General features: G+C 73.6%; 50 protein-coding genes (1 of these 50 running past the window's edge). 36 read left to right on the top strand and 14 right to left on the bottom strand.

Translation table 11 applies throughout. From position 1 onward, the window contains the following. Window positions 1-227: hypothetical protein (locus ABD284_RS23645; protein WP_344147880.1), on the bottom strand; the 227-nt coding region annotated here is incomplete at its 3' end. A 538-nt stretch (window positions 228-765) separates the two neighbouring features. On the opposite strand from ABD284_RS23645, the gene ABD284_RS23650 reads away from it, so the two are divergent. The 19 genes from ABD284_RS23650 to ABD284_RS23740 all read left to right on the top strand — a co-directional run bounded on the left by ABD284_RS23650 (window position 766) and on the right by ABD284_RS23740 (window position 20,455). Continuing rightward, window positions 766-1,521, top strand: coding sequence for a DeoR/GlpR family DNA-binding transcription regulator (locus ABD284_RS23650; protein ID WP_344147883.1), 756 nt, complete (start codon window positions 766-768; stop codon window positions 1,519-1,521). A 246-nt stretch (window positions 1,522-1,767) separates the two neighbouring features. Then, entirely contained in the window at window positions 1,768-2,886 is a 1,119-nt protein-coding gene (gene mtlA / locus ABD284_RS23655) for a mannitol-specific PTS transporter subunit IIC (protein WP_344147886.1), read from the top strand. Next, window positions 2,883-3,191: a PTS sugar transporter subunit IIBC family protein gene (locus tag ABD284_RS23660; protein ID WP_344147889.1), complete on the top strand. Its 309-nt coding sequence runs from the start codon at window positions 2,883-2,885 to the stop codon at window positions 3,189-3,191. Before mtlA ends, ABD284_RS23660 begins: the two co-directional genes overlap by 4 nt. Beyond that, window positions 3,181-3,636: a PTS mannitol transporter subunit IIA gene (locus ABD284_RS23665; protein ID WP_344147891.1), complete on the top strand. Its 456-nt coding sequence runs from the start codon at window positions 3,181-3,183 to the stop codon at window positions 3,634-3,636. Before ABD284_RS23660 ends, ABD284_RS23665 begins: the two co-directional genes overlap by 11 nt. A gap of 72 nt (window positions 3,637-3,708) precedes the next feature. Continuing rightward, complete coding sequence (locus ABD284_RS23670; RefSeq protein ID WP_344147894.1) at window positions 3,709-4,749, top strand: zinc-dependent dehydrogenase; 1,041 nt, start codon at window positions 3,709-3,711, stop codon at window positions 4,747-4,749. A 519-nt stretch (window positions 4,750-5,268) separates the two neighbouring features. Continuing rightward, window positions 5,269-5,838: a hypothetical protein gene (locus tag ABD284_RS23675; RefSeq protein ID WP_344147897.1), complete on the top strand. Its 570-nt coding sequence runs from the start codon at window positions 5,269-5,271 to the stop codon at window positions 5,836-5,838. Further along, a complete protein-coding gene (locus tag ABD284_RS23680) occupies window positions 5,832-6,689 on the top strand; it encodes a hypothetical protein (RefSeq protein ID WP_344147900.1) in 858 nt (285 codons plus the stop codon). The genes ABD284_RS23675 and ABD284_RS23680 overlap by 7 nt, the downstream gene beginning before the upstream one ends. Window positions 6,690-6,765: 76 nt before the next feature. Beyond that, entirely contained in the window at window positions 6,766-7,515 is a 750-nt protein-coding gene (locus ABD284_RS23685) for an SAF domain-containing protein (protein ID WP_344147903.1), read from the top strand. Beyond that, window positions 7,515-8,333 carry a CpaE/TadZ family protein gene (locus tag ABD284_RS23690; protein ID WP_344147906.1) on the top strand — a complete coding sequence of 273 codons (819 nt, stop codon included), beginning with the start codon at window positions 7,515-7,517 and terminating at the stop codon, window positions 8,331-8,333. The genes ABD284_RS23685 and ABD284_RS23690 overlap by 1 nt, the downstream gene beginning before the upstream one ends. 16 nt (window positions 8,334-8,349) lie before the next feature. Next, window positions 8,350-9,714, top strand: coding sequence for a TadA family conjugal transfer-associated ATPase (locus tag ABD284_RS23695; protein ID WP_386699751.1), 1,365 nt, complete (start codon window positions 8,350-8,352; stop codon window positions 9,712-9,714). Continuing rightward, window positions 9,711-10,607, top strand: coding sequence for a type II secretion system F family protein (locus ABD284_RS23700; protein WP_344147909.1), 897 nt, complete (start codon window positions 9,711-9,713; stop codon window positions 10,605-10,607). Before ABD284_RS23695 ends, ABD284_RS23700 begins: the two co-directional genes overlap by 4 nt. After that, window positions 10,604-11,509: a type II secretion system F family protein gene (locus tag ABD284_RS23705; RefSeq protein ID WP_344147912.1), complete on the top strand. Its 906-nt coding sequence runs from the start codon at window positions 10,604-10,606 to the stop codon at window positions 11,507-11,509. The genes ABD284_RS23700 and ABD284_RS23705 overlap by 4 nt, the downstream gene beginning before the upstream one ends. 39 nt (window positions 11,510-11,548) lie before the next feature. Continuing rightward, window positions 11,549-11,722 carry a hypothetical protein gene (locus ABD284_RS23710; RefSeq protein WP_344147914.1) on the top strand — a complete coding sequence of 58 codons (174 nt, stop codon included), beginning with the start codon at window positions 11,549-11,551 and terminating at the stop codon, window positions 11,720-11,722. 2 nt (window positions 11,723-11,724) lie between these two features. Then, window positions 11,725-12,168, top strand: a complete 444-nt coding sequence (locus tag ABD284_RS23715; protein ID WP_344147916.1) for a TadE/TadG family type IV pilus assembly protein — start codon at window positions 11,725-11,727, stop codon at window positions 12,166-12,168. After that, entirely contained in the window at window positions 12,165-12,581 is a 417-nt protein-coding gene (locus ABD284_RS23720) for a TadE/TadG family type IV pilus assembly protein (RefSeq protein WP_344147918.1), read from the top strand. The genes ABD284_RS23715 and ABD284_RS23720 overlap by 4 nt, the downstream gene beginning before the upstream one ends. Continuing rightward, complete coding sequence (locus tag ABD284_RS23725) at window positions 12,578-13,045, top strand: pilus assembly protein TadG-related protein (protein ID WP_344147921.1); 468 nt, start codon at window positions 12,578-12,580, stop codon at window positions 13,043-13,045. The genes ABD284_RS23720 and ABD284_RS23725 overlap by 4 nt, the downstream gene beginning before the upstream one ends. An 18-nt stretch (window positions 13,046-13,063) precedes the next feature. Continuing rightward, a complete protein-coding gene (locus ABD284_RS23730; protein ID WP_344147923.1) occupies window positions 13,064-16,381 on the top strand; it encodes an OmpA family protein in 3,318 nt (1,105 codons plus the stop codon). A 623-nt stretch (window positions 16,382-17,004) separates the two neighbouring features. Beyond that, on the top strand, window positions 17,005-17,508 hold the full coding sequence (nrdR, locus tag ABD284_RS23735) for a transcriptional regulator NrdR (protein WP_344147925.1): 504 nt from the start codon (window positions 17,005-17,007) through the stop codon (window positions 17,506-17,508). A gap of 106 nt (window positions 17,509-17,614) precedes the next feature. Beyond that, a complete protein-coding gene (locus ABD284_RS23740) occupies window positions 17,615-20,455 on the top strand; it encodes a vitamin B12-dependent ribonucleotide reductase (RefSeq protein WP_344147928.1) in 2,841 nt (946 codons plus the stop codon). 136 nt (window positions 20,456-20,591) lie between these two features. Here the strand turns inward: ABD284_RS23740 and ABD284_RS23745 are convergent, their stop codons facing one another. Beyond that, window positions 20,592-21,431, bottom strand: a complete 840-nt coding sequence (locus tag ABD284_RS23745) for an alpha/beta fold hydrolase (protein ID WP_344147931.1) — start codon at window positions 21,429-21,431, stop codon at window positions 20,592-20,594. A gap of 71 nt (window positions 21,432-21,502) precedes the next feature. On the opposite strand from ABD284_RS23745, the gene ABD284_RS23750 reads away from it, so the two are divergent. The 3 genes from ABD284_RS23750 to ABD284_RS23760 all read left to right on the top strand — a co-directional run bounded on the left by ABD284_RS23750 (window position 21,503) and on the right by ABD284_RS23760 (window position 25,028). Next, window positions 21,503-22,462 carry a GlxA family transcriptional regulator gene (locus tag ABD284_RS23750; protein WP_344147934.1) on the top strand — a complete coding sequence of 320 codons (960 nt, stop codon included), beginning with the start codon at window positions 21,503-21,505 and terminating at the stop codon, window positions 22,460-22,462. 801 nt (window positions 22,463-23,263) lie between these two features. After that, complete coding sequence (locus ABD284_RS23755) at window positions 23,264-24,451, top strand: beta-1,3-glucanase family protein (RefSeq protein ID WP_344147937.1); 1,188 nt, start codon at window positions 23,264-23,266, stop codon at window positions 24,449-24,451. A gap of 142 nt (window positions 24,452-24,593) precedes the next feature. After that, a complete protein-coding gene (locus ABD284_RS23760; protein WP_344147940.1) occupies window positions 24,594-25,028 on the top strand; it encodes a CBS domain-containing protein in 435 nt (144 codons plus the stop codon). 61 nt (window positions 25,029-25,089) lie between these two features. Here the strand turns inward: ABD284_RS23760 and ABD284_RS23765 are convergent, their stop codons facing one another. Next, window positions 25,090-25,401, bottom strand: a complete 312-nt coding sequence (locus ABD284_RS23765; RefSeq protein ID WP_344147943.1) for a hypothetical protein — start codon at window positions 25,399-25,401, stop codon at window positions 25,090-25,092. 334 nt (window positions 25,402-25,735) lie between these two features. Between ABD284_RS23765 and ABD284_RS23770 the strand changes: the two genes are divergently transcribed. Both ABD284_RS23770 and ABD284_RS23775 read left to right on the top strand, forming a co-directional pair. After that, window positions 25,736-27,535, top strand: a complete 1,800-nt coding sequence (locus ABD284_RS23770) for an SPFH domain-containing protein (RefSeq protein WP_344147946.1) — start codon at window positions 25,736-25,738, stop codon at window positions 27,533-27,535. Then, window positions 27,532-28,980, top strand: coding sequence for an SPFH domain-containing protein (locus ABD284_RS23775; RefSeq protein WP_344147949.1), 1,449 nt, complete (start codon window positions 27,532-27,534; stop codon window positions 28,978-28,980). The genes ABD284_RS23770 and ABD284_RS23775 overlap by 4 nt, the downstream gene beginning before the upstream one ends. A gap of 148 nt (window positions 28,981-29,128) precedes the next feature. Here the strand turns inward: ABD284_RS23775 and ABD284_RS23780 are convergent, their stop codons facing one another. The 3 genes from ABD284_RS23780 to ABD284_RS23790 all read right to left on the bottom strand — a co-directional run bounded on the left by ABD284_RS23780 (window position 29,129) and on the right by ABD284_RS23790 (window position 30,874). Continuing rightward, window positions 29,129-29,320 (bottom strand): hypothetical protein, encoded by a 192-nt coding sequence (locus ABD284_RS23780; protein WP_344147952.1) that lies wholly within the window; start codon window positions 29,318-29,320, stop codon window positions 29,129-29,131. Window positions 29,321-29,457: 137 nt separating this feature from the next. After that, a complete protein-coding gene (locus ABD284_RS23785) occupies window positions 29,458-30,099 on the bottom strand; it encodes a hypothetical protein (RefSeq protein ID WP_344147955.1) in 642 nt (213 codons plus the stop codon). 76 nt (window positions 30,100-30,175) lie between these two features. Beyond that, window positions 30,176-30,874 carry a hypothetical protein gene (locus tag ABD284_RS23790; RefSeq protein WP_344147958.1) on the bottom strand — a complete coding sequence of 233 codons (699 nt, stop codon included), beginning with the start codon at window positions 30,872-30,874 and terminating at the stop codon, window positions 30,176-30,178. 149 nt (window positions 30,875-31,023) lie between these two features. On the opposite strand from ABD284_RS23790, the gene ABD284_RS23795 reads away from it, so the two are divergent. The 6 genes from ABD284_RS23795 to ABD284_RS23820 all read left to right on the top strand — a co-directional run bounded on the left by ABD284_RS23795 (window position 31,024) and on the right by ABD284_RS23820 (window position 36,693). Further along, window positions 31,024-31,764, top strand: coding sequence for a ribonuclease HII (locus ABD284_RS23795; RefSeq protein WP_386699753.1), 741 nt, complete (start codon window positions 31,024-31,026; stop codon window positions 31,762-31,764). Window positions 31,765-31,872: 108 nt separating this feature from the next. Then, window positions 31,873-34,311 (top strand): AAA family ATPase, encoded by a 2,439-nt coding sequence (locus tag ABD284_RS23800; RefSeq protein ID WP_344147961.1) that lies wholly within the window; start codon window positions 31,873-31,875, stop codon window positions 34,309-34,311. A 101-nt stretch (window positions 34,312-34,412) separates the two neighbouring features. Then, window positions 34,413-35,132: a nucleotidyltransferase family protein gene (locus tag ABD284_RS23805; RefSeq protein WP_344147963.1), complete on the top strand. Its 720-nt coding sequence runs from the start codon at window positions 34,413-34,415 to the stop codon at window positions 35,130-35,132. A gap of 151 nt (window positions 35,133-35,283) precedes the next feature. Next, a complete protein-coding gene (locus ABD284_RS23810) occupies window positions 35,284-36,069 on the top strand; it encodes a tyrosine-protein phosphatase (RefSeq protein WP_344147965.1) in 786 nt (261 codons plus the stop codon). Window positions 36,070-36,102: 33 nt separating this feature from the next. Continuing rightward, window positions 36,103-36,501: a hypothetical protein gene (locus tag ABD284_RS23815; RefSeq protein WP_344147967.1), complete on the top strand. Its 399-nt coding sequence runs from the start codon at window positions 36,103-36,105 to the stop codon at window positions 36,499-36,501. Window positions 36,502-36,510: 9 nt separating this feature from the next. Next, on the top strand, window positions 36,511-36,693 hold the full coding sequence (locus ABD284_RS23820) for a hypothetical protein (protein WP_344147969.1): 183 nt from the start codon (window positions 36,511-36,513) through the stop codon (window positions 36,691-36,693). Window positions 36,694-36,736: 43 nt separating this feature from the next. Here the strand turns inward: ABD284_RS23820 and ABD284_RS23825 are convergent, their stop codons facing one another. Together ABD284_RS23825 and ABD284_RS23830 are read right to left on the bottom strand one after the other, a co-directional pair. After that, window positions 36,737-38,284, bottom strand: a complete 1,548-nt coding sequence (locus ABD284_RS23825; RefSeq protein WP_344148036.1) for a hypothetical protein — start codon at window positions 38,282-38,284, stop codon at window positions 36,737-36,739. Window positions 38,285-38,614: 330 nt separating this feature from the next. Then, the gene (locus ABD284_RS23830; RefSeq protein WP_344147972.1) at window positions 38,615-38,878 is read right to left on the bottom strand and encodes a hypothetical protein; all 264 of its coding nucleotides are present in this window, start codon (window positions 38,876-38,878) and stop codon (window positions 38,615-38,617) included. Window positions 38,879-39,503: 625 nt separating this feature from the next. Here ABD284_RS23830 and ABD284_RS23835 point away from each other — a divergent pair. Further along, window positions 39,504-41,597, top strand: coding sequence for a SpoIIE family protein phosphatase (locus ABD284_RS23835; protein ID WP_386699754.1), 2,094 nt, complete (start codon window positions 39,504-39,506; stop codon window positions 41,595-41,597). A gap of 413 nt (window positions 41,598-42,010) precedes the next feature. Then, on the top strand, window positions 42,011-43,705 hold the full coding sequence (locus ABD284_RS23840) for an RNA polymerase sigma factor (protein ID WP_344148041.1): 1,695 nt from the start codon (window positions 42,011-42,013) through the stop codon (window positions 43,703-43,705). A gap of 616 nt (window positions 43,706-44,321) precedes the next feature. Here ABD284_RS23840 and yaaA read toward each other — a convergent pair. Next, a complete protein-coding gene (yaaA, locus tag ABD284_RS23845) occupies window positions 44,322-45,119 on the bottom strand; it encodes a peroxide stress protein YaaA (protein ID WP_344147975.1) in 798 nt (265 codons plus the stop codon). A 236-nt stretch (window positions 45,120-45,355) separates the two neighbouring features. Here yaaA and ABD284_RS23850 point away from each other — a divergent pair, with 236 nt between their 5' ends. Beyond that, window positions 45,356-46,114, top strand: a complete 759-nt coding sequence (locus ABD284_RS23850; protein WP_344147978.1) for a GNAT family N-acetyltransferase — start codon at window positions 45,356-45,358, stop codon at window positions 46,112-46,114. 104 nt (window positions 46,115-46,218) lie between these two features. Here the strand turns inward: ABD284_RS23850 and ABD284_RS23855 are convergent, their stop codons facing one another. Beyond that, complete coding sequence (locus ABD284_RS23855; protein WP_344147981.1) at window positions 46,219-46,449, bottom strand: DUF7455 domain-containing protein; 231 nt, start codon at window positions 46,447-46,449, stop codon at window positions 46,219-46,221. A 714-nt stretch (window positions 46,450-47,163) separates the two neighbouring features. On the opposite strand from ABD284_RS23855, the gene ABD284_RS23860 reads away from it, so the two are divergent. Next, window positions 47,164-49,269 (top strand): DNA gyrase/topoisomerase IV subunit B, encoded by a 2,106-nt coding sequence (locus tag ABD284_RS23860; RefSeq protein WP_344147984.1) that lies wholly within the window; start codon window positions 47,164-47,166, stop codon window positions 49,267-49,269. An 80-nt stretch (window positions 49,270-49,349) separates the two neighbouring features. Here the strand turns inward: ABD284_RS23860 and cds1 are convergent, their stop codons facing one another. From cds1 to ABD284_RS23880, 4 genes are all read right to left on the bottom strand, one after another. Next, window positions 49,350-50,474: an L-cysteine desulfhydrase Cds1 gene (cds1, locus tag ABD284_RS23865; protein WP_344147987.1), complete on the bottom strand. Its 1,125-nt coding sequence runs from the start codon at window positions 50,472-50,474 to the stop codon at window positions 49,350-49,352. Window positions 50,475-50,586: 112 nt separating this feature from the next. Further along, window positions 50,587-50,913 carry a tetratricopeptide repeat protein gene (locus ABD284_RS23870; RefSeq protein WP_344147990.1) on the bottom strand — a complete coding sequence of 109 codons (327 nt, stop codon included), beginning with the start codon at window positions 50,911-50,913 and terminating at the stop codon, window positions 50,587-50,589. A gap of 125 nt (window positions 50,914-51,038) precedes the next feature. Further along, the gene (locus ABD284_RS23875; RefSeq protein ID WP_344147993.1) at window positions 51,039-51,542 is read right to left on the bottom strand and encodes a beta-class carbonic anhydrase; all 504 of its coding nucleotides are present in this window, start codon (window positions 51,540-51,542) and stop codon (window positions 51,039-51,041) included. Between the two features lie 177 nt (window positions 51,543-51,719). Beyond that, window positions 51,720-54,209, bottom strand: a complete 2,490-nt coding sequence (locus ABD284_RS23880; RefSeq protein WP_344147996.1) for a DNA gyrase/topoisomerase IV subunit A — start codon at window positions 54,207-54,209, stop codon at window positions 51,720-51,722. Window positions 54,210-54,748: 539 nt separating this feature from the next. On the opposite strand from ABD284_RS23880, the gene mbhE reads away from it, so the two are divergent. Beyond that, window positions 54,749-57,343: a hydrogen gas-evolving membrane-bound hydrogenase subunit E gene (gene mbhE / locus ABD284_RS23885; RefSeq protein WP_344147998.1), complete on the top strand. Its 2,595-nt coding sequence runs from the start codon at window positions 54,749-54,751 to the stop codon at window positions 57,341-57,343. Beyond that, a protein-coding gene (locus ABD284_RS23890; RefSeq protein ID WP_344148000.1) for an MnhB domain-containing protein crosses the window boundary here: on the top strand, window positions 57,330-57,671 show its 5' portion. The gene runs 285 nt beyond the window's last position; the window shows 342 of its 627 coding nt (coding positions 1-342); the start codon lies at window positions 57,330-57,332; the stop codon falls past the right edge of the window. Before mbhE ends, ABD284_RS23890 begins: the two co-directional genes overlap by 14 nt.

The raw sequence follows: 57,671 nt of genomic DNA on the forward strand, positions 1-57,671 counted from the left end.
ATGGCTTCGCTGTAGTATTCGGCGGCGGTTCCGGAGAAGTTGGCGCGGGCTTTGCGGCGGGTGTTGTCGATGGTGTCGCGGAGTTCGTTGAGGGCGGTGATGAGGCCGTCGTGGGTTGCGGCGAGGGCGCGGAGTTTGGCGGGGTCGGTCTCGGGGATTTCGATGCCGAGGACCCATTTGGCGGTGTCGCGGACCCATTGCGCGCTGTCATGGGCGAAAGGGGGCATTGGGGTTCGCCTCAGCTCCTCGCCGATACCGCAGACGTCGATTCGTGTGGGAATCGCACCCAAACAAACATTCGGCAGGAAACAGGAGTGGCGGCGGGCGGCGAAGCGCGGGTTAACGCTGTGGAAATCGTCGTGCCGGCCGTGCGACCCGGCCGCCCCCTCCCCGCAGCATTCGGGGTGCAGAGAGTCAGGTCACGGCGACGTCGCGGGGGCGTCGCCGCTCAGGCCGGTACCGTCGGCCCCGCTCGCGTTGTCGCTCGCGTTGCCGCCTTCTCGGCGCCGCCGCAGCGGTTGGGCGGCGCTCCTCGGGCCGGTACCGGGCGGTGCCGCGCCGCGGTCGGCGGGTGGGCCGGACAGGGGATGACCGGACCCATTCGCGGACTCCGGTGGCCGCCGGCTCGCCCCGGCCGTCGGCGGAAACGGCACCGGTAACGCCGCATTTCGGGAAATTCGCGCGCAATCCGCGGTCGCTCTTGAAACGCCTCGCGGGATCTCACTAACATCACGTAAAGCCACACCGAAACGCAGGTGATGTCACATGTACGCCGAAGAGCGCCAGCGCAGCATCATGGAACGCGCCCGTAAGGACGGTCGCGTCGACGTCGCGCGGCTCGCCTCCGACTTCGACGTCACCTACGAGACGGTGCGGCGCGACCTGACCGCCCTCGAACGCCACGGCGTGCTGCGGAGAGTGCACGGCGGCGCGATCCCCGTCGAGCGGCTGGGATTCGAGCCGACACTGGCGCAGCGCGACTCCGTCATGACCCCGGAGAAGGAGCGCATCGCCAAGCGGGCTCTGGAAGAGGTGCCGGCCGAAGGGGCGATCCTCCTCGACGCGGGCACCACGACCGGCCGGCTCGCCGAGCAGCTCCCCGCCGAGCTCACCGTGGTCACCAACTCGGTCTCCATCGCGCTGATGCTGACCCCGCGCTCCCACACCAACCTGATGCTGCTGGGCGGCCGGCTCCGCCCCCGCACCCAGGCCACCGTCGAGAGCTGGGCGCTCCAGGCGCTGGAGGAGACCTTCGTCGACGTCGCCTTCATGGCCACCAACGGTGTTTCGGCCGAACACGGGCTCACCACACCCGATACCGCCGAAGCACAGGTCAAGCGGGCGATGATCCGCTCTGCACGCCGCGTCGTCCTGCTCGCCGACCACACGAAGGTGGGCAACGACCACTTCGCCCGCTTTTCCACCCTCGACCAGGTGGACTGCATCATCACCGACTCCGGGCTGGCCGACGGGCTGGCCGACGAGCTCGCCGCGTTCGGTCCCCGAGTCGTCGTGGTGTGATCCACCCACCGCGGCAGGCGCCGCCCTCCCCTGGCGCCTGCCGCCCGTCCATCCGGCTCCGCGTTCACCCCAGAGCCGGCCCGGGCCGAAGGGCCCGCCGCGCGCCGTCGCCGGCGGCCGCGGCCCCGGGTCGGCCGGCCCGCCGACGGCGCCCCCGCCGCGGCGGTGACTGCCCCCGACTCCCCCCGCGGGCCCCGGGCCGTTGGCTCCCGGGCCGCCCCGACACGCAGCCAGGTGATCTCCCCCATGACCCAACCCCAACCGACCGCGAGCAACGCCCCGAAGCAGTCCCCCAGCCGGTTCGAGTCGACCCGCGCCGCCGTCCAGCGCTTCGGCGGCTACCTGTCGGGCATGGTGATGCCCAACATCGGCGCCTTCATCGCCTGGGGCCTCATCACCGCCCTGTTCATCCCCGACGGCTGGTTCCCGAACGAGACCCTCGCCCAGCTCGTCGACCCGATGATCGGCACACTGCTGCCCCTGCTGATCGGCTACACCGGCGGCCGCCTGGTCTACGAGCAGCGCGGCGCCGTCGTCGGCGCGGTCGCCACCATCGGCGTGGTGGTCGGCTCCGAGGTGCCGATGTTCCTGGGCGCCATGATCATCGGCCCGCTCGCCGCCTATCTGATGAAGCTGGTCGACAAGGTCGCCCTCCCGCGCATCCACGCCGGCTTCACGATGCTCTACAACAACTTCAGCGCGGGCATCCTCGGCGGCGCGACGGCGATCCTCGGCCTCTACGCCATCGGCCCGGTCGTCCAGGGGATCACCAACGCCCTGGGCGCGGGCGTGCAGGCGCTGATCGACATCCAGCTCCTCCCGCTGGTCTCGATCATCGTCGAACCCGCCAAGGTGCTGTTCCTGAACAACGCCATCAACCACGGCGTCTTCGCGCCACTGGGCGCCGCCCGGGTGTCCGAGACGGGCCAGGCCATCGAGTTCCTGATCGAGACCAACCCCGGTCCGGGCCTGGGCGTCCTGCTCGCCTGCATGTTCTTCGGCCCCAAGGTCAGCCGCTCCACCGCCCCCGGCGCGATCGTGATCCAGTTCCTGGGCGGCATCCACGAGATCTACTTCCCCTACATCCTGGCCCAGCCCAAGCTGATCCTGGCCGCGATCGCGGGCGGAATCACCGGCGTGACGACCTTCATGCTGCTGGGTGCGGGCACCGTCTCGACGCCGTCGCCGGGCAGCATCATCGCCCTGATGGCGGTCACACCCCGCGGCGGCCACCTGTCCGTGCTCGCGGGCGTGGCCGCGGCGACCGTCGTTTCGTTCGTCGTCGCCTCCCTGCTGCTCGGCTTCGGCCGTCCGGAGCGCAACAAGGAGAAGGCCCAGCACACCAACGCGGAGGCACAGTCATGAGCAGCATCAACGGAGCCGACATCAAGAAGGTCGTCGTCGCCTGCGACGCCGGCATGGGCAGCAGCGTCCTCCTCACCTCGCAGATGTCGAGTTCCCTGTCGCCGCACGGGGTGACCGTGGAGCACGCCTCCGTGGACCGGATCCCAGCGGACGCCGACCTGGTGCTGTGCCACTCCAGCCTGGTGTCGCGGGCCCGCTCCACCCGGCCCGGAACCGTCGTCGTGGGCTTCCAGATGTTCATGGGCGACCCGGCGTTCGCCCGCGTGGAGCAGGCCGTCAGGGCCGGCGAGATCATTGACGACTGAGCTGCGGATCGGCCCCGAGGCGGTGTGGCTGGGCCGCACCGCCCGGGACAGGGCCGAGGCGGTGGACCTGTGCGGTCGGCTGCTGCTGCGCCTCGGTGCGGTGCATCCCGCCTACCTCCCGGCCATGCACGAGCGCGAGCGGTCGGTCTCGACCTACATCGGCGAGGGCGTGGCCATCCCGCACGGCACCGACGCGGCGCGGACGCTGGTCGAGCGAACCGCGCTGGCGTTCGTCCAGTTCCCGCAGGGCGTGGACTGGGGCGCCGGCAACCGCGCCGTGATCGGGATCGGCATCGCCGCGCACGGCGACGAGCACACGGGCGTCCTCGCCGCGCTGGCGCGCGTCCTGTCGGACCCGGCGAAGGCGGAGCGGCTGCGCGGGGCGGAGGACGCGGCGACCGTCGTGGAGCTGCTGGCCCCGGTCGGCGCCGAGCCCCCGCCCTAAGCCGGGCCGCACGCGCCCCGCGCCCCGGAAAGTCCGGCCGAAGACCACAGCACGAGCAGAGAGAAGGCAGCCATGTTGGTCGCCCGCTTCTACGCCCCCGGCGATATCCGCCTGGAGGAGGCGCCCGAACCGCAGGCCGGTCCGGGCGAGCTCAAGATCCGAGTCCGCAACTGCTCCACCTGCGGCACCGACGTGAAGATCCACCGGCACGGCCACCACCACATCGTGCCGCCGCGGGTGATCGGGCACGAGATCGCCGGGGAGGTCGTGGAGGCGGGATCGGGCGTCGCCGGATGGCGTCCGGGCGACCGGGTGCAGGTGATCGCCGCCATCCCGTGCGGTGAGTGCGCCTACTGCCGGCGCGGGTGGCAGACGATCTGCCCCGACCAGGAGTCGATGGGCTACCACTACGACGGCGGGTTCGCCGAGTACCTGGTGGTGCCCGCGAAGGTCCTGGCCGTCGACGGGGTGAACCGGATCCCCGAGGGCGTCGGGTTCGCGGAGGCGTCCGTCGCCGAACCGCTGGCGTGCGTGCTCAACGGCCAGGAGATCGCGGGCGTGGGCGAGGGCGACACGGTCGTGGTCACGGGTGCCGGGCCGATCGGGTGCATGCACGTGCGCATGGCCCGGGCCCGGGGCGCGGCGCAGGTGCTCCTGGTCGAGCTGAACCGTGCGCGGCTGGACATGTCGGCCGCGGCCGTCTCGCCGGATGCGGCGATCGCGGGCGTCGACACCGACCCGGTCGAGGAGGTGCTGCGCCTGACCGGCGGCCGGGGCGCGGACGTGGTGATCACCGCTGCGGCGTCGGGCCGCGCCCAACAGGACGCGGTGCGGATGGCGGCCCGCCGCGGGCGCATCAGCTTCTTCGGCGGGCTGCCCAAGGACGATCCGGTGATCCCGCTGGACTCCAACGCGGTGCACTACCGCGAGCTGTCGATCGTGGGAGCGAACGGCTCCAGCCCTGCGCACAACGCGCGCGCCCTGGACCTGGTCGCCTCGGGCGCGGTGCCGGTGGCCGACCTGATCACCGAGCGGCTGCCGCTGGCGGAGGTGCCCAAGGCGATCGAGACGGTCGCGTCCGGCAGCGCCATCAAGGTGACGATCGAACCCTGACACGCCCGGCCGCCTCGCGGCCGGGTGCCGGAGGCGGGACCTCCCCCCTCCCGGTCCCGCCTCCGGCTCCGCCCCGCCGCGCGCCCGCCGCGCGCGGCGGGGCGGAGCGCGCCCCGGGGCCGCCCGCCCGCTCGGTCGGGCGGCGGTGGAAGCGCCGCCCGATGCCGGTGCGGGATGCGATTCCGCCGGCCTTCGCGCCGCACGGGCCCATTCCCGCCCCGTGGACGGGTGGAGGTGTGTGTGATTTAAGTTGCCTTGGTGTGGCGTTCAGTTGCTTAGAACTTGTTTGCCACAAACTCCTTCTATAAAGTTACGCAAAGCCAAGGGATACCAAAGGCAACACCACACACGCCCGCTCCGCGGCGCGGTGGCCGACGACCGGATGCCCGAGCGACGGCCCCCCGCGCCCGCCCCACGGTCGGCGAGCGCGGCCCGCCCTCCTTCCGCCGCGCCGTTCGGCGGAACGGCCCCCGGGCCCTCCGGTGGAGGCCGCCGACGGAACTCCTGGGATGGGAACGAATGCAGCCAACGACCCGCGCCGCGGTTGTGCTTCCGGCGTCCGGACGCAGCCGTCCCGGGACCGCGGACATCCTCCGGGCGGTCGTCGGCTGCGCGGCCTCCGTCCTGCTGGCGGCGGGATGCGCCGCCGGTCCCGGCGCCTCCACCGGCAGCGGGGCCTCCGCCTCGCCCGGGGCCTCCGCCGCTCCCCCCGCCACCGACCGGGAGCAGGCGGCGCTGGACGCCTACACCGCGATGTGGGAAGAGGCCGCGGCAGCCTCCCACCAGGGCGGCGGTGACACCGGCGAGCTCGACCGCTACGCCACCGGCGCCGCCCTCCTGCTGCTCAGCGAGGCGCTGGCCGGGGCCGACGGAACCGAGGTCACCGGGGAGCCGGTGCTCGACCCCGAGGTGGAGATCGAGAGCAAGGACCGCGCCAGCGTCACCGACTGCCTGGACGACTCCGGCTGGAACCTGGGCGCGGGCCCCGCCACGGCCGCGGGGCCGCGCAAGGTGGAGGCCGGACTGGTGCACGACGGGCTCGTCTGGCGTGTCAGTGAAATGCGGATATGGGAGCCGGGAACATGCTGAAAGCAACAGGAACCGTCTCTCTCGCCACCGCCGTGGTGCTGTTGGCGGCCTCGGCCCCGGCGCGCGCCGCCCCCGGTGACGGCGACTCGTTCCTCAGCACCGTCGAGTGCGGCACCGACGGCGGCGCCGGCTGCGACATCATGCTGCGCTGGCTGCAGCGCGACGCCGCCGCCCCGGGCGACGGCGGCGGGCGGCCCGCGGCACCGGAGGCCTCCGGCGGGCAGGGCGCGGGCGGCACCGACTGGGACGCGGTGGACTGGGACGCCGTGGATTGGGACGCGGTCGACTGGGACGCGATCGACTGGGAGTCCGTCGACTACAGCCAGGGCGGCGACGAGGGCGGCGAGCAGACCGCGGACCCCATGGCGGCGCTCGTGGAGTCCCTGGACTCCTTCCGGCTGCCGAGACCCGAGATCTCCTCCTCCCCGTCCCCCCACGCCCTGGTCCTCGTCAAGACCCCGGTGTGGCTGTGGATCGACGAGGAGGAGTGGCGGCCCGCCACCGCCCAGGCCGACGTGCCCGGACTGGCGCTCCAGCTGACCGCCACCCCCCGCGCCACCCGATGGAGCATGGGTGACGGCACGCAGGTCACCTGCGAGGGCCCCGGAACCGCCTTCGACCCCGCGGTGCACGCCGCAGACGAGGCCTCACCCGACTGCGGCCACCTCTACACCCGCTCCTCGGCGGCCGAGCCCTCCGGCACCTATACCGTCACCGCGGAGATCAGCTGGGACATCACCTGGGAGATGTCCAACGGCGACACCGGCGAACTCGACACCGTGACGACCACGTCGCAGGTCGAGATCGCGGTGCAGGAGTCCCAGGGCCTGGTGACCGGGAGCGGGGCGTGAGACCCCGCGCCGGTGCGCGGACCCGCGCACTCCCCGCGGCGCCGCCGCGGGGCGTGCCCACGACGAGGAGGACACGGTGAGCACGACGACCGGCGCGCGTCCCGCGGCCGAGCCGCGCCCCGCAACCGCACCGCCCCAGGTGCGCCTGCTGGGCACCGGCCCCCGGAGATGGCGCTGGCTGGGCCTGGGCCTGGCCATCATGACCGCCGGCGCCCTCGCCGGCGTCGTCGCCGTCGACCGGATGGACGAACGCCAGGCGGTGCTGGTGGCCGGGGGCGACCTCGCCGCCGGCCACGTGCTCAGCGCCGCGGACCTGGAGGTCGCGCGCATCTCGGTGACCAGCGGAGTCTCGGTCGTCGGCGAGGACCGGCTGCAGGAGGCGGTCGGCAGCACGCTGACCGTCCCCGTCCTCGAGGGCGGGGTCCTCCCCTCCTCGGCGCTGGGCCCGGGCGCGGACTACCCGGCCGAGGGGAAGGCCGTCGTCGGCGCGGTCCTGCCGCCCGGCCGCTTCCCCGCATCGCTGGAGCAGGGCGCCTCGGTCTCGGTGGTCCTGGTCGACGACTCCTCCGGCCCGCCCGCCTCCGGCGGCTCCGGGGCGTCCGGGTCCGAGACAGCGGGCGGCTCGGCGGCGGGCGGGGGCGCCGCCTCCGCCGACGCGGGGGTCACCGCCTACCCCGCCCGCGTCCAGTCCGTGGAGCTGTCCGAGACCGACGGGTCGGCCTCCGTCGAACTCGTCGTCGACGCCGCGGCCGCCGCCCAGGTCTCGGCCGCGGCGTCCACCGACCAGGCCGCCGTCGTGCAGGTCCGGCCGAGGGGGCAGGGCTGATGAGCCGCACCGTCGCGCTCTTCTCGCTGGCCGGGGCGCCCGGGGTCACCGTGACCGCCGCGGCCCTCGCCGCGGTCTGGCCCGAGCCCGCCGGCGCGGTGCTCGTCGAGGCCGACGCCTCGGGCGGCGACGTCGCCGCCTGGCACCGGCTGCACCCCTCGCCCGGCGTCACCGACCTCGCCGCGGCGACCCGCCACCGGGCGGCCGACCCCCTCGACCACACCCAGGCGCTGCCCGGCGGCCTGCCGGTGTGCGCCGGCCCCGCATCGGCCGACGCCGCCCAGGGCGCCGTCCAGCTGCTGGCCACCAACAACCCGGCGCTGGCCGGCGAACCGGCGGACGGCGGGCGGCCCGCCCTGGTCGTCGACCTGGGCCGCCTCGCCCCGCGCACGCCCACCGCACACCTGGCCGCCCACGCAGGCGAGGCGCTGCTCGTCGTCTCCGACGACCTCGCCCAACTGCGGCGCGCCAAGCAGTCCGCGGCCGGCCTGGCCGACACCGTCGCGCGGCTGCGGGTCGTGGTCGCCGGCGGTTCCGGAACGACCGACGAGATCGCCTCGGTCCTCGGCCTCCCGGTGTGGAGCGGGCGCATCCCCGCCGACGCCCGCAGCGCCGCGTTCCTGCGCGGCGAGACCCCGGTCCGGCGCCCCGGGCGCCGCCCGCTGTTCAAGGCCGCGCTCGCGCTGGCCCGCACCGTCGTCGAGCCCCGGCAGGCCGCGCCTGCGGCCGCGCACCCGGAGGCGGAACCGGCACCCCCGCAGCCGCGTGCGCAGCCCTACGCCACCCGCGGCGACCGCGGACCGGACACGCAGCCGTGAGCCACCGGAGGGCCAAGTGAGCGAAACCGACCTCTCCCCGCACAGCGGGCGCTTCGACCGCTTCGCCGACCCCGACCGCGCCGAACGCGAGGACGCCTGGACCGCCTGGGTGACGACCGAGGCGGGGCGGCGCCTCAGCGACCTGCTCAGCGGCGAGGAGGCGGGTGCGGAGGACTACCGCCGCCACGCCGAGCGCGTCATCGCCCAGATCCTCGACGAGGCCGCCCGCACCGCGCTCTCCCAGGGCCGCGCCGTGCTCGACTCGGCCACCGAGGAGGTCATCGCCGGCCGCGCGCTCGCCCAGGTCTGCGGCATGGGACCGCTCCAGCCGCTGCTGGACGACCCCTCGATCGAGAACGTCAACTGCAACGGCACCCAGGTGTGGGTGCGCTACGCCGACGGCACCCGCGAGCGCCGCCCTCCGCTGTTCGCCAGCCCCGACGAGCTGGTCGCGCTGGTGCGGCGCATCGCCGCGGAGTCCGAGACGGGAGAGCGGCGCTTCGACCCCGGCGCGCCCATCCTGGACATGCCGCTGCCCGGCGGCGAGCGGCTGAACGCCATCATGGACGTCGCCCGCGTACCCGCCGTCTCCATCCGCCGCCACCGCCACACCACCACCACGTTGCGCCGCCTGAGCGAACTGGGCACCCTGGACCCGCTCACCGAGGCGCTGCTGGGGGCGGCCGTGCGCTCCCGCCGGAACATGGTGGTCACCGGCGGCACCGGCGCGGGCAAGACCACGCTGGTGCGCGCGCTGGCCGCGGAGATCCCCCGCACCGAGCGCCTGGTCACCATCGAGGACGTCTTCGAACTGGGCCTGGACCGCGACGTCGGGGCCCACCCCGACTGCGTCGCGCTGCAGGCGCGCCCCGCCAACGTCGAGGGCGCCGGCGAGATCACCATCGCCGACCTGGTGCGGGCGGCGCTGCGCATGTCGCCCGACCGCGTCATCGTCGGCGAGACGCGCGGCCAGGAGACCGTCCCGCTGCTCAACGCGATGAGCCAGGGCAACGACGGCAGCCTCACCACCCTGCACGCCGCCGACTCCGCGGGGGCCTTCACCAAGCTCGGCGCCTACGCCGCCCAGTCGGCCGAGCGCCTGCCGCTGGAGGCCACCGCCTCGCTGGTGGCCGCGGCCGTCCACCTGGTCGTGCACGTCTCGGCGCTGCCCACCGGGGGCCGCATCGTCACCAGCGTCCGCGAGGTCGTGGGCTGCGAGGGGCAGCAGGTCGTCTCCAACGAGATCCTGCGCCGCGACCGGGACGGTACGCCGCTTCCGGCCGCGCCGCCGAGCCCCACCACGGCCGACGCGCTCGCCCAAGCCGGGTTCGACGCCGCACTGCTGGGCGAGGGCATGGGCGTCGGCGGGTGGGTCGCATGAGCGGGGGAGCGGCCGGCGCCGCCCTCGCAGCCGTCTGCTGGGCACTGGCCGGAGCCGGCCTGTGGATCGCGCTCGCCGCCTTCTTCTCGGTGCCGCGCTCACCGCGCCGCGGCGGCCCCTCGGTGCGCGGGCTCCTGCTGAGCGGGCGCCCCCTGCTACTGGCCGCCGCGGTGGCGGCGGGCGTGCTGGTCTGGGTGCTCACGGGCTGGCCCGTCGCCGGTGTGCTGGCCGCGCTGGGGGCCTGGTGGCTGCCCGGGGTGCTGGGGCCCGACCGCCACTACGCCGACCACGTGTCCGGCGTCGAAGCCGTCGCGGCCTGGACGGAGATGCTGCGCGACCTGATGGCCGGCGCCTCCGGGCTGCACCAGGCCATCGCCTCGACCGTGCCCATCGCCCCCGATCCCGTCCGCGGCGAGGTCGCCCGGCTCGCCGAGGCGCTGCGCCAGGGGCGGTCACCGCAGGCGGCGCTCGGGGACTTCGCGGCGGAGGTCGACAACCCCATCGCCGACCTGGTGGCCGCGGCGCTGACCACGGCCGCCTCCCGCCACGCCACCGACCTCGGCGTCCTGCTGGGCTCGCTGTCCGAGGCGGCCCGCGAGCAGGCCGCGATGCTGGTGCGCGTGGCGGCGAACCGCGCGCGGGTGCGCACCTCCATCCGCATGATCATCGCCGTCACGCTCGGCACGGCCGCCGTCCTGCTGCTGTTCAGCCCCGACTATCTCGCGCCCTTCGGCACGCTGACCGGGCAGGCCGTCCTCGCCGGGACCGGCGCCATCTGGGCCGCGGCCCTGACCTGGATGGTCCGGCTGTCCCGGCCCCGGCAGAACCCGCGGGTCCTCGCGCCCAGCGCGTCCGCGGCACCGTCCGGCGAATCGGCGGAGGTCACCGCATGAACGGTCCCACCCTGCTGCTGGCCGTGATCGGCGGAACCGCCGTCGGCCTGGGCCTGTGGCTCCTGCTGGCCACCCGATTCTCCCGCCCCACGCTGAGCGAGCGCCTGGCCGACCCGCCGCCGCGCGAGCAGAGCACGGTCCGCGCCCGCAGCACCGCCCAGGGCCCCCTCGCCCGAGTCGGGGCCGTCGGGGCCCCCGCGATCGCGGCGCTGGGCCTGCCGGGCGAGCGCGTCCGCCGCGATCTGGCGGTGTGCGAGCGCGACACCTCCGCCTACCTGGCCGAGAAGGCGACGGGCCTGGTGCTGGGCGTGGCCGGGCCGCCGCTCGCGGCGGTGCCGATCGGCCTGGTCGGAGGCGACGCCGGAACGATGTGGGGGCTGGTGGCCTGGGCCGTGTTCGCCGCCGTCGCCTGGTTCGCGCCCGACCTCTCCCTACGCGACGAGGCCCGCAAGCGCCGCGAGCAGATGCGCCACGCCTTGGCGGGCTTCGCCGACCTCGTCGTCGTGTCCCTGGCCGGCGGTGCCGGGGTCAACGGCGCGCTCACCGACGCCGCCTCCGCCGGGGGCGGCTGGGCCGTCGGCCGCATCCGCGAGGCCCTTCGCGTGGCCGCGCTGCGGCGCATCCCCGCCTGGTCGGCGCTGCGCGACCTGGCCGAGCACTACGACACGCACGAGTTCGCCGAGCTCGCCGCCAGCCTCCAGCTCGCCGGCGCGGACGGCGCCCGGGTGCGGGGCTCGCTCGCGGCCAAGGCCAAGACGCTGCGCACCCAGTTCCTCGCCGAGCTCGACGCCGAGGCCCAGTCCGCGACCGAGCGGATGAGCCTGCCCGTCGTGCTGCTCTTCGCCGGATTCCTGATCCTGCTGGGCTATCCGGCCCTATCGCACATCCTGACCGCCCTGTGACGCCGCGGCGCCACACTCCGGACCCGCTGAGGAGCCCCGATGAACCACCTGCGCCGACTGCTCCGCGACCGCGGCTGGCGCGGCCGCGGCGATGCCGGCTACTCCACCGAGACCGTCATCGTGATCGCGCTGCTGGCGGTGATGGCCCTCGGCGTGGTGACCACCATCACGACCGTGGTGACCGACAAGGCCGCTTCGATAACGCTGGACTGACCGTGGGCCCGCACACCGGCCGCGGCGACGACCGCGGCAGCGTCGAACTGGCCGTGGCCACACCGCTGATGCTGGTGCTGGTCCTGCTCGTGGTCCAGGCGGCGGTCTGGGCGCACGCCGACCACGTCGCGGCCACCGTCGCCCGCCGCGGCCTGGAGGCCGCCCGCGCCGTCGAGGGCGACGGCGCCCAGGCGCAGGCCGAGGCGGCGGCCGACAGCCTCGGCGGGACGCTGCTCACCCACCGCAGCGTCGTGGTCGAACGCGGGCCGGAGAACGTGCGGGTGATCGTCGCCGCCGAGGTCCCCTCGCTCATCCCCGGCATGACCTGGCCCGTCCGCCACGAGCTGACCGGGCCCGCCGAACGCTTCGTCGGACCGGAGGGCGCGGCCCCGGGCGGTCAGGGCGGGCAGGGCGGCGCGCCCGCGACCGAAGGAGGCCCACCGTGAGGCGGCGCGACTCCCAACGGGGATCGATGGCCCTCGAACTGACCGTCCTCACGCCGCTGCTGCTGCTGTTCGCGCTGCTGATGATCCTCGCCGGACGGGTCACCCGCGCCGAGGCCACCGCCGACGAAGTCGCGCACTCGGCCGCCCGCGCCGCCTCGCTGGAGCGCACCCCCGACCGGGCCGAGGCGGCCGCCGCCTCGGTCGCGGCCTCCGCCCTCGACAGCCAGGGCATGGCGTGCTCGGACTACGACCTCCGGCTGGAGCACGGCGGGCTGTCCGCCGGCGGCGCCGTGACCGCGGTGCTGGCGTGCCGCGTGGACCTCGGCGACCTCTCCGGCCTGGACGTGCCCGGAAGCCACACCGTCGAGGGGGAGTCCACGGTCGTCGTGGACACCTTCCGGGGGCGTCCGTGAGCGCCCGGAGCGCCCGGAGCGCCCGCTGCGGCCTCGGGGGCCTCAGGGGGTTCCGGGCGGGGGAGGCGCGCTCGGAGGAGGGCCAGGCGACCGCGTTCGTGGTGGTGATGACCGCGGCGTTCCTGATGTGCCTGGGACTGGTCCTCGACGGCGGCGGTGCGCTGCACGCCCACGGCCGGGCGCAGTTGCTCGCCCAGGAGGCCGCGCGGGCCGGAGTCCAGCAGATCGACTGGGAGGAGTACCGCTCCGGCGCACAGGAGGTGGACCTCGACCCCGTCGCCGCCGGGGCCGCCGCCCGCACCTTCCTCGCCGACGCCGGCGCGGTGGGGACCGTCACCGTCGAGGGCGACACGGTGACGGTGACCTGCTCCGTCCCCTACGACTTCGCGCTCCTGCCCCTCGGCTCGGCGACGCTGGAAGCCACCGCGAGCGCACGCCCCTACAGCCAATCCCCCGCCCCGTAGCGATCCGTGGAGGCGACCATGGGCACCTTCCGTCGGCTGTGCGCGCTGCTGCTCGCGTCGGCCGTCCTGATCGGACTTCCCTACCTACTGCTGTGGGAGCTGTCCTGGCCCCAGCTCGACCTCACCTGGCAGAGCGCGTCGGTCCACCTGCGCAGCCTCGCGGTTCCGCCCGGCGTGACCACGGCGGTGCTGATGAGCGCGCTGTGGGCGGTGTGGGGGCTGTACGCGGCGGCCCTCGTGGCGGAGGCCGCGGCCCGGGCGCGCGGCGGCGGGCTGCGGTTCAGGCCGCTGGGCCCGCTGCAGGTGCTCGCCGCCACCGCGCTCGGTGCCACCGTCGCGGCCCCCGCCGGGGCGCTGGCCGACACGGTGCAGGTCGACCAGACCGACGCCGGCCAGGAGGACGACGGCGGCGCGGGCCGGCCCGAGGACACCGGCCCGGACGGCGGCGGCGCGCCCCAGACACCGGTCGCCGACCCGGGATCGGCGGTCGAGCGCTCCCGCACCGTCGCCGGTTTCGCCTTCGGGTCGGCGGAGCTCACCGGGCCGATGCGCGACGACCTCTCCGGTGTGGCCGGTCTCGTCCGCGACTTCGGCGGCGAGGGCACCACGGTCCGCATCGTCGGCCACACCGACGCGACCGGGCCCGACGACGTCAACCTCGCCCTGTCCAGGGATCGGGCGGACAGCGCCGCCGAGTACCTGCGCGGCGAGCTGGGCGAGGACGCTCCCGAGATCGAGACCGCGGGTGCGGGCTCCCAAGACCCGCGCTCGGGCGACGACCGGGCGCAGCGCCGGATCGAGATCGTCTACACCGTGGCCGCCGGGCAGTCCGGTGGCCACGGTGCGGCGTCGGAGGCGTCCACCGGAGCGGCGGAGAGCCGGGGCGAGCAGGCCGACCGGGCCGAGCAGGACGAGCAGGCCGCCGAGGCTGCGGGCGGCGGCTCGGAAGCGGGGAGCGCGGCCGCGGCCGCCGTCGGCGCCCGGGGTGCCGGCGCGGACGCCGAGCCCGACGACGCGGGCGGCGCCGCCTCAGCCGGAGAACCCGCCGGCGGGGACGGCGGGCCGGTCGTGATGCTGGAGGTCCCCGACGCCGCCTCCGCGTCGGCGCTGGCCCTCGCCGGCATCGCGGGCGGCTACGTACTGGGGCGCGGCGGCGTCCGCATGCCCGCGATGCGGCTGTCGCTGCCCCGCTGGGCGCGGCGCGATCCCGAGCGGCCCGCCCTGCCTGCGGTGCCGGGCCGTCCCGGACCCGAACCCGGCATCGACACCCGGGTGACGGTCGAACTCGACCACGTGCCGGGGATCGGCATCACCGGCCCCGGGGCGCGGGCGGCGGCCCGGCGCCTGGTCGTCAACGCCCTCGGCGACGCGGCGGAGCGCCCCGCCGAGATCCTGATGACCGCCTCCCAGGCCGTGCGGCTGCTCGGCCCCGAGGCGTACGGTGTGCTCACCGCGCACCCCTGCGAGCCGGTGCGGATCGTGGAGTCCGCGGAGGAGGCGCTGGAGGCGCTCCAGCGCGAGCTGCACGAGCGCGCCGACGACCCGGAGCGCCCCGCGGAGGGCCGCCCCCTGGTACTCGTCACCACCAGCGACCCGGAGCACGAGGCGGCGCTGTCCGGTCTGCTGCTGCACGGGCAGCGGCGCGGGGTCACGGCGGTGGTGATCGGGCGCTGGCCGCTGGGCGGCAGCTGCGAGATCGCCGAGGACGGCCTCATCACCGAGACCAGTCCGCCGCTGAACACGCTCCACCACGCCTCGTGGCCCGGGGCGAGCCAGAGCGAGGTCGTCGCCGCGGTCCGCGCCCACCGGCACGCCCGGCCCGCGGGGCCGCGCGCCGCCCGGTCCTCGGCGTCCGCCGCCGCGAGCGGGACGGCGCGGAAGCCCGGCGAGGGCGCCATGGCCGACGGGAGCGATGGGACGGCACACGCGCAGGAGGCGGCGGGGCTCCGCTCCCGCGCCACCGACGAGGCGGGGCCGCGCTCCGCCGCGGCGCCGCCTGCCTCCCAGACCGCGCATTCGGACGCGGCCGCCGCTTCGGCCGGGCAGGCCGGGTCCGCGGAATCTGCAGAGTCCGCGGGGTCCGATCCGTTCGCTGCCGCGGCCGCCCCCGCCCGCTCCGCCAAGGCCGGGAGGCTGCGCGCCGCGCGGGACCGGAAGCGCGGCCCGCAGGATGCGGGCGCAGGCACCGAGAGCGCGTTCGACCCCAGCGGGTTCGCCGCCGCGCTCACGCCCGAGACGCAGGCGTCGAAGGAACAGGAGACGGAGAAAGAGGAGGCGGCGCCGTCCGCCGCCGGCGGGCCGGCGCGTCCGGCGCCGCGGCCCGCCGCCGGGGAGGCCGTCTCGGCTACCGGAGGGTCGGATGCCGGCTCGTCCGCCTCGGCCGTCGGCGGACCAGAGGGCAGCACGCCGATAACGGGCGTGGAGGAGGCGGCTGCCTCGCGGAGGCGGGAAGCGGCGCGGTCGGCCGCCGCTGAGAGGCCGGTGAGCGCTGAGCCCGCCCCGGGTGCGGGCCTCGCCGCGTCGGCGGAGGACGCCGAGGAGGCGGACGGCACCGGTGGTCCGGACGTGGCGGTCCCGACCGCCGACCGGGAATCCGAGAGCGCGCCGGCGGGGCCTGTATCGCCCCTGCCGCTGCGGAATGCGCCCGCCGCGGGGCCCGCGAGCCCGCTCCGCAGACGCGGCGGCACCGCCCGGGAGCGCACCCCTGCCGACGGCGGCTCGAAAGAGTCCGGCGCATCCCGGCAGGAGCACCTGAGGACTTCCGAAGAGTCCGCCACTCCCGCCGCCGGCGCGCTCGGTCGACGGGCGGCGGAGCGCTCCGGCGGCGAGGCCGGCGACGCCCGGCCTTCGGGCGCCGCGCCGGCCGAGGCGGACGGGGAGACCGCACCGGCGGACGGGCGCGCCGGGGAGTCGGACACGGCCACGGCCCCGACCGCCGGCGAGGACGGAGACCGGAGGCGGGACGCCACCGCCCGCGCGGCGCGTGTCCGGCGCATGCGGTCGGCGCGGCTCGGTCCCGCTGAACGCGGCGACGGGTCCGGCGGAGACGGACCCGAGTCCGGGGCCGCCGCGTCCGAGGGGGCGGCGGCCCCGGACTCGCCTGGCACCGGCACCGGTGCGGGCGCCGCCGCTCCCGGGGCGGCCCCCGCACCGTCCCGGCCCCCGGAGGCGACGCAGTCCTCCTCCGAGACGGCACAGTCGCCCTCTCCGGAGGAGGCGCCACCGGACGCCGAGGAGAGTGCGGGCGGCGACGAGGACGCCGACACGCGGCGCTCGCCCCGCAAGGTCCGCAAGGCGGGGCGCGGCCGCAACTGGCGCCCCCGCGAGACCACCTGAGGGGCCCGGGCGCCGGGGCCGCTCGGTCCGGATCGGTGTCGGGCGGGGCCGGGGGCGCGCAGGGCGAGTAGGGTGTCCACCGGCCGCCGCCGCGGTGGCCGTCTCACTCGCCCGACCGGTCGCCCGGGCCACCCGTTCGACCGGCGCCGAACTGATCCCCGCGCCCGACCGGCCCGAGCGGCAGCTGTGCGCCCCCCGCGACAGGCTCCGGGGCTTGCCGGCGCCGCCGTCGCCGCACCCGCGGCGCGCCGGGCGCGGCTGTGGGCATGTGCACACGCGAGCGGCCGCGCGTACGGGTACGTACAGGGCCCATCCGGCCACGCCAGGTGGTTTGCGCACGATGACCTGCAGCACTCGCACGCCACCCGCTTCAGGGACTTGCGTAGTGGGTAGGGCGGTCGTAGGTTAACCACAACATCTAGTGCTCGTCTTGGAACAAGCAGCCTAGAAATTGTGCTTTAGTAGGTACCTGATCCTCGTGGATCGCTTGTCGCGCAGGCGGTCTGCGAACGGGGGCCGACCACCGGAGCGCCCGCCGGAGGCGCGTCCCGCGACAGCGGGCCGCGCCACCGCGGCGGTCCGGGGCCGGGAGGAGCCAGCCGAGTCGGGGGAGGCGCGTCGGCGTGCATTGTCCGTTCTGCCGCAATCCGGACTCCCGGGTGATCGACAGCCGTTCCACCGAGGACGGCTCGGCCATCCGGCGGCGGCGGTCCTGCCCGCAGTGCGAGCGCCGCTTCACCACGCAGGAGACGGTCCTGCTGATGGTGGCCAAGCGCTCGGGTGTGACCGAGCCGTTCTCGCGGAGCAAGATCGTCGCGGGTGTGCGGCGGGCCTGCCAGGGTCGGCCGGTCACCGAGGACGAGCTGGCCCAGCTGGGTCAGCGGGTCGAGGAGGAGATCCGCTCCCAGGGCGTGGCCGAGGTGCCCGCACACGAGATCGGGCTGGCGATACTGGGCCCGCTGCGCGAGCTCGACGAGGTGACCTACCTGCACTTCGCGTCCGTCTACCGCGGCTTCGAGTCGCTGGCGGACTTCGAGAAGGAGATCGAGTTGCTGCGTGCGGGGCGCGAGCGCAGCGGGCCGGAACGGGAGCAGCCGGCCGAGGACGGAAAAGAGGAGTTGGGCTGACCAGGACTGGGCCGCGGAGAACGGCCGAGGCGAGCACGATGCACCGCATCCGGCCGGGCGGATGGGTGCCTGAACCGGGTACGCGACGAGGAGCAGGGGGAGCGAGATGACTGAGACCGCTAGCGGGCCGGCCCGCAAGGGGAAGGACCGCCGCAAGGGACTGAAGATGGAGCGCATCTTCACCCGGCCCGGCGTCCACCCCTACGACGCGGTCGAGTGGGAGCGCCGAGACGTCGTCATGACCAATTGGCGCGACGGTTCGGTCAACTTCGAGCAGCGCGGCGTGGAGTTCCCCGCGTCCTGGTCGATGAACGCGACCCAGATCGTCGCCAGCAAGTACTTCCGCGGCGCGCTGGGCACGCCCGAGCGCGAGTGGAGCCTCAAGCAGCTCGTGGACCGCGTGGCCGGCACCTACACCGAGACCGGCAGGGCCGCCGGCTACTTCGCCAGCGACGAGGACGCCGAGATCTTCGACCACGAGCTCAAGCACGCTCTTGTCAACCAGTACTTCAGCTTCAACTCCCCGGTCTGGTTCAACGTCGGAACCGCCTCGAAGCAGCAGGTCAGCGCGTGTTTCATCCTCTCCGTGGACGACACCATGGAGTCGATCCTGGACTGGTACAAGGAAGAGGGGATCATCTTCAAGGGCGGCTCCGGCGCGGGCGTGAACCTCTCGCGCATCCGCTCCAGCCAGGAGCTGCTGACCTCGGGCGGCACCGCCTCGGGCCCGGTGTCGTTCATGCGCGGCGCCGACGCCTCGGCCGGGACCATCAAGTCCGGCGGCGCCACCCGCCGCGCCGCCAAGATGGTCGTGCTCGACGTCGACCACCCCGACATCGAGGAGTTCGTCGAGACCAAGGCGCGCGAGGAGCACAAGATCCGCGCTCTGCGCGACGCCGGGTTCGACGTCGACCTCGGCGGCGCCGACATGTTCAGCGTCCAGTACCAGAACGCCAACAACTCGGTGCGGATCTCCGACTCCTTCATGCGGGCCGTGGAGTCCGGCTCCGACTTCGGGCTGACCTCCCGCACCACCGGCGAGGTCCTGGCCACCGTGGACGCCAAGCGCCTGTTCGCGAGCATGGCCAAGGCCGCCTGGGAGTGCGCCGACCCGGGGCTGCAGTACGACGACACCATCAACGACTGGCACACCGCGCCCGAGAGCGGGCGCATCACCGCGAGCAACCCCTGCTCGGAGTACGTCCACCTGGACAACTCGTCGTGCAACCTGGCCTCGATCAACCTGCTGAAGTTCCTCGACGAGGACGACAGCTTCGACATCGCCCCCTTCGTCAAGCTCACCGAGCTGGTCATCACGGCGATGGACATCTCCATCACCTTCGCCGACTTCCCGACCGAGAAGATCGGTGAGACGACGCGGGCCTTCCGGCAGCTGGGCATCGGCTACGCCAACCTCGGCGCCCTGCTGATGGCCACCGGCCACGCCTACGACTCCGACGGCGGCCGCGCCGTGGCCGGCGCCATCACCTCGCTGATGACCGGCACCGCCTACAAGCGCAGCGCCGAGCTGGCCGGGGTGGTGGGCCCCTACGAGGGCTACGCCAAGAACGCCGACGCCCACAAGCGGGTCATGCGCAAGCACGCCGCCGCCAACGACGACCTGCGCACCGTGGGCGCGATGGACCGCGCCGTCTCCGCCGCGGCCACCACGGCCTGGCAGCAGTGCCTCAAGACCGGCGAGAAGAACGGCTGGCGCAACGCCCAGGCCAGCCTGCTCGCCCCCACCGGCACCATCGGCTTCATGATGGACTGCGACACCACCGGCATCGAGCCGGACTTCTCGCTGGTCAAGTACAAGAAGCTGGTCGGCGGCGGGTCGATGCAGATCGTCAACCAGGCCATCCCGCGGGCGCTGCGCAACCTCGGCTACCAGGAGGAGCAGGTCGAGGCGATCGTCGAGTACATCGCCGAGCACGGCCACGTCGTCGACGCTCCCGGACTGCGCCCCGAGCACTACGAGGTCTTCGACTGCGCCATGGGCAAGCGCTACATCCAGCCCATGGGCCACGTGGAGATGATGGCCGCGGTGCAGCCGTTCCTCTCCGGCGCGATCTCCAAGACGGTGAACGTGCCCGAGGAGGCCACCGTCGAGGACTTCGAGCACATCTACTTCCAGGGCTGGAAGCTGGGCCTCAAGGCGCTGGCGGTCTACCGCGACAACTGCAAGGTGGGCCAGCCGCTGTCCACCGCCTCCACCGAGAGCAAGGCCCGGGACAAGCCCGAGCCGGAGGTCATCGAGGTCAACCGCCCGGTGCGGCGCCGGCTGCCCAAGAAGCGGCCGAGTGAGACCGTGTCCTTCTCCGTCGGCGGCGCCGAGGGCTACATCACCGCGGGCTCCTACCCCGACGACGGCCTCGGCGAGGTCTTCATGAAGCTCGGCAAGCAGGGCTCCACGCTCGCCGGCGTCATGGACGCCTTCTCCATCGCCATCTCGATCGCGCTGCAGTACGGCGTTCCGCTGGAGACCTACGTCGACAAGTTCACCAACATGCGCTTCGACCCGGCGGGGATGACCGACGACCCCGACATCCGCATGGCGCAGTCGGTCGTCGACTACATCTTCCGCCGCCTGGCGCTGGACCACCTGCCCTACGACGAGCGGGCCGCCCTGGGCGTCCTCTCGGCGGAGGAGCGCCGCGCCATGGCCAACGGCGAGGACCCCGCCCAGGTCGCGGCCCAGGTCGAGTCCTACGCCCAGTCCGCACCGCTGACCCCGGCCGAGCGCGCGGCCGAGGAGGACGAGCGTCCCGGCTCCTCCGCAGCGGCGGAGGAGCGCGACGAGCCGCATACGACCACCGAGCTGGTCGAGCGCAGCCAGGGCTTCGTGGCCGACGCCCCGCTGTGCGTCACCTGCGGCACCAAGATGCGGCCGTCCGGCAGCTGCTATGTCTGCGAGGGCTGCGGCTCCACCAGCGGCTGCAGCTAGGACCAGGCGAACAGGCGAACAGGCGACGTTGCGATCGATGCAGCGTCCGCCCTAGCGGATTGACTGCGCAATAGCAGCTCAAAGGGGGGATCCGGCCGTGGTCGGGTCCCCCCTTCTGCCGTCGCCGCCGGTGCCGCTACGCCGTGAAGAAGTCGGCAAGGGTGCGGGCGACCCGGCCGGGCGCGTTCTCCATGGGGATGTGGCCCGCTCGGGGGACGCGCACCAGCGTGGTCTGCGGGATCTCCGAGGCGAACCGCTCGGCGTACTCCACCTTCTGGAAGCCGTCGTCCTCGCCCCAGACCAGCAGCTTGGGCGTCGCGGATCGCCGCAGCGCGGGAACGAGGTCGCGGGTGTAGCGGCTGTCGGCCGCGCCCGCCATGGCCATCCAGGAGCGGCGGACGCGGGCGGCGCTCCAGGGAGCCAGATAGTCGGCGATCCGCTCTTCGGTGGCGGCCCCGGCCAGCGCCGCCGCCACCACACGCCGGCGTGCGGCGAGGAACTCGTCGGCGGTGGTCGCCGCGGCGGCCTCCGGGTCGCGGAACCGGGCCACGCTGGGTACCGGCCAGGAGTCGTAGGTGACCGAGTCGACCAGTGCCAGCCGGGACACCTCCAGCCGACCGCGGGCGAGGAGATGCTGGGCGACGCCGCCGCCGATGTCGTGACCGGCCACGGCGACGGGCCCGGAGACCTTGAGCGCGGCGGTGAACCGCGCGACCCACTCCGCGAGGGCCGGGACCGCGGCCGTCTCCAGGGTGAGCTCGCCTCCCGAACGCCCCAGCCCGGGAAGATCGACCGCGACGGGCCGCAGGCCCGCCTGCGCGAGGCGGCCCAGCACCGGAAGCCAGACCCGGCTCCAATACGTGCCGTGCAGCAGCAGCACGACCGGGCCGTCCCGCTCCACGGTCAGGTAGCTGGCCGATTCGCCGCCGACCTGGACGGCGGTCCTCAGCACTCGCGTTTCCGGGGTTGCACTCATGGGACCACTGTGACCGGTGGCCGGCCTTCCCGCCGAGAGTCTGGAAAGACACCCAGGGGTACATTATGGCCATGAGCCTCCATCGGGTGGTGGCCCTGGTCACCGCCCCTCAGTCGCCCTTCGAGCTCGCCTGCGCCGCCGAGGTCTTCGGCACCGCCCACCAGGACGCGCTGGCCCGCTACAGCTTCCGGGTCTGCGCCGAGCGGCCCGGCCCCGTGCAGACCACCGCGGGCTACGCGATGCTCGTCGACGCGGGGCCGGCGGCCCTGCTGGAGGCGGACACCGTGATCGTCCCCGGGCGGCAGCCCCCCGGTGCACCCGTGCCGCACACCGTCGCCGGGGCTCTGCGTGCGGCCCACCGGCGCGGAGCGAGGATCGCCGCAATCTGCACGGGGGCGTTCGTCCTCGCTCAGGCCGGACTGCTCGACGGCCGCCGCGCCACGACCCACTGGCGCCGCGCCGCCCAATTCGCCGCCGCCTACCCCGAGGTGCAGGTCGATTCGGACGTGCTCTACGTGGACCACGGCGACGTGGCGACCAGCGCCGGAACCGGCGCGGGCATCGACCTGTGCCTGCACCTCGTCCGGTGCGACCACGGCGCGGCGTATGCCGCCCAGATCGCCCGGAACATGGTCCTGCCGCCGCACCGGGAGGGCAGCCAACTCCAGTACGCCGCACCGCCGGAGCAGCCCGCACGGGCCGGTGCGGACGCGTCGCTGGCGCCGCTGCTGGAGTGGGCCGCCTCCCGGATCGACGCCCGGCTGACACTCGACCGCCTCGCCGAACGCGCCGGGCTGTCCAGCCGGACGCTCGCCCGGCGTTTCACCGAACAGCTCGGGACCAGCCCGGGACAGTGGCTGCTCGGCCGGCGCCTCGACGCGGCACGGGTCCTGCTGGAGCAGACCGACCTGCCGGTCGACGCCGTCGCCGCCCGGGTCGGACTCGTTTCGGCGGTCAATCTGCGCCGCCGTTTCAAGACGCATCTCGGCACCACACCCGGCGCCTACCGGAGGATCTTCAGCGAGGCCTGAGGACGCTCCCGGACAGGGACAGGGGACAGGGGATCAGGGGGTCAGGGGACGGCGCGCGACGAGTCCGACGCCGTCCGGGCTCCGGCGCCGCCCCCCGCCGCTCCGGCAGCCCGCCGGATCGGTGTGGCGCGAGGGGCACGATGATCGGGGGAGTGCCCCTGTCACCTGGGTTCCTTGCGTCGTGGTCGTCGGCTCTCTAGCATCGGGGGTCATAACCGACCGAAACCAACCGTTCACACACAAAACAGCGTTCAGGTGCAGCGCACAGGCGCCCGTTGGCCTGGAAAACCCCCGCGGTCCTCCTGGTGGCGGTCGGTCGGCGGTCCGAGAGGGCCCATCCGCGGTGGTCGAGCGGGTCGGCCCGGGCTCGGCCGCCTCCGCGGGGCCATCCCGGCGACAGGCGCCTTCGCCGTGCCCCCACACACCTGAACAGAATCCGAGCATCTTGCTGACTCCCTGCCCCGAGGAAGACGAGATGGACAGCCCCCAGCCCCGCCCCCGCGCGCCCGCTTCGCCGGGCCCACCGGCGCCGCCCGCCTCCGCGGCCGCTCCGGCACGCGGCCGCCGCCCCGCCGGCCGCGCCCCCCGACCGCACCCGGGACCGCCGACCGCGCCGGGATCCTAGACCGGGCCGGCGCACCCCGAGGTGCCGCGGGCTCGTCGAGAGCCCGCTTCGCGCGGCCGCCGGTCCGGCCCCGAAACGCCGGACCGGACACGGCCGCACCCCCGTGCGGACGGCCGCCGCGCCTGCCCGCTCATGCGCGGCGCCCGCCCGCCCAACCCCGCAAGAAGGGAAACCACATGTTCGACCGACGCTCGTTCCTGCGCGGCGCCGGAGGGGCCGCCCTGGCCGCTCCGATACTCGGCTCGGCCGCCTGCGGCGCATCGACCGGCGGCGCCAAGCTGACCGCCGGCGACAAGGCCGCCTCGGCCGGCGCGCTGCCGGTGTCCTTCACCAACGAAAGCGGCTACCCCGACAGCGCCGTGCGCCTCTACATCGTGGGCACCGACACCGCCACGGGCAAGCAGGGCCGGGTCAAGGCAGACGGCACCTTCGCCCCGGTCCGGCTCTCCGACAACACCGACGGCGGCTACACCGACTACGCCATCCCGCTGAGCGAGGCCGGCGGACTGACCCTGCCGTTCATGTCCGGGCGCATCTACCTCGCGCTGGAGGACAAGCTGCGCTTCAAGGTCGTCGAGGACGGCAACGGCAACCCCGCCCTGCAGTACCCGGCGGGATGGGTGAAGTCCGACCCCAGCTTCGGCGTCCTGCACGACACGGTGGAGTTCACCCACGACGACTCCGGCATGTACTGCAACACCTCGATGGTGGACCAGTTCAGCGTCCCGCTGGCCATCGCGCTCAGCGGGGAGCAGGAGCAGTCCACCGGGCGGCTCAAGCCCGGCGGGCGCGACATGGTCTTCGACGCCATGCTCAACGACCCCGACTACTCCCCGCTCGTGGTCGGTGACCGCCGCCGGGTGATCGCGCCCGGGCACGGCATCGACTCCGGCCGCTTCGCCGCCGACTACTTCGACCCCTACATCGAGCAGGTGTGGTCCCGCTACAGCGGCACCGACCTGAAGGTGACCACCAACGCCGGCACGTTCACCGGCCGGGTTAACGGGTCGGGGCAGCTGGCGTTTGACGGCGGCGTGGCGCCCATCGCCAAGCCCTCCACCCGCGACGTGTTCTTCTGCGACGGTGCCCTGGTCGCCCCCAACGACGGCATCACCGGGCCGGTCGCGGCGATCCTGGGTGCGGCGTTCAACCGGGCGACGCTGCTCAACACCGCCGATCACCCGGTGGCCGAGGCGTCGGCCTTCTACAACAACGACATCCACAACAAGTACGCGGCCGTGTTCCACGAGGCCACCGAGGACGGGCGCGCCTACGGGTTCGCGTTCGACGACGTCTCGGGCTTCGCGTCCTACATCCAGGACCACGCCCCGGCGTCCTTCGAGGTCTCCCTGACCCCGTTCTAGGCACCCCCGTACCCCGCATCTGTCGCAGGGCACATCCCCGGCGGGCGAGAGAGCGCTCTCTGGCCCGCCGGGGCCGACGGGTCCGATTAGCCCTCGTGCTCAGGGGGTAACCCATGGTCACCCTTCGCGAAAAGGTGGCCGCATGCTGATCGCTGAGATTCTGCGCAACAAGGACAAGGGCTCCGGCGTCGTGTCCGTGAGCCCCGGGGAGTCGGTGGCCGGACTGCTCACGCGGCTGGCCGCAGACAACATCGGCGCGGTGGTGGTGATGCACGACGGCAGGGTGGTCGGCATCGCATCCGAGCGCGACATCGTGCGCGCGCTCGACCGGCGCGGTCCCGAGCTCCTGGGGGCACCGGTCTCCGACATCATGACCACCGGTGTCGTCACCTGCACCACCGAGGACACCGTCGACACCCTCACTGTGCTGATGACCGAGAACCGCATCCGGCACGTCCCGGTGCTCAACGGCGGCAAGCTCGTCGGCATCGTCAGCATCGGCGACGTCGTCAAGAGCCGCATCAGCCAGCTGGAACAGGACCGCCGCCAGCTGGAGGCCTACATCACCCAGGGCTGAGCCGCCCGGTGCGCGGGGCGGTCCGCAACCGCACACCGCGGGCCGCGCTTCGGCCGCGCCGTCAGGCCCGCCCGCGCCGCCGGTCGGCGACCACGTGGGCGGCGGCGCCGGTCGCGGCGGTCACCGCCAGCACTGACGGCCATGCGCCCAGCTTCTTCGACAGCGGGTGCGAGAGGCCGAACGCCCCGGTGTAGACCGCCGACAGCGCCGTCGCGGCGGGCAGTCCGGCGCTGCGCCGCCAGCTCGCGAACGCGCCCGCGCCGCAGACGGCCAGAACCGCACCGCCCAACCGCCGGTTGCCGGTGGCGCGCGCGACGCTGTACCCGCCGATCAGGCCGGCGGTGGTCAGCAGGCTGCTGGGAACCGAAGCCATCGTCCATCTCCCGTCGTCTGGCGAACTGCGCGGGCCCGGGGCGGGCGCCCCGGGCCCGACGCTTCGGAGACGACGCTACCCCGGCACGCCCCGAACCCGACGCCGGGCGGCCCGCGCTTCGGAGGCCGCGGGGTGTCCCCGGCCGGCGGGGCGCGTGGCCTGGCCGGATCTGGACACGTGTTTCGGACATGGATAGAGGATGGTTATCGTCCGGCCACAGGTCGGCACCTGGCGGTGTGGGACGATGCCTGCACTCTCAGCAGGAGCCGCGGAACCGCAGAGGCGATGCCCGCGTCGAATCCGCAGTTCCGCAACCAGCAAGGAGTCGATACCTATGTCCTTCGCGCAGACGGTGCGCGGAGCCGCTTCCTCGATCGCCCAAGGGGGCGACCCACGCGAGGCGGTGTCCGACGCGCTCGGCGATGCGGCGGAGGGGTTCGGCCTCGATCCGGGCGACTTCCTGGCCGCTCGTGACCAGGGCGCCTCGGTGGGAACCCGCATCGAGCAGCAGAGCTCCTCCCTCAACAACGCCGGCGAGGCACTGAACCGCAGCTCCTACGAGCGCGGCTCCGGCGGCCCGGTCCACGTCATCTGCCCCATGGTGATCCCGCGCGGGCGCACCTTCACCACCATGCTGCCGGTGATCCTGCTGCTGGTGGTCGGCGTCGTCGGCCAGGTCGTCACCTTCCCCGTCTCGGCGGTCACCGGCCCGCTGCTCAACCCGTTCTTCGGTGTGCACTTCTGGGTGGTCCTGCTGCTGTTCGCGGCCTTCATGTGGTGGCGCCAGGGCATGGTGATGGTGCCCGACGGCTGCGCGGCGCTGATCACCCGCTTCGGCAAGCTGGAGCAGGTCGTGGGCCCCGGCCGCGTCACCCTGCTCAACCCGTGGAAGCGGGTCTCCTACATCGTCAACACCACCCGCGAGTACCCGTTCAACGCGCCGATCCGCGAGGCACCCACCAAGAGCGGCGTCCAGGCCTCCATCGACCTGTTCGTGCAGTTCAAGATCGAGGACCCCGAGCAGTTCATCTTCGTCCTCGGCGCCGTGCAGGGCTTCCAGGAGAAGCTGAACAACGCCATCAGCGAGGTCACCCGCAGCCTGATCTACGACCAGCAGGCGTCGGAGATCTACGACATGGTCGGTGAGAACACCGCGCGGCTGCTGGAGCAGCTCAACCAGCAGTTCCTGCCCGCCGTCCGGCTGACCAACGCCAACATCACCCACGCGGAGCCCTCCAGCAAGGAGTACCGCATGGACCTGGCCGCGCCGGAGATGGTGCGGGTGGCCAAGGAGGCCTACACCTACGAGTACGAGCTCCAGCTCCGCAAGGAGCAGAACGAGGGCGACCTCAACAAGGAGCTCGCCTCGCTGAACGAGACCCTCTCGGCCATCCAGGCCGACATCGCCCAGTACCAGGCGCAGATGGACACCGCCCTGGAGCGCGAGACCAACCGGGCCCGCGCCCAGGCCCGGCAGCGCTTCGTCGAGGCCGAGAGCACCGCGAACGCCAACGCCGCGCTGCTGGAGGCCCAGGCGTTGGACATCCGCGCGGTCAGCGCGGCCGAGGCGCCGGAGATCCTCAACTACCGCTACCAGCAGGACCTGCTGGACAAGCTGGAGTCGGTCGCCGACAGCCTGCCGCAGGTGCTGCACATCGGCGGCGGCGACGAGACCAGCGTCGACTTCCTGCGCGTGGCGCAGGGGATCATCGGCGAGGCCGAGGCGACTCTGTTCACCGACGACGACATGGCCGCCATCCGCTCCCGCCTGCACGAGATCTCCGACCGCATCGCCGAGCGCGAGGCCGAGATCTCCCGGGTCCTGGAGGAGGACGAGGAGACCGTCGAGCCGGCGGAGCCCGACGAGGTCCCCAACGCCGACCGGATCGAGGAGATCCGCCAGTCGGTCAGCGACGAGACCATCGACGACCGGATCAGCTCGGCCGCGGGCGAGGAGCCCGAGGGCGGCGCGTCCGCGCCGCGGTTCGGCGGCTCCGCTCCGGCGGCACCCGCCGGAGGGGCGCCGGGCCGGTCCGAGCGGCAGGCGCCGCAGCCGGGGGAGTTCCCATCGCCTGAGGGCCCGCCCGCGCCGCCGTGGTCCCAGCCCGGCACGGACGAGGGAGGCAACCGATGAGCCAGCACCAGCCCGAGCCGGGCACCGGCGGCTCCAGCATCAAGGAGGCGCTGGCCTCCTGGAACGACATCGCGCGCCTGCTGCGCGGCGGCGACCAGGGTGCGCTGGTGCCCGTGGTCATCCCGCGCGACAGCCGCGGCCTGAAGTGGACCGCCCTGGTGTGGTTCGCGCTCTACATGCTGCTGACCGCGCTGCTGCTCGGCGTGGTCGGCGGCCTCCTCCTGTCCTGGGCGGCGATCCCGGCGTTCGCGCTCGCGCTCGGCGCGCTCATGCTCGGCCTGCTGTGGTGGTGGCGCTCCTCGATCGTGGAGATCGAGCAGGGCACCGTCGGCGTGCTCACCAAGTACGGCGCCGTCGCCGGCCAGCTCGACCCGGGCCGGCACTACCTGTGGCACCCCTGGTCGCGGGTGGACTTCGTGGTCGACATCTCGACCGAGATCCCCTACACCGCGCCCGTTCTGGCCTGCCCCACGCACGAGAACGTGCCGCTGAAGTCGATCGAGTTCTTCCTGAAGTTCCGCATCACCGACGCGGTCGCGTTCGTGCGCAGCATCGGCGCCAGCAACTTCGACCTGGTGCTGTCCAACGCCGTGCAGGACGCCATCCGCCAGCGCAGCCGCCAGGTGCTCACCGAGAGCGCTTACGACCTGCGCGGCTCCGACGTGGCCGACATGCAGGAGCTGCTCAACCGCCAGCTCAGCCGCTACGGCGTGCGCATCATGGGCTGCAACATCCCCGACGTCCAGCTGCCCAGCCAGTACCAGCAGCACCTGGCCACCCGCGAGCGGGTCGCCAAGGAGCTGGTGGCCTACGAGCAGGAGTGGGAGCTGACCCGCAAGCGGCGCATCGACACCCTGCTGATGGACATCGAGCGGTCCAAGAAGACCCGCGACGCGAAGATCGTCGAGGTCAACGCGGCGCTGAACAAGGCCCGCAAGGACGTCGCGCAGATGCTGGAGGAGCAGGAGACCGAGGCCCAGCGCGTCCGCTTCGAGATCGAGACCCGCGGCAAGTCCGACCTCGTGGCAGCGCAGAACGAGGCCAAGGCGCAGCGCCGACTGGCGACCTCCTACCGCGACAACCGCGCGGTCCTGCGCTACGAGCTGGCCAGGCGCCGCCTGGACGTGGGCGCCACCCTCGCCGAGCACGCTCCGCAGCCCGTGGTGGTGCGCACCGACGGTCAGAGCGGCGACGCCTCCGCGCTGTCGACGCTGCTGCTGGCCCAGCTCCTGCCCGATCTGGGCGGCAACGCCCGGGGCGGCGGCAAGCGGCGGTCGCTGGGCTCCGCGGACACCGCCGATGCTGCCGACGCGGCCGACGACGCCTTCCAGCAGGTCCAGGGCGCCGTCGCGGCCGCGGCCGAACGCGGCCGGCAGACCGGCGACCAGGCCTCCGGCACGGGCGGCTCCGGCGGCGGTCGCGGCAAGGGCGGCGGCCGGCGCTGACGGGCACCCGCTCCGGCCACCGGAGACGACGAGGGGGAGGCGGCGCGCCGCCTCCCCCTCGTTCGTGTTCCGCCCGGACTCGCCGGTCCGGCCGGCGCCGGGCGCGGGGCCGCCCCCGTACAACGGGCCCCGCGCCGCGGGCCGGCGCTCAGGCGGCGTCGGCCAGCTCGCCGTAGCCGCAGTCGATGTCGACGCCGTGCCGCGCCGCGATCTCCACCAGGTCCTCAAGCTCACCCGCCTGCAGCAGGCACAGGTCCGTGTCGCCGTGCTCGCGCGCCTCGTGCAGTGCGCTGACGGCGTCGTAGATCCGCAGGTGCAGTGCCGTCATGAACTCGTTCATCGCAATCTCCCGTCCCTGAGGAGAACCTGTCGCATCCCTGTCTATCGGCGCCGGATAAAGGCAGGGTGAGACACGGCCCGCAAAACGGGAAAACCCGGGCGTGAGGAGAAGCACGGCGGTGCGGGGAACCCGCGCGGTCAGTACTCGGTCCAGGAGTACCAGGGGCCGCTGATGTGCTCGTAGACGATGCCGCCGTGGCCCTTGACGAACACGTCGGTGGGCAGCGGCTCCGCGCTGTAGGCCAGCCCGGAGGAGTCCAGCAGCCCCGCTCCGCGCACCGTGTAGCGCGTGACGCCGTCGTCGGTCACCGACACCGACTTCAGCGGGTACAGCCCCGCCCAGGTGTCGAGGGGAGCCGTCGTGGCGGGCTGGGCGGTGGCGGCGACGTCCTTGAGCGCCGCGGCGGAGGTGTCCACCCGCGCCTGGAGCGGGATGTCGGTCAGCGACAGCGCGATGGCGGCGGCGGCGATCAGCGGCGCGGTGGTCCAGCGCAGCCAGTAGCGGGCGATCATCGGGCGGGCGATGCTCAACGCGATGCCCAGGCGCAGCGCGCCCATGGCCGCGAGCAGTGCTCCGCCGCCCATGCCGAGCACGAAGGTCGGCAGGTGCCCGCCGGGCACGCTGTCCTCGTACAGCAGGACCAGACCCACGACCGCGCAGGCCGGGATGTAGAGGCGGCCCGGGGGCCGCGAGGCCCACGAGGCGATCCGTTGCCGGGGAGTCGGCGGATGGGCGATCTCGATGAGCTTCGCGACCGAGCCCTCATCGGCGGCGGACATGCGTGGCTATTCCCCTTCGGTGCGTGACACAGGCCGACCAGAGGGAGCGGGCTTGGGGGCCTCCGGCGACACCGGGTCAGATACGGGAGGGCCGCGTCGATTCGACCCTCCCCCCAGGATAGGGGAGCGGCGGAGCTTCCTCAGGCCGTCTGCCGATCCGCTCGTCCTCGAAAACCGCATTCGCCCCGCTCCGCAGGGTCCTTCGCCGGCCGCGCCGGCGTGTCAGCAGCGCGTCGAGCGAGATCCGGCCCGGCGTCAGCGCCCCCAGCAGGCAAACGGCGGCCAGCGCGATCCACCACGGCGCCGCGGTGGCCGAGGGCAGCAGCGCCGCCGAGGCCCCCTCCGGTCCGGCGGCATGCGGGATGCCCGGCCCCGCCGGCGGTTGCGCCATTCGCAGCTGCGCCAGCGGAGCCGCCGCGGCCAGAACCAGCCCGGCCGGCCGCGCCGCCAGGCCCGCCGCGAACGCGGCGGCGCACGCCAGCACCGCGCCGGCCGCGAGATCGGTGCGCGGCCCGCCGGCCAGCGCCTCCCAGGCCCAGGCGGCGGCGATCCAGGCGGCGGCGATCCGCCCGCGCAGCGCGGCGGCGCCCAGCAGCGCCGCGCGCAGCGCACCGCTGCCGCGCCGCACCCACGACCCCGCGCCGCCGCGCGGTCCTCCGGCGCCGCCGCGCCGCTTTCCGGCCGGCGCGGCCCGCGCGGAACGGGCCCCGCGGTCCGTGTGCCCGCCGCGGGCCGGCACCGGGCCCGCTCGGCTGTGTGCTCTGCTCAGCTCCATGCGTCCTTCCTCGGCGACCCGGAGTCATGCGGAAACTACCGACAGCGACGTCCCATGGCACTGCGTAACACGCGGTGGCCCCCCGAAATCCCCTGTGGCTTCCGGCCGCAAAGGTGTGGCGGCCGCCGGTGACGCTCTAGGCTTGTCCCGTGGCTGAGACCGCTGAGACCCCCTCGACCCGCCCGTCCCCGGCCGCCTCCACCGCGGCGGCCGCCGGTGAGGTGCCGGTGCCGACCTACGACCTGGAGCGCGAGCTCCAAGCCGGAGGCGCCGACTGCGTCGCCGGAGTCGACGAGGTCGGCCGCGGCGCGTGGGCCGGCCCGGTCGTGGTCTGCGCGGCGATCGCCGACGGCACCGGCCCGCCCGAAGGGCTCACCGACTCCAAGCGGCTCACCCCCCAGCGGCGCACCGGCATGGCCGAGGCGCTGCGGGGCTGGGTGCGCGACCACGCCGTCGGCAGCGCCTGGCCCGGCGAGATCGACGAACTGGGCATGACCCGCGCACTGCGCCTGGCCGCCACCCGCGCGCTGGAGAGCCTGGCGCTCAGGCCCGACGCCGTCATCCTCGACGGCAAGCACGACTTCCTGGGCGCGCCCTGGAGCGTGCGCACCCGCATCCAGGCCGACCTCTCCTGCGTCGCGGTCGCCTCCGCCTCGGTCCTGGCCAAGGTGCACCGCGACTCCTACATGGCCGGCCTGCACCCCGCGTTTCCCGACTACGGCTTCGACACCTGCGTCGGCTACCCCTCACCCGCCCACCGCGCGGCACTGGCCGAGCACGGCCCCACCCCTCACCACCGGATGACCTGGTCCTACCTGGACGCCCTGCCCAAGTGGCGGCACCTGCGCAAGCCGCGCCCCGACCCCGGCGGCCAGATACCCCTGCTGTAGCCGGTCAGGCCCCGACACGCCGGATCCCTGCTGGGCACGGCTCCTATGCACGCCGCGGCAGTGCTGCAGTGCTTGAATATGGGACCCGCTACGCACGAAGGGAAACGGATGCCGCGCGACGAACGCTCCCGCACCACGGAGCCGCCCCACCGCGCCTCCGCCCTGAACCGCTTGCGCGGCCTCTACTACGGCTTCCCGCTGCGCACCCGCCTCGTCGCCGGCCTGGCCGTCGTGACCGTGCTCGCGGTGGCGGCGCTGCTGCTGGGCCTGCCGGTGGCCACCACCGTCTTCGCGGCCGCCGCCGCCCTGCTGGTCTTCGCGGCGCTGATGCGCTCCTCCGACGCCGTGGCCACCGCCCTGATCAGCATCGGCTGGCTGGTGCTGGCCTACACGCTGTTCCTCATCCCCATCCGCGTGGCCGACTCGTCGGTACTACTGCTGTTGCCCCTGCTGCCGCTGCTGGTCTCGCTGGCCGCCACCCGCATCACCGCCTTCCCGGTGTGGCACACCACCCTGCTGGCGCTGCTGGTGGCGCTCATCGCCGGCATGGGCACGGCCCTGGCCGGGATGCTCGCCGGGTCCGCGCCCGCCGCGCTCGGGGTCGTGTGCGCCTTCGCCGGCGCGGGAGCCGCCCTGCTGTGGCGGGTGGTGGCGGCCTACCGGCTGCGCCGCACGATGAGCGACCTCGGCGCGCCCCCGCCCGGCCGCAGCCGGAGCACGCGCGGCGCCGCGCCCGCGCAGCAGGCAGGCGGCCAGGCGCGCCAGCGCGCAACCGAGGGCGGGCGCGCCCGCGCGGGCCAGGACGGCGGCGACGACGCCGTACCCGTGCCCGTGGACGAGGCGCTGGCCGAGCTGGAGGACATGATCGGGCTGGACCCGGTCAAGCAGCAGGTGCGCGCCATCGCCGCCTCCATAGAGGCCGCCCGGCTGCGCGCCGACGCCGGGTACGCCGTGGACCGGCCGCTGCGCCACCTGGTCTTCTCCGGACCGCCCGGCACGGGCAAGACCAGCGTCGCCCGCACGCTGGCCACCGTCTTCCACTCGTTCGGCCTGCTGCCCACGCCTCGGGTCGTCGAGGCCCAGCGCGCCGACCTGGTGGGGGAGTACCTGGGCGCCACCGCCATCAAGACCAACGAGCTGGTCGACCGCGCGCTGGGCGGCGTGCTGTTCGTCGACGAGGCCTACGCGCTGGTCAACGACTCCGACGGGCAACCCGACCGGTTCGGCAACGAGGCCGTGCAGACCCTGCTCAAGCGCGCCGAGGACGACCGCGACCGCGTGGTGATCATCCTGGCCGGCTACGAGGCCGAGATGGACCGGTTCCTGGCCTCCAACACCGGCCTGGCCTCGCGGTTCTCCACCCGCATCACCTTCCCCAGCTACAGCGCCGACGAGCTTGAGCGCATCGCCGGGTTCCTCTTCGAGCAGCGCGGCGACCTGCTCGACGGCGAGGCGCGCCCCGCCCTGCGCCGCCGCTTCGACCGGATCGTGCAGCGCGGCGCGATCGACGACCTGGGCAACGGCCGCTTCGCGCGCTCGCTGGTCGAGAAGGCCGCCGAGGCGCGCGACGTGCGGGTGGTCACCTCCTCGGAGCAGGCGGGCCCGCCCGAGGCCGCGGAGCTGGTGACCGTGCGCGCCCCCGACATCGCCGCGGCCTTCGACGGCCTGACCGCGCGGCTGGCGGGGTTCGGCGAGGCGCCCGACATCGACGAGGCGCTGGCCGAACTGGACGCCATGATCGGGCTGGAGCCGGTCAAGCGCCAGGTGCGCTCGCTGGTGGCCCAGCTGCAGATGGCCAAGCTGCGCGAGGAGCAGGGCCTGCGCAACCATCCGCCCATGCGGCACTTCGTCTTCTCCGGGCCGCCCGGCACCGGCAAGACCTCGGTCGCGCGCATACTCGGCCGGGTCTTCGCGGCCCTGGGCCTGCTCAGCAGCGCCGACGTGGTCGAGGCCCAGCGCGCCGACCTCGTCGGCGAGCACCTGGGCGCCACCGCCATCAAGACCGGCAAGCTGGTCGACCGGGCGCTGGGCGGGGTGCTGTTCGTGGACGAGGCCTACGCCCTGCACAACCCCGGCTACAGCGGTGGCGACGCCTTCGGCGCGGAGGCCGTGCAGACCCTGCTCAAGCGCGCCGAGGACGACCGCGACCGGCTCGTCGTGGTGCTCGCCGGCTACCCCGCGGAGATGGACCGGTTCCTGGCCAGCAACGCCGGCCTGTCCTCGCGCTTCAACGTCCGGGTCGCCTTCCCCAGCTACACCGCCGAGGAGCTGGCCGAGATCGCCGAGTCCGTGGCCGAGGGCACCGGCGACGCCTTCGACGCCTCCGCCCGCGAGGACCTGCGGCGCATCTTCGGCTACGTGTGCGAGTCCGGCTGGATCGACGAACTGGGCAACGGCCGCTTCGCCCGCTCCCTGTTCGAGAAGGCGTGCTCGCAGCGCGACGTGCGGGTCGCCGAGGAGCTGGGCGACAGCGCCACCGCCGCGGAGCTGACCGTAGTCACCAGCGCCGACGTGCGCCAGGCCTACGCCGAGGCCACCCAGCGCTGACAGACCCCCGCCGACGGGGGCGCGCCCCGGCCACGGCGCGGGCTCCGCGTGACTCCGGCGGCCGGGCCGGGCGGCGGGCGCCTGCTGCTAGTGTCCGCCCCATGAGTGGACCCAACGCCCCCGTCGGCCAGGCCGTGATCCTCGCGGGAGGACAGGCGACGCGGCTGCGCCCCTACACCGACACCCGCCCCAAGGCGATGGTCGAGGTGGCCGACCGCCCCATCATCGACTACCAGCTGGAGTGGCTCGCCGGTCACGGAGTCGAGCACGTCGTGGTCTCCTGCGGATACAAGGCCGAGGTGCTGCGGGAGCACCTCGACGCACACCCCTCCGGGCTGGACATCACGCTGCTGGTGGAGGACGAGCCGCTGGGCCGCGGCGGTGCGCTGCGGTACGCGGCGTCGGGGCTGCGCGAGTCCGCCGCGCCCTACTTCGCCCTCAACGGCGACGTGCTGACCTGGTTCGACCTGGGGGAGTTCACCGCCTTCCACCGCGAGAAGGGCGGCCTGGCGACCCTGGCGCTGGCCCAGTACCAGACCAGCTGGGGCATCGTCGACGTCACCGACGACGGCGCGATCGAGGGCTTCACCCAGAGCCCGATGCTGCCGTTCTGGATCAACGCCGGGGTCTACGTCTTCGAGCGCGCCGCCACCGACCTGCTGCCGGCCAAGGGCGACCACGAGTCCTCCACGTTCCCCGACCTGGCCGCCGAGGGCCGCCTCTTCGGCTACCGGATCACCGGGTTCTGGCGGGGCGTCGACACGGTCAAGGACGTCAAGGAGGCCGGCGAGCAGATCCCGGCCCTGCGCGGCGCGCGCTAGATCCGGGACGGCTGGGGCGCGGCGGGCGGCGGTCCGTTCGGCGAACGGCCCTCGCCCGCCCGCTGCCGGGGCGGGCGCGTCAACGACCTGTTCAGCCCGCGGACGTACGGGCGCCGCGGCCGTGTCGGATACCGCCCGGTATGGTCGGGCCGTGACGTACTTAGCGCCTGCCCCGCTGTCCACCGCGCCCAACTTCCGCGACCTCGGCGGACACGCCACGCGCGGCGGCGGCCGCGTCCGCCCCGGGGTGGTCTTCCGCTCCGACGCCCTGGACCGGGTGGACGCCGCGGACATGCGCACGCTGGAGGAGGCCGGTGTCCGCCAGGTCATCGACCTGCGTACGTCCTTCGAGCGCGAAAGCAGGCCCGACCGGCTGCCCGAGGGCGCCGACCACGTCGTGCTGGACGTGCAGGGCGACCACTCGACCGGCGCCGACCTGGTGCAGGTGCTGACGGAGCCCGGGCGGGCCCGGACCGTCTTCGGTGACGGCGGCGCGACGAGGTTCATGCACGAGGTCAACCGGGTCCTCGTCAGCGCCGAGGACGCCCGCGCGGGCTACGCCGAGATGGTGCGGCGCATCGCCGCCGGCCCCGGCGCGGCCGTCGTCCACTGCACCGCCGGCAAGGACCGCACCGGCTGGGCCGCGGCGGTGCTGCTGGAGATCCTGGAGGTGCCGCGCGAGACCGTCTTCGCCGACTACCTGGCCAGCAACGACCGGCTGGTCCGGATGCAGGAGCTGACGCGCGAGGCCTGCGAGCGCTCGGGTGTCGACCCCGCGCTCGTGGCGCCGATGACCGAGTGCCGCCGGGCCTACCTGGAGGACGCCTACGCCGAGGTGGAGCGGGTGTTCGGTACCTTCGAGGGCTACGTCCGCGACGGGCTCGGGCTGGACCGGCCCACCGTCGAGGCCGTGCGCGGGCGCATGCTGGGACAGTAGCTGGAGTAGGGGACGCGGCGGCACTTGCACGGCATGCACGAGGACCTCGTCCTGCGGCCCGACAGGCGCAAGGGGCTGATGTACCTGTGCGCCGCGGCGGCGCTCTCGGTCGCCGTGGTCGCGAGCGCGGCGGTCGGCGCCGGCGGCGCGGCGGCGCTGGCCGCGGCGGTGCCGTTCGGCGCGATGCTCGCCTTCGGCGCCGGGCACATCCACCGCGACCGGGTCGTCCTCACCGAGCAGGAGGTCGTCACCCGCGGGCTGGTGCTCCAGCGGCGCCGGGCGCGGTCGCGCGTGGCGGAGGTGGTGCGCGCCACCCTCGTCGCGCACAGGGGATCGCCCGGTGACACCCTGTTCCTGCTCGACGCCCGGCGCGCCGTCCTCTTCCGGCTGCCTGCCGCTCCTACCCCCGCGGTGAAGTCGACCGGCTGGTGAACGCTCGGTGTGCCGTGCAGCGGTCCCCGCGAGCCGGTCAGCGCCGGCGAGCTCTCCGACATGTACCCCGGGCTGGACCTGGTCTCGGTCCTCGAGCGGCATCCGTTCCGGATCGGGTTCGCGATCACCGGTGCCGTGCTGGTCGCCGTCTTCGCCACCATGCTCGCGGCGTGGTACCTCCCAGCGTTCTGACCCGCCCTGACCCGGTCGGACGCAGGCGAACGGTGCCGGCGCCTCAGAGGTCTTCGAGGCGGGCCGTGACGTCCTCGCCGGGCTCGGCGTCCTCGACGACCTCCATCAGCATGCGCAGCACCACCGGGCGCTCATGCCCGCGGTCGAGCAGCCGCTCGGCGGCGGTCCACAGCTCGGCGGGCTCGCCCTTCCACAGCCGCTCGGCCAGCCGCTCGTGGGCGTCGAGCGCCTCCTCCGTTGCGGCCGGGTCGGCGGAGGGCCCCGCCGGGGCGCCGGTGGAGTGCTTGCCCTTGTGCTTGACGGGGGAGTCGTACTCGCCGAAGTGGTCCAGCCGCAGCAGCGCGCGCCTGCCCTCGCGGGTGGCGGGGTCGAACTCGTCTTCAGACTCGGCGAGCAGGTCGCTGGTCAGCAGCGGGAACGCGAACATCCGGCGCGGCAGCGCCGACAGGTCGCCGTCGGGGACCAGGCGCCGCACGACCTCGGGCGGCAGGCCGAAGGAGGCCGCGTCCAGGTAGGAGGTGGTGAAGGCCGAGGTCGCCTCCCACAGCGCGTCCAGGGTCGCGTTGACCGCGACCTCGGGCAGCCCGTGGCGCGGTCCCGCCCAGCGGATCCACGCGGCCAGCACGTGCGGCATGGCCTCGTGCTCCTCGGGCAGCAGGATGACGCGCCGGGGCAGCCATCTGAGCAGGAACGCCTCGATCTTTCGGGGGCTGACCCGCAGCGGGCGGTCGGAGTCGGCGTCGCAGCCGTAGGCGATGATGTGGTCGACGCAGCGGCTCGCGGCGCCGGAGTCGGAGAGCTCCGCAGCGGCGTCGGAGGCCAGGAACCGCGCGGCCAGGGTGGCCCGCCGGTCGCGGCTGCGGGCCGCGCGCTGGTTGGCCCTGGGGTCGCGCGGCAGCGCCCGCACGCGCGACCTGATCAGCGCGTGGTGGGCGGCCGGCGAACCGTCGGTGATCCCGGGGCCGCCGGCGTTGGCGGCGATGGCCCGGTCGGTCTGCTCGACGGCGCCTTCCAGCAGGTGGCGGGCGCGCTCCGGCCGGATCTGGGTGAAGGTCGCCATCGGGTCGCCGCCCTCGGCCTGGCCGCGGCAGTGCTCCAGCAGACGTTCGACCTTGGTGGTCACCCAGGCGTCGCGCAGCACGCCGCCGCTGTTGTGGTCGAGGACGGCGATCAGCGCGTGCTCGCCGGATTCGGCGTCGTCGTCGCCGCTGCCGTAGCGGAAGGTCGTGATGACGTCGTCGGTGTCGCCGAAGCGGGTGCCCGAGGTGTAGGCGGCGATGGGCCGGGCGCGTCCCACGGACTCGGCCCAGACCGGGCGGGCGACGCCGCGCTCGGTGAGCGTCGCCGCTCCCTTTTCGGCCAGTTCCCTTTGGCGGACAGTGGTGCCCAGAACGGCGATCCCGGTGAGCAGGGCGAGGCCGGCCGCGGACCCGGAGGCCTGCGCGTGGGCCACCAGCCCGTCGCCGAGCAGGCGCTCGACGTCGACTCCCGGCACACGCCGGCCCCACCAGGAGCCGAGCATCTCGCTGACTCCGATCTCTGCGTCCAGGGGGTCGCGGGTGGCGAGCAGCGCGCGTGCGGCGCGCAGCATCTCGGCGAAGACGGCGTCAGGCAGGGCACCGGGGTCCGGCTGGTCTGAGTGGGGCGGTACGGACACCCCACAGAGCCTAGGGCACCGGCGGTATCGGACGCGGTGCGTGCGCGCGATCGAACGCCCGGCAGCGGGGCGGATCGGCGCGGCGCGGGCTGCGCGGGGAGCAGGGCGGGCGGTTCGGGGCGCCGCCGGCGACGGGGCGGAGGGGCCGGCGACCGGGAGCCGCGGAGCGGGTGCGCACACGTCCGCCCCGCGCCGGGGGCGCGGGGTGGACGAGGCGCGCGGTCGGCGCCGGAGCGCTGCGTGCGGAGCGCTGCGTGCGGCGGGTCAGGCCAGCCGGTCGTGGCCGTGGGTCCGCGGCGGGGCGATGAGCCCGGAGGGCGGCGCGGACTTGACCATGGCCTGCAGGTGCTCGCGGGCCACCCGCTCCACGAGTCCGGCGGTGACGGTGAAGCCGAGGTGCTCGGCGCACTTCCACGTGTCGTGGACACAGCGTTCGACGCATCGGTGGGACAGTCCGAGCCCGACGAACTCGTCCTGGAGTCGTCCGGCGATACGTTGCAGATCACCCACTGGATACGTTTGCAGCATCCTCGCTCACGCCCCCTCGCATGCTTGGCCTGGCCGTCGACTCGTCGACCACAATCCATTTCACTTCGTTATGGCGGGGTGTCAACCCCTGCAACGGAGGGCCTTAACGAGGTTTTGCGCGCCGCTGAGACGCGGCCGGTCAGCCCTTGTGAACGCGGTCGCCGCTGAGCAGCGGCCGTGCACCGTCCGGTTGCGGTCCTGTTTTCGGACAGGGGGCGTGTCCTAGAGTAGGCAGACTTTCCAGCCTTATCCTGCGCAAACCACACGGCATTAGGAAAAGGCTATCCGAAACGGTGGACAGCAGCCTAGGGTGGACACCAAGGCGTATTATTTACCATCCGCTATGGCCGCTGACTTTCCGCAGTCCCCGTCTCGGCGAGTCGATGCGGTTGTGGCCTATGCTGATGCGGTGACGGGCCCGGCACGCCCCCTTGCGGGATTTCGCGTCAGGGATCGCACGTCGCCGGTGCGTCATGGACGATAGGGAGTGATCGGCGCGGCCACCGGTGAGCCGTGGACGAAGCGGCCTCCGCCTCCACAGGTGCCCGCCCGCATTGGTTAAGCTTCTGGCGCTCGCCCAGGCGAGTCCCCTCGAACGGGGGAAAGGACCCCGGAGGTGTCATTGTTGAGCACCGAGACGTCCGTCCCGCCCCCTCGCATGTCCGAACTGGGCCCCGTCGACTCCGCCCTGCTGGACACGCTGCTCAGGGAGGCCCCGATCGGGTTCGCCTTCTTCGACCGCGCGGGCAGGTTCCAGCGGATGAACCGGACCCTGGCCGCCATCTACGGTCTGGAGGAGCCCGCGTGCCGCGGCCGCACCCCCTCCGACGTGCTGGCCTCGCCTGACGACGCCGCCGCCCACGAGGCCGCCATCGCCGAAGTGCTCGCGGGAGCCGAGGCGGTCGACAGCGGCCACCGCCTCGCCGCCGGCGAGCCCGACGAGTCCGGCGAGCGGCGCCAGTGGTCGCTGTCCTGGTTCCCGGCCCGCGGCGAGGGCGAGGCCGAGGGGGTGGCGATGATCGCCGTCGACCTGTCCGACCGCTACCGGGCCGAGGTGGCGCTGGGGCGCACCGAGGAGCGCTACCGGTCGCTGCTCACCGCGACCAACCAGGTCGTGTGGACCGCCGACGCCGGCGGTGAGGTGCGCGAGGACTGCCCGGAGTGGCGCACCATCACCGGCCAGACCGCCGAGCAGTACCTGGGCCGGGGCTGGCTCGACGCCGCCCATCCCGACGACCGCGACCAGGTCGAGCGCGCCTGGAACGACGCCGTCGCCGACCGCGCCACCTTCGATGAGATCTTCCGGGTGCGCACGCAGTCGGGCGACTTCCGCTACTACCGCTCCCGGGCCGTGCCCATCATGCGCGGCGACTCGCTGATGGAGTGGGTGGGCGCGCACAGCGACATCACCACCCAGCACGAGGCCGACGACATGCGCCAGCGCCTCACCCAGCAGCTGGGCGAGGCCGCACTGCGCACGGTGCGGCTGCAGAAGGCCACCGCGGACCTCGCCGAGGCGCTGACCGTGGGCGAGGTCGTGCAGGCTATGACCGAGATCGGGCAGTCGGCCGTGGGCGCCGACTCGACCGCGCTGGGCGAGCTGGACCGCGACGACCTGCGGCTGCACATGCTCGGCGACGAGCACGGAGCCCGCTCCGGCGCGCGCACCGCCGCCGGTGCGGAGTGCCCGGCGACCATGGAGTTCGCGGTCCGCGAGCGCCGTCCGTTCATCGCCGGCAACCCCGCCGAGATGCGGGCGCTGCTGGAGGACGCGGACGAGGCCGAGGCGCTGGAGTTCCTGCGCGCCACCGACGAGCGCGCCTGGGTCGCCCTGCCGCTCCTGAGCGCCGGCCAGCCCATCGGCGCGCTGCGCTTCACGTTCGCCAGCGCCCGCGACATCTCCGACGAGGAGAAGGTGTTTTTGGAGGCCCTGGCCGGCCAGTGCGCGCTGGCCCTGGAGCGGGCCAAGCTCTTCGAGCGCGAGCACCGCACGGCCGAGGCGCTGCAGGCCAGCCTGCTGCCGGAGGACCTGCCCAAGGTCAAGGGCATCCGGATGCAGGCGTTCTACCGCTCGGGCACCCAGCACGTGCAGGTCGGCGGCGACTGGTACGACGCGTTCCCGCTGCCCGACGGCCGCGTGGCCGGGGTGCTCGGCGACGTGATGGGCAAGGGGATCAAGGCCGCCACGGGCATGAGCCGGGTGCGCAACGCGCTGCGCGCGCTGGCGTTCAGCATGCCCGAGCCCGCCGACGTCCTCACCGGCCTGGACCGGATGTTCGACGCCACCGAGGGTGTCGACCAGGTCACCACGCTCGTCTACTTCGTGCTCGACCCCGAGACCGGGCAGATCGACCTGAGCAACGCCGGGCACCTGCCGCCCCTGGTGGTCACCGAGAACGCGGGCCCCTGGCTGCTGGAGACCGCCCCCGACACCCCGCTGGGGGTCAGCTCCGAGCGGGGCCACCACAAGTTTTTCGTCCAACCCGGTAACACCGTGGTGCTCTATTCCGATGGACTTGTTGAGAACCGAAAGCGCGCGGTCGCATCCGGTCTCGACGAACTGGTCACCGTAGCTTCCCAGGCGCGGCCGGAGGTGGTGGGCGATCCACAGCACATGCTCCAGTACCTTGTTGAGGGCATGCTCGCGGGGTATGAGCAGGACGACGACGTCACGCTGCTCGCCGTCCACCTACCGGTGATGGACAGCGCACCGGAGTAGGAGACCGTACGAAGAAGTCCGACACTTTGCCTAAGGTGGAGGAGCCATCAGCCCCGCTCCGGCGGGGGGTGGGTTCGAGGACCCGACGGTGGGGTTGGGCCCGCGCACAGAGCGGGAAAATCCTACTGGGCGGATGTGCCCAAACGCTAGAGAGGGCGCATACGCTGAAAGAAGTCGGTGTCCCCGTCGGCCAGGCGGGGATGATCCCGGGCAAGAGCGAGGAGAGGGCGGGGCTCTCCCCTCGCGGCTCATAGGGCCGCCGGGTCCAGCAATCTCGCCACACGTCCGTTCGAGAGGTGTTTGTGTCACCTGCCAGTTCGACCCGCTCTAAGCAGCCGGACTCGCTGCACGAGCCCGTCATCCAGCAGTTGATCGAGCGTGGGCGGTCCCAGGGGTACCTTGAGCCCGAGGACGTGCGCCGTGCCTTCGAAGAGGCCGACATCCCGATGTCGCAGGCCCAGGCGGTCCTCCGCAGCCTGACCAAAGAGGGCGTGACCCTGGTCGTGGGGGCCGAGGAGTCCGCGCCGTCGCGCCGCAAGTCCGCGTCGCGGCGCAAGCGCGACACCGCCAAGAAGCCCGCGGAGTCCGCCCCCAAGGCCGCCAAGCGCGCCGCCGCCGCCCAAGAGCAGACCGACACCGTCACGGCGGTCGTCGACTCCGCCTCGCCTGCGGCCACCGCCACCGCGCCGAAGAAGCGCGCCGCGGCGGCGGCCCCGGTCCAGGAGGCCGACCAGGAGCGGGAAGCCGAGGCGAGTGCCGAGCCGGCCGCCAAGCCGGCCCGCAAGAGCGCCGCCAAGTCCGCCAAGTCCACCTCGGCGGCCAAGAAGGCCAAGACCGACTCCCCGACCAAGAGCGCCGAGGGCGCCGGCGCCGCGGCCGCTCCCGCAGCCGGGGCCGCTCAGGCCGGTGCGAAGGACGACCAGGGCGAGGACGCCGGGCTGGAGGTCGCCGAGGACCAGGAGCTGGAGCTGGAGGCGACGGACGAGGAGTTCGAGGACACCGGCGTCGAGCTGGAGCTCGTCGAGGACACCGACGACCGCCTCGCGCCCGCCGAGGGGCCGGTCGCCGGCTCGGGGGTCAAGCCCGAGTCCGTCGGCATCCCGGAGAAAGCCGCGGCCAACACCTCCGAGGACGAGGCCTTCGTCCTCTACGACGATGACGACGACGCCCCCGCCGCGCAGGTCGTCGCCGCCGGAGCCACCGCGGACCCGGTCAAGGACTACCTGAAGCAGATAGGGAATGTCGCACTCCTCAACGCCGAGCAGGAGGTCGAGCTCGCCAAGCGCATCGAGGCCGGCCTGTTCGCCGAGGAGAAGCTGGCCGACGACGGCGACTCGCTGACCCGCGAGTTCCGCGACGAGCTGGAGTGGATCGCCGAGGACGGCGGACGCGCCAAGAAGCACCTGCTCGAGGCCAACCTCCGCCTGGTGGTGTCGCTGGCCAAGCGCTACACCGGCCGCGGCATGCTGTTCCTGGACCTGATCCAGGAGGGCAACCTCGGTCTGATCCGCGCGGTCGAGAAGTTCGACTACACCAAGGGTTTCAAGTTCTCCACCTACGCCACGTGGTGGATCCGCCAGGCGATCACCCGGGCGATGGCCGACCAGGCGCGCACCATCCGCATCCCGGTGCACATGGTCGAGGTCATCAACAAGCTGGCGCGGGTGCAGCGGCAGATGCTGCAGGACCTGGGCCGCGAGCCCACGCCCGAGGAGCTGGCCAAGGAGCTCGACATGACCCCCGAGAAGGTCGTCGAGGTCCAGAAGTACGGCCGGGAGCCGATCTCGCTGCACACCCCGCTGGGCGAGGAGGGCGACTCCGAGTTCGGCGACCTCATCGAGGACTCCGAGGCGATCCAGCCCGGCGAGGCGGTCAGCTTCACCCTGCTGCAGGAGCAGCTGCACTCGGTGCTCGACACGCTCTCCGAGCGCGAGGCCGGCGTGGTCTCGATGCGGTTCGGGCTCACCGACGGCCAGCCCAAGACCCTCGACGAGATCGGGAAGGTCTACGGCGTCACGCGCGAGCGCATTCGGCAGATAGAGAGTAAGACCATGTCGAAGCTGCGCCACCCGTCGCGGTCCCAGGTGTTGCGCGACTACCTGGACTGACCCGGCCAAGCAGCCCGTGCCGCCCCTGTGCCCGACGGCGGGACGGCTACGGCGGACGGGCGGGACCGGGCACGCCCACCGGAGCCCCGGCACCGGTGCGCCCGCGCGCAGCGCTGCTGTGCGCGCCGCGCACCCGCGGGTTGTGCGGCCCGGTCCCGTCTGCGCCGTCGGTCGGCGTCGTGTCGCGTCGTCCATGCTCCGTGCGGTCCGTGGGTGTACGCCGGTACCGGGTCTGCACCGCTTCCGGTCGGCGTCGGCGAGGTTTGCGCAGGTCAGGGGAGGGGCGTGCCGGGGTGCGCCGCTTCGGGATGCGGTCCGGGCCGGCCCCCCTGACCAAGAGAACCGGCCCGGAACGTGCCCGCGGCGGCGACGTGCGGCCCGCCCCCGTATTCCGTGGCGACTACTCGGGGGCCGCCGTGGCCGTGCGCCCGCTCACGCACTGCTTCCTCATCCGACACCGGCAATCATGCCGAGTGCCGTGTATGGCCGAGATAAAGCGTCGAGACCTGTTTGTTACCAGGTGGTGTAGACCTCTGCCTTCGCAGGTCGATGCCGGTATCACGTCCTCCCGGAGGCCGTCGGCGCAGTACCGCGGACGGTGCTTGCGGCTCAGGCCTCAGGCCCGCTCGATCACGTCCAGCCGCCAGGGGCGGCCGCCGCGATCGGGGACGTGCAGCTCCGCGGTGTAGCCGATGTCATTCAGCGCCTCGGCGACCTCGGCCGGGGTGTGCGCGCGGACGTCCTCGGCCAGCAGGCTGTGCGCGACCGCGCCGCGTGCGGCCTTGGCCATGTGGCTGACGACGCTGCGCGTGGCCGACGCGCCGCTGCCGGTCTCGCGCAGCACCCGCACCGACACCGTGCGCCCGGCGGTTGCGCCGCCGGGCCGCCACGCGGCGGCGTAGGTCGAGGACCGGCAGTCCACGACCGCGCTCCCGTCGGCCCGCTTGTCCAGCAGGTCGCTCAGCCGTGCGCGCCAGAACGCGCCCAGCGGGCCGACGCCGGGCAGCCGCGAGCCCATCGACAGCCGATAGGGCGGCACGCGGTCGCCGGGGGCCAGTACGCCCCACAGGGCGGAGAAGACCAGTACCGACTCGGCGGCGCGGTCGGCGGCCGCCGACGCCAGCAGGTCCGGCAGGGCCAGCCGGTCGAAGAGCACGCCGGTGTAGAGGTCGGCGGCGCGCAGTGTCGGCGCCCGGACCAGTTCCCGGTTGCGCCGCACGGCCTCGCCCTGGGCCGCCGAGAGCCCGAGTGCCTCCCGGGCCGCCTCCTCGGGGCCGCGGCACAGCTCCTGCAGCCGGGCCAGCACCTCGTCGCGGTGCTCGGCGGTCTCGGGCAGCGCCAGCGCCCCCGTGTCGACCGGCGGGCCGTCTCCGTGCACGGCCTTCCCCTCGGACGGGGGCAGCAGGATCAGCATGCGGGAACTTTCCAACTCGTCGACAGCGGGAGACGGCCTGCGCGGCGCGGGTCGGCCGCGACCGGACCCGGCACAAGGATAGGGGTGCCGCACCGCTCGTCTGGCGCACACCGGTCCGCTTTGCGCACGGATGTGCCGTCCGGGAGGTGTTCGATGTGCTGACCCCCACGCGGTAGTGCGGTGGCCTGCCGCCCCGGCACGCCCTAGGTTGGACGCTCGGCGGAGCGCCGGAATGCGTGATCAGGGGGTGGCAGGTGCGGTCAGGGGCGTGGTGGGCCCGGCGGGTGGCGGAGGACTGGCCCGCCGCCGAGGTCGAGATACGCTCGGGGTGGCGGCTGGCCTGGAGCGAAGGGGTGACCCGGCGGGCGAACTCGGCCGTGTGCCTGGAGCCCGGTGCCCCGGTCGGGGTCGTCGAGGAGTTCTACCGCGCACGCGGGGCGGCGCCCTGTGTGCAGATCTGGCCGGGTGACGGCGAGACCGACGACCGGCTGGCGCTGCACGGCTACGGCGTGGAGCGCGCAGCGCAGGTGATGGTGCGCGACCTGGCCGAGCGGCCGCCCCAGCCGCGCCGAGCCGACGTCACCGTCACGTCGCGGCCCGACGACGCGTGGCGCGCGCTGTGGGGGGAGTCCGGGCGCTCGCCGGAGCACGTCCCGGCGCTGCACCGCATCCTGGAGCGGGCGCCGGCCGTCGGCTACGGGCTCGATCGCTCGGGTGCCGCGCGCGGGTGCGCGGTGCTGAACGGGGAGTGGGCCGGCGTCTACGCCATGGCCACGCGCCCCGCCGACCGCGGCCGCGGGCTGGCCGGTGCGGTGCTGGAGTCGCTGCTGGAGTGGGCGGCGGCCAAGGGTGCCGCGTGCTCCTACCTGCTGGTGGAACAGGACAACGCGGTGGCCCAGCGGGTCTACAAGTGGGCGGGCTTCGCCCTGGAGTGCGCGTACGGCTACCGGGTGGGCCCCGCCGAGCCGGACGGCGGTGCGCCGCGGCCCCGGTGAGCGGCGGCCGCAGCGGGAGTGCGCTGCGGGCGGCGAAAGGGTCCGAGAACGAGGCCGGCGGCGGCCCTCCCGGAGGAGGACCGCCGCCGCACGCCTGTGATGACCTAACGCTCCTCATCGGCGGACGCGGCCGGCGACTCCTGCAATCGGCTGGTCTCGTCCTGGATCTCGGCGGCGATCTTGCGGATCGAATCGTCATGCTCACGCATGTGATGCGCGCAGAACAGCAGTTCGCCACCGGAGTTGAGAACCACTCGGACGTACGCCTGCGCACCACAACGGTCGCAACGGTCTGCAGCCGTCAGCGGCTGGGTGGGGGCAAGGGTTCCAGTCACTTCGCCTTCCTCAATACTCGGCGCTAGTCACTCAGCACAACATCTAACCGGACCAAGAGCTTCCCAACCAGCCCCTTTGTACGCCGTCAGCGGAATCGGCCCGCTCCGGCGCCCGGGAAAGGGCCGGTCTCCGGTGTGTTCCGGGCGTTCGCGCCGTTCGGGCGGCGGCAGCGGGTCCCCGCATGGTGGTCGATGGTGATGGGCGTCACCCTACTCGCGGCAGACCGTCGCTTGCCCTACCGGGGCCGGGGTAAACGTAAAGCCCACCTCCGCGCGCCCGCCGTCAGTGTGCGGTATGCGAACGCGTGTCGGGGGTGCCGCGCGGGCGGGTGCCGGGCCGCCGGCGCGGGGCCGCGGCCCCCTCGGCGGGCCGGAACGCCGGTGAGGCGGCGGAGTCAGCGGAAACCGAGGTGGTAATCTCGCGCGTGGTGTGCACGTGATGATCAGGCGGCCGTCCCGCTGCGGTCGGGTGAACCGCACGCCGACCACGCGGTCACCCCGCGACGGAGCGGGTCCGCCCGCTGCCGCCCGCGGCCCTGCGGCCGCTCCCGGCGAGCCGGGGCCGACCGCGCGGTGCGCGCGACGGCGCCGCATTCCTGTCACACCGGTGCGTCAAGCTAGCGGCGACGCACCCGCCCCCTGTCCGCCAACATCCAGCGCACGCCCCCGCGCCGTGTGCGCCGGCCCTGTCCGCCCAACGCAGGAGAGTCCCACGTGACCGCCCTAACCGCAGCCGTCGACGAGCCCGAAGACTACTCCGCGCGGCACCTTTCGGTCCTGGAAGGACTTGAGGCGGTCCGCAAGCGCCCCGGCATGTACATCGGGTCCACGGACAGCCGCGGTCTGACCCACTGCATGTGGGAGATCATCGACAACTCCGTCGACGAGGCGCTGGGCGGCTACTGCACGCGCATCGACGTCGTGCTGTACGGCGACGGCTCGGTCGAGGTCCGCGACAACGGGCGCGGCATCCCCGTGGACGTCGAGCCCCGCTCGGGCCTCTCGGGCGTGGAGCTGGTCATGACCAAGCTGCACGCCGGCGGGAAGTTCGGCTCCGGCTCCTACACCGCCTCCGGCGGTCTGCACGGCGTCGGCGCCTCCGTGGTCAACGCGCTCTCGGGCCGACTGGACGTCGAGATCGACCGGCAGGGCCACACGCAGGCGATGAGCTTCCGCAGAGGCATCCCGGGCCGCTTCGAGGGCGACGGCCCCGACGCCCCGTTCACCCCGGGATCGGGCCTGGAGGAGGTGCGCCGGGTCGCCAAGAAGGTCACCGGCACGCGCATCAGGTTCTGGGCCGACCGCCAGATCTTCCTGAAGGACGCCGACATCACCCGCGAGTCCCTGCTGGACCGCGCGCGCCAGACCGCGTTCCTCATCCCGGGGCTGACCCTCGCGGTGCGCGACGAGCGCTTCCCCGAGGAGGGCACCTACGAGGAGGAGTTCCGCTTCGACGGCGGCATCGGGGAGTTCTGCACCTACCTGGCACCCGACGAGGCCGTGAACGACGTCCTGCGCATCCAGGGGTCGGGGCACTTCACCGAGACCGTCCCGGTGCTCGACGACCAGGGCCACATGACCCCCACCGACGTCGACCGCCATCTGGAGGTCGACGTCGCGATGCGCTGGGGGACCGGCTACGAGAGCACCGTGCGCTCCTTCGTCAACGTCATCGCCACCCCCAAGGGCGGCACGCACATGACCGGCTTCGAGCGCGCCCTGGTGCGGGTGGTCAACGACCAGCTGCGCGCCAGCAAGCTGCTCAAGGACAAGGACGACCCGGTCACCAAGGAGGACGTCCTCGAAGGGCTGACCGCCGTGGTCACCGTGCGGCTGCCCGAACCGCAGTTCGAGGGCCAGACCAAGGAGATCCTGGGCACCTCGGCGGCCTCGCGCATCGTCTCCCAGGTCATCGGCAAGGAGCTGCGCACGTTCTTGGCCAGCACCCGCCGCAGCGAGAAGCAGCAGGCGCGCGCCGTGCTGGACAAGGCCGTCAACGCCGCTAAGGCGCGCCTGGCCGCCCGCCAGCAGCGCGAGACCCAGCGGCGCAAGAACGCGCTGGAGAGCTCAGCCCTGCCGGCCAAGCTGGTCGACTGCCGCAGCGAGGGCCTGGACCGCAGCGAGCTGTTCATCGTCGAGGGCGACTCCGCGCTGGGCACGGCCAAGCTCGCGCGCGACTCCGAGTTCCAGGCGCTGCTGCCCATCCGGGGCAAGATCCTCAACGTGCAGAAGTCCTCGGTCTCGGACATGCTGAAAAACGCCGAGTGTGCGGCGATCCTGCAGGTCATCGGCGCCGGGTCGGGGCGCACGTTCGACATCGACGCCGCCCGCTACGGCCGGGTCATCCTCATGGCCGACGCCGACGTCGACGGCGCACACATCCGCTGCCTGCTGCTGACGCTGTTCTACCGCTACATGCGCCCGATGCTCGAAGCCGGCCGCGTCTACGCCGCCGTCCCGCCGCTGCACCGCATCGAGCTCACCAACGTGCGCAAGAAGCGCGGCGCCAAGCCGGAGGACCGCTACATCTACACCTACACCGACGCCGAGCTGCAGCGGCGGCTGCTGGAGCTGGAGAAGAAGGGGCTCACCTGGAAGGAGCCGGTCCAGCGCTACAAGGGCCTGGGCGAGATGGACGCCGACCAGCTGGCCGAGACCACGATGGACCCCCGGCACCGCACGCTGCGCCGCATCCGCGTCGAGCACGCCGAGGAGGCCGCGAAGGTCTTCGACCTGCTGATGGGCAACCAGGTGGCCCCCCGCCGGGAGTTCCTCTCGCAGAGCGCCCAGGAGCTCGACACCAGCCGCATCGACACCTGAGCGTCGAGCGCCGCGGGCCGCACGCCGCGGCCCGCCGCCGGCAGCGGGCGCGGGCCGTCGGGCCTGTCCTCCGGCCGGGGCTACGCGGGCGGGTTCCACTCGCCGGTGGACAGGAAGCGCTCGATCGCCGCGGTGTAGGGCGCCGGGTCCAGCCCGGCCTCGGCCACCCAGGCGTCGTCGTAGTAGGTGTGCCGGTAGCGCTCGCCGCCGTCGCAGATCAGGGTGACGACGCTGCCGCGGCGGCCCTCGCGCAGCATGCGCGCGAGGAGGTGCCACACGCCCCACATGTTGGTGCCGGTGGAACCGCCCGCGCTCAGTCCGGTGACCGCGTTGAGGTGGCGCATGGCCGCGATCGCGGCGGCGTCGGGCACGGGCATCATCAGGTCGATGACCGAGGGCACGAAGCTGGGCTCCATCCGCGGCCGGCCGATCCCCTCGATGCGTGAGGGCATGCCGGTGGCGTAGTCGGAGGCTCCGGTGACCCAGCCGGGGAAGAACGCCGAGTTCTCCGGGTCGACGACCGCCAGGCGGGTGTGGTGCCTGCGGTAGCGCAGATACCGTCCGATGGTGGCCGAGGTCCCGCCGGTCCCGGCGCCCACGACGACCCATTCGGGCACGGGATGGCGCTCCATGGCCAGCTGCTCGAAGACCGACTCGGCGATGTTGTTGTTGCCGCGCCAGTCGGTGGCCCGCTCGGCGTAGGTGAACTGGTCCATGTAGTGGCCGCCGGACTCGGCGGCCAGCCGCTCGGCCTCGCTGTACATCTCGGTCGGGACGTCGACGTAGTGGCAGCGGCCGCCGTAGCGCTCGATCAGCGCGATCTTCTCCGGGCTGGTCGAGCGCGGCATCACCGTGACGAAGTCCAGCCCGATCAGGCGGGCGAAGTAGGCCTCGGAGACGGCCGTGGAGCCGGAGCTGGCCTCGACGATCGTGGTGTTCTCGTCGATCCAGCCGCTGGCCAGGGCGTAGAGGAACAGCGACCGCGCCAGGCGGTGCTTGAGGCTGCCGGTGGGGTGGACCGACTCGTCCTTGAGGTAGAGGTCGATGCCCCACTCGGGCGGAAGCGGGAACACGTGCAGGTGCGTGTCGGCGGAGCGGTTGGCGTCGGCGACCACCTTGCGCACCGCCTCGTCCACCCAGGCACGGGAGCGCCTGGACGAGCGCTCCACGCAGGGGTCGTCCGGGCCGTCGGCGGGTGGGGTCATGCGCCCGACCATATCGCCCGGCCCCGGCCGAGCGCGCCGAGGGGCTCTCCGCCTGCACGGAGAGCCCCTCGATGCGGATGGCGCCGCCCGCGGGCGGGTGCGCGGCGTCCGGTCAGTCCAGCGAGCCGCCCGACATGGCGGCGTGCATCCGCCGGTAGGGGGCGGCCTCGTCGTCGCGGCTCTGGCGCTCCAGGGAGCGCGCCAGAGCGATGTGGGCCCAGCTGTCGCAGGGGTCGAGCTCGATGATGCGCCGGAAGGTCTCCTCGGCCTTGGCGAGCTGGGCGGAGTGGAAGTAGGAGCGGCCCAGCAGCTCCAGGATGGAGCGGCTGCCCGGCTCGTCGTCGGCGATGGGCTTCAGGATGCGGGCGGCCTCGATGTAGTCGCCCAGGTCGAAGTACAGTCTGCCGCGGCTGAACGTCTCGTAGGTCGTCTCCTTCACCTGGCACTCCCTTCGTCGGTCCGCACAACCCCGAAGCGGAATGACCTATTCCCTCAGACTCCCTTGAATTCCCGTGGACGGCGCCCTTCACACCTCGGCCCCGTACCGCGTCCGCACGGCCGGACCTACGCGTCCTGCGGCTCGACGCGCCCGGTGTCGACGTCGTAGACCGCCCCGGCCACCGGAAGGGCGCGCGGCAGCAGCGGGTGGTGGCGGATGCGCTCCAGGTCATGGCGGAGCGCGCCGACCTGGTCGTTGTCGGTGTGGAACTCCAGGCTGCGCGTGTCGACCCCGAACCGGCCCTCGATGGCCTCGTGCACCTCGTCGTCGCCGGAGACCGACGCCATCTTGCACCGGGTGTGCGGCATGACCAGGACCCGGTCGACCTCCAGCAGATAGACGGCGAGCACCAGCGTGCGCAGCGTGTCGTCGGTGACCCGGGCGCCGGCGTTGCGCAGGATCTTGGCGTCGCCGGGCTCAAGACCCAGCGCCTGAAGCGGCTCGATCCGCGAGTCCATGCAGGTCACAACGGCCAGGCCGCGCGCCGCGACCGGGGCCAGGCCGCTCAGGCGGAAGTCGGCGGCGTAGGCGTCGTTGGCGGTGAAGAGGTCGTCGAAGGCGCTGTTCACGAGTTGCTCCCCGTTCGGATGGGCCCGTGCGGGCGATGCGTGCACGCACCGCCCGCACGGGCGCGGCGGCGGACGCGGCCGCGGGAAGCGGTGCGCATGTATGCGCTCCGTCCCCGAGGCCGCGCTGCGGAGTCGTAGGGCGGTCGCCCCGGTGCGGCGGCGCACCGGAGGCAGCGGTCAGCCGCTGCCTGCGGAGCCGGCGAGCCCGGTGTCGGTGCGGCCGGTGCCGACCACGGCGATGGCGCGCGGCAGCGGCTCGCCGGAGCCGTCGCGGCGCTCGTCGAGGTCGGGCAGCCGGACCGGGCCGCCGTCGGCCTTGCTCGCGCGGGCCGGAGCCCGCCCGATCCAGGCCAGCACCAGCCGGTCCTCGCCCTTGAGGAACCGCTGGCAGCGCACCCCGCCGGTGGCCCGCCCCTTGGTGGGGAAGGTCTCGAACGGGGTGACCTTGGCCGCGCCCCCGCCGGTGCCCGGCAGCTCGTCGGAGCTGCCGGCGACGGTGAGCACCACGGAGTCCTCGGGCAGCACGACCGCACCGAACCATAGTGCCCGAGCCCCCTCGGGCAGCCGGACACCGGCCACCCCTCCGGCGGGTCGGCCCTGCGGGCGGACGGTGTCGGCGGAGAAGCGCAGCAGCTGCGCCTCGCTGGTGATGAAGACGAGGTCCTCCTCGCCGGTGGCCAGTTGGGAGGCGCCGATGACCCGGTCCCCCTCGCGCAGGTTGATGATCTCGAAGTCGTCCTTGTTGGGCGGTGACTCCGATGTCACCCGCTTGACCACGCCCTGCTCGGTGCCGACGGCGATGCCGGGGCCGTCGTCGTCCAGGGCGGCGACCGAGACCACGCGCTCGTCCTCCTCCAGCGAGACGAACTCCGCGACGGGCAGCCCGTGGGACTGCGGCGGCGACTCGGCCGCGTCGTCGGGAAGTTCGGGCAGCTCCACCACCGGCACCCTGATGGCCCGGCCCTGGTCGGTGATCAGCCCGACGTCGGCGCGGGACGTGGTGGGCACCGACGCCGCGATCGCGTCGTGCTTGGCGCGCAGCCCCTCGTGCATCGGCGGCACGCGCGGCCCGGCGCTGCGGCCGAGCAGACCGGTGGCGCTGAGCAGCACGTGGCAGGGCTGGTCGGCCATCTCCAGGGGAATGGAGGCGCTGCGGGTCTCGCCGGTGCTCTCCTGCAGCACCGTGCGCCGGTCGGTGGCGTAGTCCTTGGCGACCTCGCCCAGCTCCTTGGAGACCAGGCGGCGCAGCTTGGAGTCGGAGTCCAGGATCGCGGTCAGTTCTTCGATGTCCTTGCTGAGCTGGTCGCGCTCGGTCTCCAGCTCCAGCCGGTCGTACTTGGTCAGGCGGCGCAGCGGCGTGTCGAGGATGTAGCGCGCCTGGGTCTCGGACAGCTCGAAGGTGGTCATCAGCCGCTGGCGCGCCTGCGCGGTGTCCTCGGAGTCGCGGATGAGCGCGATGACCTCGTCGATGTTGAGCAGCGCGATCAGCAGGCCCGCGACCAGGTGCAGCCGCTCCTCGCGCTTGGCGCGGCGGTGCTCGCAGCGGCGCCGGACGACGTCGAGGCGGTGGTCGACGAAGACCTGGAGCAGGTCGCGCAGCCCCAGCGTGCGCGGCTGGCCGTCGACCAGGGCGACGTTGTTGATGCCGAAGCTCTCCTCCATCGGCGTCAGCCGGTAGAGCTCCTCCAGCACCGCCTCGGGGTTGAAGCCGTTCTTCAGCTCGATGACCAGCCGCAGGCCCTGGTTGCGGTCGGTGAGGTCCTTGAGGTCGCTGATGCCCTGCAGCTTCTTGTTCTGCACCAGCTCCTTGATGCGGCTGACGACCTTCTCCGGGCCCACGCTGTAGGGCAGCTCGGTGATCACCAGGCCGGTGCGGCGCGGCGAGACCCGCTCGACGCTGACGGTCGCGCGGGTGCGGAACGTGCCGCGGCCGGTGCGGTAGGCGTCGCGGATGCCGTCGAGCCCGACGACGGTGCCGCCGGTGGGCAGGTCGGGGCCCGGCACGAACTCCATCAGGTCCTCAAGCGAGGCGTCCGGATGGGAGATCAGGTGGCGCGCCGCCGCGATGACCTCGCCCAGGTTGTGCGGCACCATGTTGGTGGCCATGCCGACGGCGATCCCCGAGGCCCCGTTGACCAGCAGGTTGGGGAAGGCGGCGGGCAGGACGTCGGGCTCGCTCTCCTGGCCGTCGTAGTTGGGCTGGAAGTCGACGACGTTCTCGTCGAGCGACGTCACCATGAGCTGGGCCGCGCGGCCCAGGCGGGCCTCGGTGTAGCGCATCGCGGCCGGCGCGTCGTCGCCGCCCAGCGAGCCGAAGTTGCCGTGCCCGTCCACGAGCGGCACCCGCATCGCGAAGGGCTGGCTCATCCGCACCATGGCGTCGTAGATGGCGGAGTCGCCGTGCGGGTGCAGCTTGCCCATCACCTCGCCGACCACGCGCGCGCACTTGACGTGCGCACGGTCGGGGCGCAGGCCCATCTCGTTCATCTGGTAGAGGATGCGCCGCTGCACCGGCTTCATCCCGTCGCGGGCATCCGGCAGCGCGCGCTGGTAGATCACCGAGTAGGCGTACTCGAGGAAGCTTCCGCGCATTTCCTCGGAGACGTCGATGTCGATGATCTTCTCAGCGAGATCCTCGGGAGGTGGTGGAGAGGTTGTACGGGCCATGTCGGCAATTCTGGCCCGCTGCGCCGACCATCGCGAACCAGGAGCCCCGCCCGGGCCCGTCGCGCTGCGTTAGGATTCCGTTAAAATAGCGGTAATTGGGGTTGCCTCTGGGGTTTCGGTCGCACCGCGGTCGCGACGATGCTCACGGTGGGTGACAGGGAGGGTTGGGAGGGCGGGTCCGCGGGTCCCCCGCGCGTGAGAAGAGCCACGCCTCCCGGAGGAAGAAGCGCGGGGACCGACGTGCCACGGCGCACGTAGGCGCAGGTGGCGGCCCCGCGCTACGCATCGTGCGCAGCAGGGGAGGGCGATGGGAGGCGGCGAATGGTACACCCGTTCCCCGGGCAGTCAAGGCGGAGACTGATTCCGGGGCTAGCCTCAAAAGGGCACCTCCACCGCACGGGAGCGCTCAGCGCCCGCCAGATCACCATGAGTCCGGTTACCCCCACGGCTCCCGCGGCCCCGCCCGGCCCACCCGGCCCGCACGCCCCGCCGGCACCGCCCGGCCGCCCTCCGGCGGCCGGCCGCCGCACCGACCGACGATGAACGACGTGCCAATGCTGCTGCCCGCCATCCTCGCGCTGCACGCCGCCGCGGCGGTGCTGCTGCCGCCCCTCGCCGGCCGACTGGGCGCCCGGATCTTCCTGCTCGCCGGACTGCCGCCCGCCGCCGCGGCGGTATGGGCGCTCGCCCACACGCCCGCGATCCTCGACGGCACACCGGTGCACGCGACGGTCGCGTGGGCGCCCGCCCTCGGCATCGCCTTCGCGTTCCGCGTCGACGCCCTCGCGCTGGCCATGACCCTGCTCGTGAGCGGGGTCGGCGCGATCATCTTCGGCTACTGCGCCGCCTACTTCCACGCGGACGAGCGCGGCCTGGGCCGGCTCGCCGCGGTGATGGTGCTGTTCGCGGGCTCGATGCTGGGCCTGGTCACCACCGACAACCTGTTCGCGCTCTACGTCTTCTGGGAGCTGACCTCCGTCACGTCCTTCCTGCTGGTGGGGCACGACGACCGCAAGGAGCAGGCGCGGCGCGCGGCCACCCAGGCGCTGGTCACCACCGCGGGCACCGGGCTGCTGATGCTCATCGGGTTCGTCATGCTGGGCTGGGCGGCGGGCGACTACAGCATCTCGTCCCTGGTGGCCGACCCGCCCGAGGGCGGGCCGTGGCTAACCGCAGCGCTGGTGCTGATCCTGGTGGGCGCCTTCGCCAAGTCCGCCCAGGTGCCGATGCACTTCTGGCTGCCGGGCGCGATGATCGCGCCCACCCCCGTCAGCGCCTACCTGCACGCGGCGGCGATGGTCAAGGGCGGCGTGTACCTGGTCGCCCGCCTGGCGCCCGGGTTCGCCGAGGCCGGCGTCTGGCAGGTCCTGGTGCTCGGCGTCGGACTGGCCACCATGATCGTGGGCGGATGGCGGGCACTGCGCCAGGACGACCTGAAGCTGCTGCTGGCCTACGGCACCGTCAGCCAGCTCGGTTTCCTCACCCTGCTCGGGGGCGCGGGCACCCAGGTGGCGGGGACCGCCATGATCGGTGCCCTGCTCGCCCACGGCCTGTTCAAATCGGGGCTGTTCCTCACCGTCGGGATCATCGACCACCAGACCGGGACCCGCAGCATCAGCCGCCTCACCGGGCTGGGCCGGCGCATGCCGGTGCTCGCCGCCGCCGCGTGCCTGTCCGCGGCGTCGATGGCCGGGCTGCCGCCCCTGATCGGCTTCGCCGCCAAGGAGGCCGCCCTGGAGGCGTTCGTGCCCGGAGCGGCGCCGGGCCTGCCGGCGCCGGCTTCGGCGGTCGAGCTGGCCGGACTCGTGGCGGCCTCGGTCCTCACCTTCGCCTACAGCGCCCGGTTCCTCTGGGGCGCCTTCGGCGACAGGCCCACCGTCTCCGAGCGGGCCTTCGACGCACCCTCCGCGGCCTTCGTCGCCGCCCCCGTTGGACTGGCGGCCCTCAGCCTCGCGCTGGGCGCGGTCCCCGCGGTCGCCGACGCCCTCGCGCAGGGCTACGCCCACGCGCTGCCGACCGGTGAGAAGCCCTACCACCTGGCGCTGTGGCACGGGGTGACACCGCCGCTGCTGCTGACCGCCGCCGTGGTGGCCATCGGCGTGCTGCTGTTCGCCAAGCGCCGGACGGTGGGCCGGATCCAGAACGCCATGCCGCGCTGGCCCGACGCCGAGTACGGCTACCACCTGTTCATCCACGGCATCTACAGCGTCGCGCTGAGCGTCACCCGGCGCACCCAGAGCGGCTCGCTGCCGGTGTACCTGGGCATCATCCTGGCCGTGCTGCTGGTGCTGCCCGGCGCCCGGCTGGCGGCGGGGCTGGTCACCGGCGAGATCGCCATCCCCGGCACAGAAGAGGGCCTGCGGATCTGGGACAGCCCGCTGGAGCTGCTGGTGACGGTGGTCATCGTCATCACCTCCGTGGCCACCGTGCGCGAGCACCGGCGCTTCCCGGCGCTGATCCTGCTCAGCGTGCTGGGGTTCGGCATCGCCGGGCTGTTCGTGCTGCACGGCGCGCCCGACCTCGCACTGACCCTCGTGCTGGTCGAGACACTCACCACGATCATTCTCGTCTTCGTGCTGCGGCGGCTGCCCGCCACCTTCAGCGTGCGGCCGGGGGGCTGGGGCAAGCGGCTGACCGTGCTGCTGTGCTCGGCGGCGGGCACCTTCATCGCGATATCGCTGTGGCTGATGACCGCCGCGCGCACGGCCGACCCGGTCTCCACCGAATACGCCGACCTGGCGAAGAAGGCCGGCGGCACGAACCTGGTCAACGTGATCCTCGCCGACTTCCGTGCGCTGGACACCCTCGGCGAGATCGTGGTGCTGGCCACGGCGGCGGTCGCGGTGGCGTCGCTGGTGCTGTTGAACCGGCGCGACCGGATCGTCGACGAACCCGCGGCCGAGAACGAGGGCGAGAGCCCTGAGGGCGCGGAGGGCGCGGCCGGACCCGGGCCCGCCGACACGGGCGCGCTCGCGCTGCGGCGCCGCACCGCGGGCGCCGAGGGCGCCGGGGCCGAGACCGCCGAGCGCGGTCCCGCCCGCGAGGGGGAGGCCGGTGGGGCCGGGGGAGCCGACGAGCCCGCGGACGCCGGCACCGCGGCCGACGACGAGGGGAGCGACGATGACCGAGCATGAACCGGTCCGACCCGAACCCAGCCCCGGGCGCGCCGACGGCGAGTGGGGGCGCTCCGACCGCAGCGGCGCACCGCCCGAGGACTGGGAGGCCCCCCGGGAGCGCTGGCTGAGCACCGGGGTTCGGCCCGCGTTCGGCCCGCGCTCGGTGATGCTGGAGGTCTCCGCGCGGCTGCTGACCCCCGCCATCCTCACCTTCGCCGTGTTCCTGCTGGTCTCCGGGCACGACCGGCCGGGCGGCGGATTCGCCGGCGGGCTGGTGGCCAGCATGGCCTACGTTCTGCGCTACATCGCCGGCGGTCGCCACGAACTGCGGGCGGGCATGCCGATG

The sequence above is a fragment of the Streptomonospora arabica genome (genome assembly GCF_039531585.1).
Lineage (GTDB): Bacteria > Actinomycetota > Actinomycetes > Streptosporangiales > Streptosporangiaceae > Streptomonospora > Streptomonospora halophila.

Coding starts and splice junctions, on each gene's coding strand:
- ABD284_RS23650 (WP_344147883.1), top strand. CDS start 766: ATGTACGCCGAAGAGCGCCAGCGCAGCATCATGGAACGCGCCCGTAAG.
- mtlA (WP_344147886.1), top strand. CDS start 1,768: ATGACCCAACCCCAACCGACCGCGAGCAACGCCCCGAAGCAGTCCCCC.
- ABD284_RS23660 (WP_344147889.1), top strand. CDS start 2,883: ATGAGCAGCATCAACGGAGCCGACATCAAGAAGGTCGTCGTCGCCTGC.
- ABD284_RS23670 (WP_344147894.1), top strand. CDS start 3,709: ATGTTGGTCGCCCGCTTCTACGCCCCCGGCGATATCCGCCTGGAGGAG.
- ABD284_RS23675 (WP_344147897.1), top strand. CDS start 5,269: ATGCAGCCAACGACCCGCGCCGCGGTTGTGCTTCCGGCGTCCGGACGC.
- ABD284_RS23680 (WP_344147900.1), top strand. CDS start 5,832: ATGCTGAAAGCAACAGGAACCGTCTCTCTCGCCACCGCCGTGGTGCTG.
- ABD284_RS23690 (WP_344147906.1), top strand. CDS start 7,515: ATGAGCCGCACCGTCGCGCTCTTCTCGCTGGCCGGGGCGCCCGGGGTC.
- ABD284_RS23700 (WP_344147909.1), top strand. CDS start 9,711: ATGAGCGGGGGAGCGGCCGGCGCCGCCCTCGCAGCCGTCTGCTGGGCA.
- ABD284_RS23705 (WP_344147912.1), top strand. CDS start 10,604: ATGAACGGTCCCACCCTGCTGCTGGCCGTGATCGGCGGAACCGCCGTC.
- ABD284_RS23710 (WP_344147914.1), top strand. CDS start 11,549: ATGAACCACCTGCGCCGACTGCTCCGCGACCGCGGCTGGCGCGGCCGC.
- ABD284_RS23730 (WP_344147923.1), top strand. CDS start 13,064: ATGGGCACCTTCCGTCGGCTGTGCGCGCTGCTGCTCGCGTCGGCCGTC.
- ABD284_RS23740 (WP_344147928.1), top strand. CDS start 17,615: ATGACTGAGACCGCTAGCGGGCCGGCCCGCAAGGGGAAGGACCGCCGC.
- ABD284_RS23745 (WP_344147931.1), bottom strand. CDS start 21,431: ATGAGTGCAACCCCGGAAACGCGAGTGCTGAGGACCGCCGTCCAGGTC.
- ABD284_RS23750 (WP_344147934.1), top strand. CDS start 21,503: ATGAGCCTCCATCGGGTGGTGGCCCTGGTCACCGCCCCTCAGTCGCCC.
- ABD284_RS23755 (WP_344147937.1), top strand. CDS start 23,264: ATGTTCGACCGACGCTCGTTCCTGCGCGGCGCCGGAGGGGCCGCCCTG.
- ABD284_RS23760 (WP_344147940.1), top strand. CDS start 24,594: ATGCTGATCGCTGAGATTCTGCGCAACAAGGACAAGGGCTCCGGCGTC.
- ABD284_RS23765 (WP_344147943.1), bottom strand. CDS start 25,401: ATGGCTTCGGTTCCCAGCAGCCTGCTGACCACCGCCGGCCTGATCGGC.
- ABD284_RS23770 (WP_344147946.1), top strand. CDS start 25,736: ATGTCCTTCGCGCAGACGGTGCGCGGAGCCGCTTCCTCGATCGCCCAA.
- ABD284_RS23775 (WP_344147949.1), top strand. CDS start 27,532: ATGAGCCAGCACCAGCCCGAGCCGGGCACCGGCGGCTCCAGCATCAAG.
- ABD284_RS23780 (WP_344147952.1), bottom strand. CDS start 29,320: ATGAACGAGTTCATGACGGCACTGCACCTGCGGATCTACGACGCCGTC.
- ABD284_RS23785 (WP_344147955.1), bottom strand. CDS start 30,099: ATGTCCGCCGCCGATGAGGGCTCGGTCGCGAAGCTCATCGAGATCGCC.
- ABD284_RS23790 (WP_344147958.1), bottom strand. CDS start 30,874: ATGGAGCTGAGCAGAGCACACAGCCGAGCGGGCCCGGTGCCGGCCCGC.
- ABD284_RS23800 (WP_344147961.1), top strand. CDS start 31,873: ATGCCGCGCGACGAACGCTCCCGCACCACGGAGCCGCCCCACCGCGCC.
- ABD284_RS23805 (WP_344147963.1), top strand. CDS start 34,413: ATGAGTGGACCCAACGCCCCCGTCGGCCAGGCCGTGATCCTCGCGGGA.
- ABD284_RS23815 (WP_344147967.1), top strand. CDS start 36,103: ATGCACGAGGACCTCGTCCTGCGGCCCGACAGGCGCAAGGGGCTGATG.
- ABD284_RS23825 (WP_344148036.1), bottom strand. CDS start 38,284: ATGCTGCGCGCCGCACGCGCGCTGCTCGCCACCCGCGACCCCCTGGAC.
- ABD284_RS23830 (WP_344147972.1), bottom strand. CDS start 38,878: ATGCTGCAAACGTATCCAGTGGGTGATCTGCAACGTATCGCCGGACGA.
- yaaA (WP_344147975.1), bottom strand. CDS start 45,119: ATGCTGATCCTGCTGCCCCCGTCCGAGGGGAAGGCCGTGCACGGAGAC.
- cds1 (WP_344147987.1), bottom strand. CDS start 50,474: ATGACCCCACCCGCCGACGGCCCGGACGACCCCTGCGTGGAGCGCTCG.
- ABD284_RS23880 (WP_344147996.1), bottom strand. CDS start 54,209: ATGGCCCGTACAACCTCTCCACCACCTCCCGAGGATCTCGCTGAGAAG.
- mbhE (WP_344147998.1), top strand. CDS start 54,749: ATGAACGACGTGCCAATGCTGCTGCCCGCCATCCTCGCGCTGCACGCC.